Source organism: Flagellimonas olearia, from assembly GCF_009184425.1.
Classification (GTDB): Bacteria; Bacteroidota; Bacteroidia; order Flavobacteriales; family Flavobacteriaceae; genus Flagellimonas; species Flagellimonas olearia.
The window spans coordinates 991,870-1,049,540 of the sequence record NZ_WELG01000001.1; the positions used below are offsets into that span (position 1 = coordinate 991,870).

Genomic DNA, 57,671 nt, shown 5'->3' on the forward strand with positions numbered 1-57,671 from the left:
GGTCAAGACTCTTTTACGAGAACACTATATGAAAATGAAAAAATTACTTTCTGAATTAATTACATGGTAAATGTACCACCCGTGTTCCCGTAAATGAAATTATTGTTGTGAAGTGCACTTATACTGTGGTTTTCTCGACATTTTGAGGTTATTAAGCATTGAGACTGGATTCCAAAACCTTTATAAACCAAAAAGAGCCTTGCCACTTGGGTCAAGACTCTTTTACGAGAACACTATATGAAAATGAAAAAATTACTTTCTGAATTAATTACATGGTAAATGTACCACCCATGTTCCCGTAAATGAAATTATTGTTGTGAAGTGCCCTTATACTGTGGTTTGCCAAGCTTTTTAGTATACCACATCGATTTACGGTACCGCTTTTACGATGTTTGACAACACCCCGTTCACGTCAAATTCCGGTTCCTCGGCCAAACCGGTCCGTACAACGACCAAGTCCTTGGACGGTATCACAAATACATATTGGCCTTGGTAGCCATTACAGGAGAACAGGTCTTTGGGCACATCGGGGTATTTACCTTCGGCATTCAGCCAAAAGTGGGCTCCATAGGTGCCATCGGAATGTATGGTTGGGGTGGTAATATAATCTACCCACTCCGGAGAAAAGATTTGTTCCCCATTCCATTTACCCCTGTCCAGATACAACTGGCCAAAGCGGGCCCAGTCTCGCGTGCTGGCCCAGGCATAAGAAGATCCCACATAATTTCCGTCAATATCGGCCTCCAATATCATGGAATACATCCCAATCTTATCAATTAAACTGGAATAAGGAAAGTCCAAATATTCCTGATGACTCCTGAACTGTTGTCTGAGTATACCGGAAAGTAGGTTGGTGGTTCCCGAAGAATAGTTCCAAATCTCGGTAGGTGGGGCAATGGCCTTTTTCTCTCTTTGCTTTTGCGTCATATCGCTATCCAAAAACAACATTTGGGTAACGTCGGAAATTCCACTATAATCCTCATCCCATGCCAAACCGCTTTGCATACGAAGCAAATGGTCCAGGGTAATGTCCTTTCGTTCATCGGCTTTCCATTCTGCAATAGGAGCGGGCCAATCCATTTCCAACTTGCCTTGATGTTCCAAAACCCCAAAACAGGTGGCCAGTACACTTTTGGTCATGGACCACCCCAAGATGGGAGTATCCTTGGTGAAGCCCTCTATATATTTTTCGGTGAGTAAATGCCCTTTGTAAAGCACCAAAAGGGTTCGTGTCTTTTGAACTTCAGGATTACCAAAGGCCATGGCCACCGCTTTACTGAGTTGTCCCAAATCCACTTCCTCAAAAATGGAATCCAAAGGTTCTGCCTGTCCGTAAGGGTATGGAATGGTATCCACAATTTTGTTTCGATGGGGGCGAATGGTGAGTTTTTCAGCATCATAACTATCATTGATCAGTACAGTTCCCAATCCATCCCGATATACCGCTGTGCGTTCCATCAACCCATAAACCGTAGAGGACGCCGATTCTGCCACTTCATCCACATGGGTTTCGGCCAACTCGATCAAGGGTACATTATTATCGTATTGATTCATGGATGCGGCCGAACGCTCTGCCACAAAGACCCCAGAGGCCATATTTTTTGCCGCGTACCCTGAGATAATGTTCAATTTGGGATAATTCAAATAGATGACCACTCCCACAATAATGACCAGGAGCAGCAAAACACGTTTAAGTAGTTTCATGGTGTTGGATGTATTTGTAACTTTCTGTTTCTAAATATAAACATTTACCACATGTCCAACATAGGATTGATCATTGAAGAACGCAGCAGGGATATAGGCGATTTTTTGGTGGGAAGACTTATCCCGTTCCGAAAGAAGCGAATGATAGGCCCTTTTATTTTCATAGACCATATGGGACCTACGCAACTGGGGCCACAAAAATATATGGATGTGGACCAACATCCACATATTGGCCTATCCACACTGACGTTTATGTTAGAAGGGGAAATTATCCATAGGGATGGAATGGGAACCCATCAGCGTATTAGCCCAGGTTCGGTAAACTGGATGACGGCAGGGAAGGGGGTGAGCCACACGGAACGTACCCCCGAGGATATGCGCCAGGGAAATGTGTTCACGGCACATGGCTATCAAATATGGGTGGCCTTGCCCAAAGAATTGGAAAACATGGAACCCCAGTTTCATCATATTGAAGGGAAAGACCTCCCCAAATGGAAGGACGAAAGTGCAGAATTCACCTTGGTGGCAGGAGAGGGTTACGGAAAAGTGTCACCGGTTCCGGTGCATTCGCCATTATTTATGATAGAAATAAAAAATGCTGAACCCTATGCACTCCATGTGAATGGGAAACTAAAAGGGGAAATCGGTATCTGCATTGTGGAAGGTGGTATAGAAGCCTGTGGTGAAGTGGTTGAAAAAGGAAACATATTGGTGTCAAAGGTAGAGGACACCTGTAACATCAAGCTGAGCCCAAATACACACCTTTTATTGTTCGGGGGAGAACCCTTCCCGGAAGAGCGTCATATTTTTTGGAACTTTGTCTCGTCAAGCAAGGAAACCATAGAACAAGCCAAGGAAGCGTGGAGAAACAAAACCTTTCCCATGATGACGGATGATGATACTTATGTACCACTTCCTAGCTGATTCCAAGGAATATGTATCTTTAGAAATCGAACATTTGGCCTATTGCGAAAACTACTCTTCATATTTATTCTTGCCATGGCTTGCTCCAAAAAGCCCGAAGCGAAACCTCCCCAATTTGAATGGTTAGGGCACGAGGTAACCGCCTCTGCCTATAATTCGGTCTTCTGGCAAACGGACAGTATTTCCCCTTCCGTAGCGGCATGGGGCGATACGTTAAAACCCGGAATGAAATGCATCGCCGTCTCACGCGACCTCATTAAAATGGGGCTTACACACAATACGATGGTAAAAATAGACACCTTCCCAGATACCTTTTATGTAAAGGACAAAATGCACTGGAAGTGGAAAAACCGGATTGACATCTACATGGGAAAGGATGTAAAAAAAGCGCGGGAATGGGGAAAAAAGAGGCTGCAAATTTGTTATGCTCTCCCTTTGGACACTATTTTTACGCAAAATACCCTTCAATGAAAAAAATACTGCTCCTCTGTTTATTGGCAATCGCAACCTGGTCTTGTTCCGTAAAAAGACAAATTGTGGATATCCCTATCCTTTTCAATGAACAGCGTATAGAACTTACCAAGGAATACTTGGCCCAGCGTTATGAGCTGGAACAGGACACCCCCAATATTGTTCCAAAAATGGTCGTGTTGCACTGGACGGTCATTCCTACCTTGGAAGGATCATTCAGGGCCTTCAACAATCCGACCCTTCCCAACTGGCGTCCCGCATTGGAAAACGTGAGCGGGTTGAACGTTTCTTCCCACTTTTTGGTGGATAGGGACGGTACCATTTACCGGTTGATGCCCGAAACTACGATGGCAAGACACACCATCGGGTTGAACCACTGTGCCATTGGAGTTGAAAATGTGGGTGGGGGCAAAGATTTACCATTGACCAAAGCGCAGCTTAAGTCCAACATTTACTTGGTGGAATATTTGGCATCAAAATACGATATTGAGTACGTTATAGGGCATCAGGAATATACCCAGTTCGAGGGTCATCCTCTTTGGTTGGAGGTTGACGATGGTTACCGTACCACAAAAACAGATCCTGGAATGGACTTTATGGAAAAAGTTCGAAAAGCCACTAAAAAATATAACTTTAAGCCTGTACCCACAAAATAAGATGATGCTAAAAAAACTCTTGCCCCTTGTATTGGTGTTAACCACATTGTCTTTTTATGGACAGGATGCCCTCACCTCACAACTGTATGAAACCTATGAGAAGTACAAGGAGCCTTCTTTGGACAAAAGACGGGTAAAGCATGTGGACATACAGCCCTTGATCCAGCAATTTGATGCAAATCCTAAATTTAAGGTCCAAAAAGTGGGAGAATCCATTGAGGGTAGAAATTTGAATTTAATCAGCATCGGAACAGGAAAAATCAATGTTTTTCTATGGTCACAGATGCACGGCAATGAGCCAACGGCCACCCAGGCTATTTTTGACATCCTTCATTTTCTGGATTCCCAAGATTTCAAGACCGAGAAACAAGACATCCTATCGCAGTTGACCCTTCATTTTTTACCCATGCTCAATCCTGATGGAGCGGAAGTTTTCCAACGCAGGAACACCTTGGGAATAGATATCAACAGGGATGCACTTCGCTTACAATCCCCGGAAGGAAGAGCCTTAAAACGCATACGTGATAGCTTAAATGCCGATTTTGGTTTCAATCTACATGATCAAAGTACCTATTATAATGCAGAGTTGACGGACAAACCGGCTACCATTTCTTATTTGGCAACGGCCTATAATTATGAAAAGGATATCAATGAAATCCGAGCCAATGCCATGAAGGTGATTGTGTATATGAACAAAATTATCCAGAAGTATGCCCCGGGCCAGGTAGGGCGTTACAGTGACGATTTTGAGCCCCGTGCTTTTGGGGACAATATCGCCAAATGGGGGACAAGCCTTATTTTAATAGAATCCGGGGGTTATGCCAATGATGTGGAAAAGCAGGAAATAAGAAAGCTCAACTATGTGTCCATACTCTCTGCACTGCATACCATTGCCAAAGGCACCTTCAAAAGCATTCCCGCTGAGGATTACGAGAAAATACCCCATAACGATCGTAAGCTGTTTGACTTAAAAATTGCCAATGCCACCTACAACCTTTTGGGCAATGAGTATATTCTAGACTTGGGAATCTATCGTAACGAAGTGGACCTCACAGGCCACAATGATTTTTACTACCGCAGTTCAGTGGGGGACCAAGGAGACCTGTCCACTTTTTATGGATATGAAACATTTGACGCTACAGGCTACACCATTGTTCCACCAAGATTGTCAACTATGGAGAATATGACAAATCCATTGGAGCTTCTAAAAGATGGGGTAGCCTACATAAAAGCTCCACTTCCCGAGGAAAAGGCCTGGGTTGATGGCCCTTCCCATCTGGTCGGAGAGGATTTCAAATTGGGAGCGTTTCACCTACAGCCCGGCGTAAATCCCACTTTCTTTTTGAAAAAAGGAGACAAAATTACCCATGCCGTGATCAACGGATTTCTATTGGATTTATCCAAACCCATTGAGACGCAAAACTTTGGAAACTCCTTGATTTATCGCTAATAGCCGTATTGAAAATTGGCCGTGGCCCCATTGATCAGCAATAGGGTCAACATAAAAAACAAGGTACATACAATGGATACAAAAAGGGAAAGTACCAATCTTTTGTATCCCATAGGTAATGGCCCAATGGCACTGTTCTGAATGATTTCTTTTACTACATCCATTTTGTAATTTTTTGAGTTAGACGTTAGTTTTTAGGATGTAATTTAGTTGTGGTCTCTACATAATAAACAACCATTGTTAGAAAAACCCTACCATGGGCCTTGTTGAATCCATCAAAGTTTCAGTATCTTTTCGGAATCTTAAAATCTAGAAACCATCATTACATTATGAAACTAACTTTTTTTGGCCTTTTGTTGGCATGTATCTCGTTAGTGGGCTGTGCCCAACAAAACGCAATCGAATTGTTCAATGGAGAAAATCTGGACGGCTGGACTGTTCATGGAGATGAAAAATGGTATGTGGAAGACGGCCTGCTTATCTGTGAAAGTGGACCAAAAGCCGGGTATGGGTATTTGTCCACCGATGATTTTTATGATGATTTTGAGTTGACCTTGGAATTCAAACAAGAAGCCAATGGCAATAGTGGTGTTTTTATCCGTTCTACCGTTGATGGCACCAAAGTTAGTGGCTGGCAGGTAGAGGTGGCGCCTCCAGGTAAGGATACCGGAGGAATCTACGAATCCTATGGTCGTGGCTGGTTGATCAAACCCGACCCGGAAAAAGACAAGAACCTTAAAATGGGGGAGTGGAATACCATGAAGATCCGTGCAGAGGGATCAAAAATCACCTCATGGCTCAATGGAGTTGAAATGGTTACACTAACCGATGAAAAGATTGGTGAAGGAAAAGGTTCCATTGCACTTCAGATTCATGATGGGGGCGGCATTAAAGTAAACTGGCGCAACATTAAGATTGTACCCTTAAAATCATAAGCACAAAAAAGCCGGAATTAAATTCCGGCTTTTTTTATGTTCAATCAATACTCGTATTATTTCTTTAAAGGAGTGACCACAAAGCTTCTGTACTCAATGGGGCCATGGTCTCCCTGAATCATAAATGGTCCAGGTTCTCCTTCCTTGCTATCCAACGCTCCACCGGTAATCCCAGGAATCGTGGCATCGGTAATCACAGGTTTCCCATTAAGGACCACAGAAACCCTTCGCCCTATCAACGTAATATCATAGGTTTGCCATTCCCCAGCAGATTTGGCTGCATTTTCCGTAGGTTCCAAGAAACCATAGACACCACCAATATAGATGTCCAAAGGCTCCAATCCTTTATCGTCCTCAATTTGCAACTCGTACCTGCCCCGAAGGTAAATACCACTGTTACTTCCTTCGGGATAACGGAACTCCACGTGTAGTTTAAAATCCTGGAATTTTTCATCGGTAATTAAATTGGCTCCAGACTCAGGGCTGGTGAGAATACCATCTTTGACCACCCACTGGTTTGGGTCACGGTCCGTATGCCATCCTGCAAGGTCTTTTCCATTGAACACTTCAATGGGTTTGCCCCATTTTGGATTTTCGGTATAGGCCAGTTTGGGAGCCCTAACGCCTGTCCAATGGTTCACGGACCCATCGGTATAGATCATGGTACCCTTTAGTTTACCGTCCACCAAGGCGCCATGGAAAACCATATCGGTTCCTTCGGGTTCCCATTGACGGGGAATACTGAAAGAAAACTGGTTGTCTCCAAAGGTCTTTACTTCGGCAACTGGTCTAGCACTGCCAAAAGCAAAGACAAAACGACCTATAAGCGTTGCGTGCCCGGAATGTTTGATTTCCAACCAAGATGGAACAGTCTTTCCCTCAAACTCCATTTCCAAATCCCATCGACCTTCCAATGGAATCTTATTTTGGGCATTGGTTACAAAGACGGCCCCAAGGAGCAGGGCACAACATAAAGTGTACAAGGTTTTTTTCCTGAAAGTCATAGTTTGTTTATTAATTATGACGCCCAAGATAGGGATTATTCAAAAGTCCCACTATTCGCAACCTCCGGTAAATCCATTGGCACTGAATTTGGTCTGAACAGCCCCTTTGCTGTTGCCATCGGTCAACTGGATCACCAAGTTGCTTTCGCCACTACCATCACGTTTTGGGGTACAATACTCAAAAAGATAGAAACTGTTGGCCTGTTCTGCCACCCGTTGGGATATCTGATTAAAAGTGTTTTCCAATTCCTCCTTATTGGAAGCAAACACACTGGCCGTCTTCCCAATTTTGGTCAACACCTCTGTATCGATCTCTGCACCAAGTCCAATGGAGAAATAGGAAATGTTTCTATTGGCATCCTCTACGGCTTTTAGCGCATCGGCTTCATTATATCGGGAAGCCTGGTCGGTTCCATCGGTAAACAAAACTACGGATGCTGCCCCAATGATTTCACTATTGTTGTTTTCCTTGAGTAAGTCTTCCGCTATTTTGGTCGACTTGATCACCGCACCGTACAAATCGGTGGAAGGGTCACTACTGATATCGGCAGTGATCCCGTTTACAGCAGCGGTCAATTCTTCAGCAGATGAGGACAAAGGATTCAAGGCATGCAATTCATCTTCCCCATCAAACCAATAAATGGCCATTTTAAATGAGCCCGTTGCCTCTTCACCCGTAGGCATTACATTATTGATAAAACTGATGGAGGCGGATTTTAATTCCTCCAAACTGCCCTCCAATACACTATTGCTCAAATCCAACACCAGTAAAGTATTGTTGTTGAACACTTGGGAGTTTGGGGAAATGCGTGCCTGGGACTCCGAAGAGGATATGATATTGAAACAATCATCGTTCCTACCTTGCTCATAAATGGTAAACTGATCGGCGGTTAATCCAGAAATAGGATTTCCCATATCGTCTGAAACCTTAAATAAGATAGAGACTTTTCCCGGCAAGGTAGTAAACTGGTCCTGTATGGAAAGTAACAACTCATTGTCACTAAAGCCCAGACAGTCATCCGGTTCCTTGCCCTGGCCCAACTCACCGTCATTGATGTTGAAGTTCACATCATCATCAGCATTGCCACAGGCAAAAAAAACGAGGACCAAAGAGGTTAGGAAAAAATAACGAAGTACATTTTTCATTTTCATAAAAGTTAAGGTTCAACATGCAGAACGTTCAATTGGGCCAAAAATTATTCCCAAAATGCGCAATAGATTTAAAGAAAAGTTAAAATAAGTATGTGGCTGTTAAAAAAAGGAGGTTCGATTTAAATTTTGGTAACTTCAACAGCATACAAACTATATTCATTCAAATCAAAAAACTATGCCAACGTATCAAATCAATGTCAACGGCGCATCACAAACAGTGGATGTTGCCGAGGACACCCCTGTTTTATGGGTACTGCGTGACCACCTTGATCTAGTGGGCACTAAGTACGGATGTGGAATAGGCCAATGTGGCGCATGCACCATTCATGTAGATGGCACCGCCATGAGAAGCTGTTCCCTTACCCTTGCCCAGATTGATGGGAAATCCATTACCACCATCGAAGGGCTATCCGAAGATGGCACCCATCCGGTTCAACAAGCTTGGAAAGAAGTGGATGTGCCCCAGTGTGGGTACTGCCAAGCCGGACAGATCATGACTGCTTCGGCCTTTTTGGCCAAGAACCCCAATCCCTCCGAGGAGGACATTGAGAATGCCATGAACGGCAATATCTGCCGATGCGCCACCTACACCAGGATTCGCAAAGCGGTACAGATCGCTGCGGAAAATATGGATTGATACCAGCTTTACACCTAAAAACAGAATCATGTCAACGAACAATACATTCAACACTTTAAATAGAAGGGCCTTTTTGCGCAACTCTTCCTTGGCCGGAGGTGGTCTGCTCATTGGCTTCAACCTTTTCCAGGCGTGCAAACCTAAGGTCATTGCCGAACCCGCCATAGACTTGGCTACTTTGGACTACAATGACTTTAATGCCTTTATCAAAATTGCAGACAATGGTGCGGTCACCATATTTTCCCCCAATCCCGAAGTAGGGCAGGGGGTAAAGACCTCAATGCCCATGATCATTGCCGAAGAACTCGATGTGGCTTGGGACAATGTGTATGTGGAACAAGGTATTCTGGATACCAATAATTACACCCGTCAGGTGGCCGGTGGTAGCCAATCCATCCGATTTGGATGGGATGCCCTGCGCCAGACCGGGGCTGCAGCCAAGCAAATGTTGGTCAGTGCCGCAGCGGCACGCTGGGGTGTGGACCCATCGGAATGTACCGTGAGCGAAGGAATCATCACCAATGCTGCCGGTGAAACACTGGGCTACGGTGATGTGGTGCAAGATGCTGCCCAACTTGAGGTTCCCGAGAATGTTCCCTTGAAGAAAACTTCGGAATACAAGATTATGGGGAAAGACACCCCAAATGTGGATATAGATAAAATCGTCACCGGAAAATCCCTTTATGGGATGGATTACAAGGCGGAAGGCATGGTATATGCCTCAGTGCTTCGTCCACCTGCTTTTGGACAAAAATTGGTTTCCTATGATGATTCCGCAGCAAGGGCCATGCACGGCGTGGTGGATATCTTTACCATTGGGGAGAAGCTTCGCAGTATGGCCGAGGAAAACCCCGGCGTAACCGGAATTATCAGTGATAGCGACAAAGTGGTCGTCTTGGCCAATTCCACATGGGAGGCCATGAAAGCCAAAAATGCCATCAAGGCAGAGTGGGAGCAGGCCACCAAAGCGGAAAGTACCGAAGAACATGACAAGATATTGACCAATCTTTTGGATGGAAATAAATTTGAAACCTTACGATCGGACGGCAATGTGAAAAAAGCCTTGGCAGAGGCGGACCAAGTATTGGAACGCACCTACGAATCCCCTTTCTTGCCGCACAGCTGTATGGAACCCATGAACTTTTTCGCCGATATCACGGATGAAAAAGTCCATTTGGTAGGGCCCATCCAAACCCCGGAACGAACCGCAGGCATGGTATCCCAGCTTTTGGGGCGTGAAGTAGACGACATCCATTTGGAAATGACCCGTATCGGCGGTGGTTTTGGTCGAAGACTGTATGGCAACTTTGCCTTGGAGGCCGCAGAAATTTCGGATAAGGCCAAAAAACCGGTAAAGTTGGTCTTTTCCAGAGAAGAGGATATGGAAGATGGAATCTACCGAATGTCCATCAAGTACCGTATCAAAGCTGGAGTGAAAGATGGAAAGGTAACGGCCTACCATTTGAAAGAGGCCGCCGTAAATTCCAACATGTACGGATTGGTGCCCAATTTCTTCCCCGCAGGTGCCATTGAAAATTACCAAGTGGATACCGCCAAATATGACAGTAACATTACCACAGGAGCATGGCGTGCGCCCTATACCAACTTTTTGGCCTATGCCGAACAAAGTTTCTTTGATGAGCTGGCCGAGTTGATGGAAGTGGACAAGATACAATTGCGATTGGATTTATTGGATAATGTAAAACCTGATGAGGATGAACGTATCCAATACTCCCCAGAACGAATGAAAGAGGTCATCAAGGTGGCGGTCGAGAAATCAGGTTGGGGCAATAAACCAGAGCATGTGCACCAAGGTTTTGTGAACTATTATTGCCACAACACCCACGTGGCCGAAGTCGCCGATGTGGAAATTGAAAATGGCGAGCCAGTACTGAAAAAAATTACCTGTGTGGTGGACTGCGGTATCGTAGTGAATCCAATAGGGGCCAAAAATTTGGTGGAAGGTGGCGTATTGGACGGAATAGGACATTCCCTATTCGGGGAATTAGCGTTCAAGGACGGAAAACCCACCGCCAACAATTTTGACCGATATCGATTGTTACGCATAAAAGAGGCACCAATTGTGGAAACCCATTTTATAGACAACGGACTTTCACCAACCGGTCTGGGCGAACCTGCGCTGCCTCCGGCAGCGGGAGCAGTGGCCAATGCTTTTAAATCCGCCACGGGAAACAGACTTTATAAACAACCATTTACCAAAACACCAGAACTCTTAAAAGTACCAGAAAAGGAAATTATAGGTTGATCATATGACGATACTTTTGTTTGGAATCACGAAGGACATTGTGGGTAGTCCCACTTTGTCCGTTCCCACATCCAGTGTAACCGGTAAACAAATACCCAAAACCGTAAGGGAATTAAAACAGTTTTTGGGAAACAACTACCCAGAACTTAACAAATTGTCCTCCTTGGCTGTGGCCGTAAACCACAACTATGCCGATGATGACGATGCTATCAATTCCTACGATGAGATTGCGCTTATCCCCCCAGTGAGTGGGGGATAATCCGCATAAAATGGGTATCTTTCCCATACAAAGCAATTATTTGGATTTATGTTGATAGACAATCACGGAAGACAAATCAATTATCTACGATTGGCGGTAACCGATAGATGCAACCTGCGTTGTAACTATTGCATGCCTTCCGAAGGAATAGACTTTGTCCAAAATGATAGATTACTCTCCATTCCGGAACTCAAAAAAGTTAGCGAGATTCTGGTTTCCCAGGGCATCGATAAAATTCGCATCACGGGAGGAGAGCCGTTTGTACGTAAGGATTTAATGGTGTTGTTACGCCATTTGGCACAGCTGGAAGGGCTCAAGGACATTTCGGTCACGACCAATGCCACATTGATTGGCCCCCATATCGATGAACTCAAAGCATTGGGGATTACCAACATTAATGTAAGCTTGGATTCCATTAACCGGGAAACGTTTGAGCGCATTACCCGAAGGAAACAGTTTGATACCGTCCACGACAATTTAATCCGATTAATAACCGAAGGTTTTAATGTGCGAATCAATTTCATTGTTTTGGAAGGACAGAACGAACAGGATATCATCCCTATTCTGGATGTCATGAAACACCATGAGGTCTCTGTCCGGTTTTTGGAAGAGATGCCATTCAATGGGGGAAGCAAAAACTTCAATACCATCAAATGGAACTACAAGGCCATATTGGAGCACATCGCAGGTACTTTTCCCAATTACCAAAAATTGGAATCACCCAAAGAGTCTACTTCCATTAATTATAAGATTGATGGCCATAAAGGGACTTTTGGCATTATCCCATCGTTCAGTAGAACATTTTGTGGCAGTTGCAACCGTTTGCGGATTACCGCAACCGGGGATGTCATTACCTGCTTGTACGGAAAACCGAAAGCCAATCTTAGGGATATGATTCGAGAAGAATCTTCCGAAGAGAAGGTAAAAGAAACCATTTTAAAAACCATTGGTTCGAGGGCCAAAACAGGATTTGAAGCGCAAAACGAGCATTCCAATACTGTTTTTGACAATTCAATGACCTCAATTGGTGGTTAGATGATCTATTCTTGATCTAACTATGGAAAAAACAGCACCCAAATTATACGGATTGGTCCTAGCGGGAGGAAAAAGTACCCGGATGGGGTCGGATAAAGGCTTGATTACCTACCATGATGTTCCTCAGCAAGAATACCTCTACCAGTTATTGGAGCAACTATGCGATGTGGTTTTCTTGAGTGTTCGTGAAGAACAGGAATCCAGTGTGGACAAAGCCTATAAGACCATTGTGGACAAAAATGAATATCGCGGTCCTTTCAATGGTATTCTTAGTGCCCATGCGTCACATCCAAATGCAGCTTGGTTGGTATTGGCCTGCGATCTCCCCCTGTTGGATCTGGAAAGTATAAAACAATTGGTGGAACAAAGGGATTCCGATTCCTCGGCTACTTCCTTTGCCACCAACCAAACAAAGCTTCCCGAGCCTTTGATTACCATTTGGGAACCCGAAGGGCTTCAAAAAGCCATAACCCACTTGGAAACATCGGAAAGTTCCTGCCCCAGAAAATTTCTGCTCAATACAAACACTAAATTGGTGTTTCCCCAGCAAGACGAGGTGTTGTACAATGCCAATTCACTATCGGAATACGAGTTTGCGAAATCCAAAATCGCTTTGAACCATGGAGAATAGGTACATCAGACAGACCCAGCTGAAGGATTTTGGCGTGGAAGGACAGCAAAAGCTGGCCAATGCAAAAGTCTTGGTCGTGGGATTGGGTGGACTGGGCTTGCCCGCCTTACAGTACCTCAATGCCATGGGTGTGGGCACTTTGGGGTTGATGGATCAAGATACTGTTGAATTACATAATCTGCAAAGACAAACGCTCTACACCGAAAAAGATGTGGGAAAGTTAAAACTGGAGGTGGCCCATGAGAAATTGAGTGCCCAAAATTCGGGCACGCAATTTATTTTACACGACACCTTTTTGACCAAGGATAATGCCTTGGAGGTCATAAAGTCATATGATTTGGTGCTGGACGCCACTGATAATTTTCCAACACGGTATCTCATCAACGACGCTTGTGTTATTTTGGAAAAACCATTTGTCTATGGTGCCTTGCACAGTTTTGAAGGACATGTGAGCGTGTTCAATTACAACAATGGCCCCACCTATCGCTGTTTATATCCCAAAATGCCAAGTCCACAAGAAGTGCCCAATTGCAATGAAAATGGAGTTTTGGGGGTAATTCCCGGAATCATTGGCACCCTTCAAGCTCTGGAAGTTGTAAAGGTATTGACCGGAATAGGAGAAGTCTTGTCAGGAAAATTATTGCTTTTTGATGGTCTCAGCCAACAATTCACCAAGATTGGTTTTAAAGCCAAACCTAAAAACCATAACATCAAAAAATTACAAGACCAATACGAATCCTTGGATTGTGGTTTGGTTCCATCAATATCTGCTGAAGAATTCCAGATTCTGCTAGAATCCCAACAAAGTATCCTTGTATTGGATGTCCGTACTCCTGAGGAGTTTATCGGTCAACATCTGAATGAATCCATCAACACCCCTTTAGGTCAGTTGGAATCGGTATCAGAACACGTTGATGGCGTGGAAGAAGTGTATGTAATATGCCAATCAGGAAAACGCAGCGAACAAGCCATACAGGAACTGGAACCCATTTATCCCACCAAAAGATTCTACAACGTTTTAGGTGGTATGAACAAAATGAAGACCCTATGTCCTTAGCTTCCGGAGATTTTATTTTACTGACCCTCGCCTTCTTTGTGGTTGCTACTTTATATTCCGCTGTTGGCTTTGGAGGCGGCTCCAGCTACTTGGCCATTCTCACCTTGGTCTTGACCAGTTTCTTTGCCATCCGAACAACAGCTTTGCTGTGTAACCTTACCGTGGTTACGGGAAGCTGCTACCTCTATTACAAGAATGGGCATTTGCCCCTGAAAAAATTCATCCCATTTGTGGTCACCAGTATTCCCATGGCCTTTTTGGGGGCTTCATTCCGGTTGAAAGAGCAGGTTTTCTTCATTTTGTTGGCCTTGGCCTTGATCGTATCAGCCATTGCACTGATTTACCAAACTCTTTCCCTGCGTTCCAACTTCAATGTAAAGGAATATCCAAGCTATGTTTCCTATTTACTGGGAGCAGGTATAGGCCTTTTATCCGGTTTGGTAGGTATTGGCGGAGGGATATTCTTGGCGCCCGTACTGAACCATATGAAATGGGACAAACCGATTGTCATTGCCTCTTTGGCCAGTTTTTTCATCTTGGTCAATTCCGTTTCCGGTATTGGAGGATTGTTTGTCAGTGACTCCTTCGAAATCTTCTGGCCCGAAATATTGGGGCTGCTATTTGCCGTATTGATGGGTGGACAGCTAGGAGTACGACTCAGTATCGGAAAACTATCCGCAAAACGCATTCGAATGTTGACCGGTTTTCTGGTGCTGTTTGTAGGGATTCGGGTACTGCTTAAAAACGGATTGGAAATAAACCTCTTTTCATGATCGGATTCAACGATGCGCTAAATAAAGTTCTGGAGCATGCACAAGACTATGGAAATGAAATAGTTTCCCTTGACGAGTCCCACGGAAGGGTATTGGCCGAAACCATTTTGGCCGATAGGGATTTTCCTCCTTTTGACCGATCTACCAAAGATGGGATTGCCATCCGTTTTGACTCGCTAAAATCCACAGGGCAAACCTTTGAATCCGAAGGTGTGGCGCAGGCCGGAAGTCCACAAGTAATTTTGAATCACAACGAGCATTGTATTGAGGTGATGACCGGTGCCATAGTTCCCAAGAACACCGACACGGTGATCATGTACGAGCACACTTCAAAGTCGGGTGACATATTTACAGTTGAGAAGTCTATTAAAAAAGGTCAAAATATACATTATCAAGGTAGTGACATTAATCAAGGTAAAGTTTTACTTCAACCTGGGATTTTTATTACTTCTGCTGAAATCGGGGTGTTGGCCTCGGTGGGAAAAACGCAGGTCTTGGTAAAAAAACTTCCCAGAATCGCGGTCATTTCCACAGGAAATGAATTAGTGAATGTAGAGGAAATCCCGTTACCATTTCAAATTAGAAAGTCCAACTCCCATTCCCTTTATGCGCTTTTGGAAACGGAAGGTATCGCTGCGGACCTCCATCACCTTGTTGACGAACCTTCGGTAATCCAAAAAGCATTGGAACGTTTGATCAAAACCTATGATGTCCTGCTCCTCAGTGGAGGCGTTTCCATGGGGAAGTTCGATTTCTTGCCAGAAGCCTTTGCAGCGCTGGGTGTGGAAAAAGCCTTTCATAAAGTATTGCAGCGCCCGGGAAAACCATTTTGGTTTGGAAAGCATAGCGAATATAAGACGCTTTTATTTTCATTTCCAGGAAACCCTGTATCGACCTTTGTCAACTATCATTTGTATTTTAAGGCTTGGCTTAACAAAACTTTGGGTAGGGTAGCACCACAATTTACCGTAATTTTAAGTGACTCCTTTACCAATGAAACAGATTTGACCCTATTCATTGGGGCCAAAATTGATATGAAGGAAGGAAGATTGATGGCTAAAGTTCTGTCATCATCCGGTTCTGGAGATTTGGTTGGACTTTCCAAGGTAGATGGATTCGTATTGATTCCTCCAAAGGAAACCCTGCAGAAAGAAGCTAAAGCAATGTTTATACCCACTCGAAATCTTTGGCAATGACACACGAGTTAAAAACTATCATTCAAAACTATCAGGAAAGGGGAGAGGCCACTGTTCTGGCCACCGTGGTCGCTTTGGATGGCTCATCGTATCGTAGACCGGGTGTCCGAATGCTGATTTTTGAAAATGGGGACATGGTAGGCGCTGTGAGTGGGGGATGCGTGGAAAAAGAAGTGTTACGACAAGCCCAAACCGTCTTTACCACAGGAGTATCCCGAGTCATGGTTTATGACGGACGTTACCGCTTAGGTTGTGAGGGTATCCTATACATCTTATTGGAGACCTTTAAACCCAATGAATCCTTTTTGACCCGTTTCTGGAATGCCATTGAAAACAGAGACCCCTTCCAAATCAATTCCTACTACCAAAAAGAGCAGAGTGATAACGCCAACTATCATTCCGAGTTCCAGTTTGGGGACGATATGTTCCCTGTGACCGATGAAGTTGGGTCAAAAGAAGGGCTTTCCATTTTTGAACAGGAAACGCAGCCTTGCTTTCAGTTGCTTATCATAGGCGCTGAGCACGATGCCGTTCAATTGTGTAAATATGCGGCACTTACGGGCTGGGAGGTAAGCGTAGTGACCAACCCGAGGGAAGAAAAATCGGAAAAGGATTTCCCCGGCATCCATAAACTCATTCAGGTGGAGCCTGAAGCATTTCAATATAGTCTAGATCCACAAACGGCCGTGGTCATTATGACCCATAGTTTTGTCAAGGACCTACAATTCGTGATGGCCCTAAAGGATGAACTTGGCGCTTATATTGGACTATTGGGACCTTTTAAACGAAGGGAAAAACTATTTGATGAACTCTTGGAACGTTGCCCTGATGTTTCGGAAACGTTTCTGGACCAAATCCATGGGCCTGCCGGTATTGATATCGGTGCAGAAACCCCTCAGGAGATCGTCATCTCCATCTTATCCGAAATCCTATCCGTGATCAACAAAAAGGAGCCACAGCTCCTGAAGGACAAAATGGGAAAAATACATACCTAGCATGACCAATATTTCTATTTTGATATTGGCAGCTGGAGCCTCTTCTCGAATGAAGGGCAAGGCCAAACAATTGCTCCCATGGAAAGACACCACACTCTTGGGACATGCAATGGAACAAGCTAGGGAAGTCTCTGATTCTGTTACTGTGGTACTTGGGGCCCGTGCAGAGCTCATCCAAAACGCTATTCCCGGCACAGTTGAATCCATCCAAAATTCCGACTGGGAATTGGGAATGGGAAGTTCCATCTCCAAAGGTGTACAACATGTTTTGAAAGAGAACCCCTCCGCGGATGGCATATTGATCATGTTGGTGGACCAACCCTTATTGGGCGCGGCTTACCTGAACCAACTCAAAAGTGAGTTTGAAAAAGAACTGTCCAAGATTACGGCCACAGCTTACGGGGAGAAAATAGGTGTTCCGGCCATTTTTCCCAAACATCTATTCTTGGAGCTTACCCAGTTGAACGGAGATATTGGGGCAAGACAGCTCATTAAAGCCCATGAAACGCAAACCGCAGTCCTTCAACCAGAAGGGCAAGAAATTGATATTGACACCATAGAAACCTATAACCAATTAACCAAAACCACACCATGAAAATTAAAAGCATAGCTTTTTCCCTTACATTTTTCACTGCTCTTTTAACCGCTAATGCGCAAGAAATGGGATTTGAGGAATACAACCCAAAGTCCACTTTGGTGGTTCCCGAACATCCTGTGGAACGGGCCAAATTCACCTTTATCGATGTACATAGCCATCAGTTCCGTATGGGGTCCCAAGATTTGTCGACCTTGGTAAGGGACATGGATAAACTCAATGAGGGCATTATGGTGAATCTGAGCGGAGGCTCTGGAGAAGAGCTGAAAGCCAAATTGAAGAACGTAAACCAGCACTATCCCAATCGGTTTGCCGTTTTTGCCAATGTGGACTTTAGTGGAGTGGGAACACCCAACTGGGGAGAACGTGCCGCAGCACAGCTGGAAGAGGATGTGAAAAGCGGCGCCAAAGGTTTAAAGGTGTACAAAAGTTTAGGGCTGCGAAACAGTGATGTGAATGGGAAGCGGATAGCCGTTGATGACCCACGATTAGATCCCATTTGGGCAAAATGTGCCGAACTGGGCATCCCTGTATTGATTCACTCGGCTGACCCAAAATCATTCTGGGACCCCATGGACAGCGACAATGAACGATGGTTGGAGCTCAAGACCCATCCCGGACGTAAGCGCTCAGCGACTGACCCCGCCCCATGGCAACAGATTATTGATGAACAACATCGAATGTTCAAAAAACATCCGAAAACCAAGTTCATTAATGCACACATGGGATGGTACGCCAATAATTTGGATAAATTGGAGGCCTGCATGGAAGAAATGCCCAATATGTATGTGGGTATTGGAGCCATTATTGCCGAGTTGGGGAGGCAACCCAAACGAGCGCGGGCATTTTTTATAAAATACCAAGATCGGATACTATTCGGAAAGGATAGTTGGAAACCTGAAGAGTTTCCTACCTATTTCAGGGTTTTGGAAACCGCCGATGAGTATTTTCCCTATTACAAAAAATACCATGCGTTTTGGGCGATGTATGGGTTGGACTTGCCAGACGAAGTCCTTAAAAAAGTATATTACAAGAATGCATTGAATCTCATTCCTGGTTTGGACCGATCACTATTCAAAGAATAGCTTACTTTCTTGGGATACTTTTATTGATGCGAAGTCCCTCCGTATCCAAATCCTGAAAAATTCCACATGACACTTGTCTTTTGACCAATGTCCTGGATTTTTTTCGTTTGGTCAATGCTTCTATTTCCCTGTTTAAAAATTGCATCGAAGTTGTTTTTTGTGTTAAACGAAATCCAATCAAATTTATTTTCTGGCACTCAAGGGGTTTCCATTTTTTTGGTGATATATTCCAAGGCGCCCATCCTGCTCATTTTCAAAATAAGACAGGCCGTGGGCAGGTTATCTTCTTCAATGGCGCGCAGGATTGCCTCGTTTTGCTGCTTCATTCCTGCATAAAAAGAAAGGTCTTTTACCAATCCTTGCTCGTAAAAGCGTAACCTGAGTTTTAGGTTGTCCAAGGTTTGCAATAGAATGGTATTGGTACAATTCTGCACCAACAAATCATGAAAGGCAAACCGAAGGTTTAAACATTCCATGGGATTCTTTTCAATATCGAACAAATGCAACGTTTGCTGTAATGACTCCAAGGAGTTAACCGCAAAACTGGAATCTTCCAAGGCCATCACCTCCAGTTGTGCTATGGTCTCATATAGATTCTTGGCTTCCTCTTCACTCAATTGGGCGACCACAAAACCCCTATTTCTAACCGCCTTGATCACCCCGGCATAAGCCAATTGACTCAAAGCTTCCCGAATTGGGGTAACACTTATTCCAATTTCCCGGGACAGTTGGGCCAAATTAATAGTTCTACCCACTTCCAACGCTCCTTTTTGGATTTGGACAAGGAGATGGTTTTTCACTGTATCCCGAAGGGCACCAATCGGATTCATATCCCTAAAATACAAATCCTTAGCTTAACCTTTCTAAATTCGTCAATGAAGAATCAATTAGTTTGCATCCAAGTAAGTACCTAGATTGCCCAATGCACCATCCCAGAATTTTTCATAGAATTTCATCCACTCTGAAACTTGTTTGAGCGGTTGCACATCGGCCAAACAAAATCGCTCCCTTCCCTTTGTGGTAATATCCACCAAGCCAACCTCTTCCAAGGTCTTGATATGCTTGGTCACCCCTTGCCTGCTCATACTAAACTGACCACAAATCTGTGTAATGGATAGGGCAGAGGTTGCAATGACCAAGGCGTGAAATATTTCACGCCTTGTTGGGTCGGCAATGGCCTTGAGGATTTTTGTAATGTTATCTTGCATGTACTTCCTCCATTAAAAATGATTCGAGATCGTTTACACAGTGGTCCCAACCTGAATTGAAACTATTGAAAAAGGTAACCGCAAAACTCTCTGGGTAGTTTGAGATACCGGAATGTTCAAGACATAGCTTTGTCCCGCCATTGATTTCCTGTAGCTCCCAACGAACCACGGTGTCAACATTGGTATCCATCACAACCCATGTGTAAATCAAAATGTAGGGGTCCGCACTTTTCACTTCACCGGTAATTTGGGTACAGTCCGCTTCTCCGCTGGACTGAAAAGTGTACTTAAAGCCTTTTTCGGCTTTAAAATTTGTTTTCAAAAACCATTTGGAGATCTCTTCTGCTTTGGTAATGGCATCCCAAACTTTTTGGATGGGATGGGCAAATACATGCTCTTTTTTGATTACATCATTCATATCTATCGTTTTTTGATTATATTCATGCAACTTATTGGTTGCTAATTTACGAAAGTTTTTAAAACAAGCAACTTTTTGGTTGCATATTTTGATTATACCATGAATTCATCAGGATACTCAGGAACCCCGCTAGCCAAAAAACTAGGTATTAAAGAAGACTTTTCCGTTTTGGTACTCAAAGCTCCGGAACAATATTGGTCGCTCTTCACTGACCTTCCCGATAACTTGACCATTGAACAGGGCTTTGGAAAGTACAAAATGGATTTCATCCATCTTTTTCTCACTACCCAAGAGGAAATGCTTTTACAGTCCGAGCCTTGCAAAGAACATCTAAAACCCAACGGTAGTTTGTGGGTGAGTTGGCCCAAGGGAACCTCCAAAATCTAAACAGATCTCAATAGAGAGCGTATTCGCGAGCATTTACTTTCCATCGGTCTTGTGGACACTAAAGTTGCGGCCATTGATGAAGACTGGAGCGGATTGAAATTTGTCTACCGCCTTAAAGACCGTAAAGGAAGCTATCTCTACTATAATTCTTATTTTTTCACATTTCTTTTAGAACTGACCTACAGGCTTTTAGTTATATTACACTACTAAACCGACTAAACTGTTACACATGGGACATTACTACAAAGTCTACGCTCTATTATTTTTATTTTTCACCTTAACTTTTACTTCCAAAGCCCAAAAAACCGACCCGTCCCCGTATGCCGGACTGGAGTTTCGAAATCTGGGACCTGCACTCACATCGGGCCGTATAGCTGATATTGCCATACATCCCAACAATGAAAATACATGGTACGTTGCCGTGGGTTCCGGCAATGTGTGGAAGACGGTTAACGCCGGGATCACATGGACCCCAATTTTCGACAAGGAATCCAGTTATTCCATTGGATGCGTTACCATAGACCCCAATAACCCTAGCACGGTTTGGGTTGGTACTGGGGAAAATGTAGGTGGTAGACACGTAGGATTTGGCGATGGGGTTTATGTAAGCCATGACGAAGGCAAAACTTGGACCAATATGGGACTGAAAACTTCAGAACATATTTCCAAAATCATTGTACACCCTGAAAATTCAGATATTGTCTGGGTCGCTGCCCAAGGACCGCTATGGTCAAAAGGAGGGGAGAGGGGCCTCTACAAGACCACGGACGGTGGAAAAACGTGGAACAGAACCCTAGGCGATAGTGAATGGACTGGTGCCACGGACCTTGTCATTGATCCCACCAATCCAGATGTGCTCTATGCTGCCACTTGGGACCGTCACAGAACGGTAGCTGCCTATATGGGTGGTGGCCCTGGGTCAGGGATCCATAAAAGTACCGATGGTGGTGAGACATGGACCCAACTTAAAAGCGGTATTCCCACGTCCCATTTGGGGAAAATTGGTTTGGCCATTTCCCAGTTTGACAATGAAACCATCTATGCGGCCATTGAGTTGGACCGAAAAAAAGGAGGAGTATTCATGTCAGAAAACGGAGGGGCTTCGTGGACCAAACAGTCCGATGCGGTTTCCGGAGGAACGGGACCACATTACTATCAAGAACTCTACACTTCGCCACATTATGAAGGTAGACTATACCTTATGAGCTATATCGTTTTGATTTCGGATGACCACGGTAAGACATTCCGACCCATGAACGAGGACAAAAAGCATGTGGACAGTCATGCCATTGCCTTTAAACCTTCGGACCCGGATTATGTACTATTCGGAACCGATGGTGGTCTTTATGAATCTTACGATGGTACCCAGACTTGGCGTTTCTTTGCTAATCTGCCCGTGACCCAATACTATAAAATTGCCGTTGATGATGCCAAACCTTTCTACCATATCTTTGGAGGCACCCAGGACAATGGTTCCCACGGTGGGCCTTCGCGTACCAAGAGCAAGGCGGGTATCCTAAATTCGGACTGGTGGATTACTTTGGGCGCCGATGGGCACCAATCTGCCACCGAACCGGGAAATCCGGACATCACCTATGGTGAATTCCAACAAGGTTGGTTATGGAGAATTGACCAGACCACAGGAGAAATCGTATTTATACAGCCCCAACCCAGAGCTGGGGAGCCCTCCGAGCGTTTCAACTGGGATTCTCCCATATTGGTGAGCCCTCACAAGCCTTCGCGTTTGTATTTTGCTTCGTACCGTGTATGGAAATCAGAAAATAGAGGAGACGACTGGACGCCTATTTCGGAGGATTTGACCCGTAAGGAAGAACGGTTACCCTTACCCATCATGGGACGCCAACAGAGTTGGGACAATCCGTGGGATGTTGCTGCGATGTCCAACTACAATACCATTACCTCTTTGGCAGAATCCCCATTACAAGAAGGCCTAATTTATGCCGGAACCGATGATGGGATACTGCAAGTCACTGAAAATGGGGGTAATTCATGGAAAAAAATCATGTTGGGGAACATCAAGGGTGTTCCCAATAGAGCCTTTGTCAACGACGTCCGTGCCGATTTGCACGACGCCAATACCGTTTATTTGGTGCTCGACAATCATAAGGAAGGGGATTTTAAACCTTATCTACTGAAGAGTACCGACAAAGGAAACACTTGGACCTTCATCAATGGAAACCTGCCCAAACGATTGATTACGTGGAGAATCGTACAAGACTACAAAAAGAAAGGAATGTTGTTTGCCGCCACAGAGTTCGGTATCTATTTTACCACTAACAGCGGAAGCAGTTGGACCAAATTGGATGGGGGAGTACCCACCATTTCCTTTAGGGACGTCACCATTCAACGCCGGGAAGATGACCTTGTGGGCGGTTCCTTTGGGCGGGGAATCTTTATTTTGGATGATATTTCGCCTTTACGGGATTTTGACCCCTCAGTCAAAGCTCCCACATTGTTCAAAGTAAAACCTGCCTATTGGTATATTGAAAAAGATGAGGTGTATGGTCAAGGGCATTCCGAGTATGCGGCCAAAAATCCATCTTTCGGGGCAACGTTCACCTATTATTTGCCCGAAAAACTTAAGTCCTTGAAGGAAATCCGTACCGAAAAGGAAAAAGAACTCAACAAACAAAAGAGCAATGTCCCCTTCCCTGGTTGGGATGCATTGGCACAGGAAACCACTCAGGAAGAGCCTGTATTGGTTCTTTTGATCAAAGATAGTTCTGGCAAAGTGGTAAATACGGTGTCCGGAACCAACAAAAAAGGGTTTAATCGGGTAGCATGGGACCTTTCCTATGCGTCCAGAGGCGGTATCTCAATGGAACCCCCAAAAAGCGGTGGTGATGAGGATTATTTCGCCGTTCCATACTTAGCCACACCCGGCACTTATTCCGTGGAATTATACCAGCGCGTCGACGGAGAACTGAAAACACTTTCCGATTCACAAACTTTTGAAGTAAAGGCCTTGGAAAAAGGAGCCTTGCCTTCCAAGCCTATCGCAGATATAGATGCCTTTAGAAGCCAATTCCAACAGTTTCAACAAGATCTTATGGCCACCAATACCGTGTTAGATAAAAGTATCGGTCTAGTAAATGCCATGAAACGCGCCATGGATGAGGCCGTGAGTCCCAATGCTGCATTGGCTTCGAAAATCCATGCAGCCAAAATGCAGTTGCTGGAATTGAATGAACAAATGAATGGAAACCCTGCAAAGAACGAGATAGGAGAGAGCAATCCGCCTACGCCGGGAGATGGCAATTTTGTAGGCATGGTGGCATTGGCGAATACGTATGGCCCAACCGGGAACCACAAAGCCGCCCTGAAAAGAGCTGACGACCAATTACAGGGAATCAAGAAACAATTGTCCACCTTGGTCCAAAATACCTTGCCTTCCTTGGAAGCCGATTTAAAAGCAGCAGGCGCTCCATGGATCGAGGGACAAGGGCTTATAAAAAACTAGTCGAATATGATCATACGATCCACCTGTTCCTTCCTTTTGCTGCTTTTGTTCGCTTTACCCTCAACGTTATGGGGTCAATACACGGAAGCCGATTGGAAGGAGCGGGACAAATGGATGAAAACGGAATTCCTACTGGACCTGATGGGGGTGGAGCAAGGGAATAAAGTGGCCGATATAGGATGCCATGAAGGGTATTTGAGCATGCATTTATCCAAAAAAGTAGCTGAAAGCGGTCGAGTATATGCGGTTGATGTCCGTTCCGATCGATTGGAAAAATTGAGGGAGAATGCCCATAAACGAAGCTTGGAAAACATTGTCACCATTCTTGGGGACTATGACGACCCGAAACTGCCCGAAAGGGAATTGGATATGGTTTTTATTATGGATACCTACCACGAAATGGATGCCCATCAAAAAATACTCCAGCATGTGAAATCAGCCTTAAAACCCGGCGGAAAAGTGATGGTTCTTGAAAAACTCAAGGATTGGGTACGTGGAAAATCCAGGGAAACGCAAGTAGCATCCCATTCACTGTCTGCCGATTATGTCAGGGAAGAATTGAAACAAGCTGGTTTCACCATCATTTCAGAAATCGAAGATCATGGAAAATGGGAACGGGAGGGCGATAAACAAATGTGGGTCATTGTAGCGCAAAAACCTTGATGGACTTATATGCTACTGTGCTCTACGGACATAGACATAACTACGGATTCCCGGTAAATCATCTCCAATATCCTTGATCAATTGATCTCCATCAATGGTAAGGGTGCCCAAAAGGCTGCTTCCCTGCAAGATAACTTCGGTATCTGAGGAAGACCATGCCCCGGTTGCGGCCAAAGAGCCTGAACATTGGGCCACAAACTGCCCATTGGTAATGGCTGTGATGTTAATACCAGTTTGTTCAAAAGTCCATACCATATCCCCATCAATCAATAAGGTTCCCGAAATACAATCCAGTTCATTCATTAAGTTGGTTGAAGAAGTACCATCCATATCAATATCCTGTGCCGAACTAACATTAACCTGGGCCAAGTCCCATATTCCTATCACTTCTAGGTTAGCAGTACCAGTGCCACCACCATCATCGTTGCTACATGAGAACATGAGCATCAATGCTGCAATTCCCAAAAAGGCTTTGTGTATATTTTTCATGAGTTTTTTTAGATTGATTTATCAAAATAACAGATTTCCAGAAAAAATATTTGAATGCTCCCTTACATTTTATCGATCTACACCCAATAAATGTACTAAAGTAGCACCAAGACCGTTTTAGCACCGTAACACCCTAACTTACATGACATGAACAGAACCATACAAAACATTGGAAAAATTGCTTTCATAGGTTTGGCCTTGCTTATTGGACAATCTTGTAGTGATGATGCTAAACCGCCAAGTGACCAAGAACTGACCCAAGTAGAGGTGCAGACCATTTTAACGTCTGACGAATTAACCAGTGTGGCCGATAATGCTTTGGCAGAACTCTTCGCCGATAATGGAGAAACAGCAAAAACAGCAAAAACAAACGAATGTTATAGTGCCGAGTATACCGAAACCGGTTTTACGGCCACTTTCAACAATTGTGTCCTGAACGGAACCGAAAATGTGAACGGAACCGTTGTCGCCACATACGACACAAGTGGAGAAGCTACCTCATTCAGTGTAGCGTATAACGATTTTTATGTAGGTGACATTAAAATTAATGGAACCAGAAATTTCACGATGAGCGGTGATGCCGAAGGAAATTCCATCTCGTTCACGGTAACCAGCAATATCACCATTGAATTGGCCGATGGGAGCAGTATTGTGGAAACCGGAGACAAAACCTTCACATTCAGTTTTGGTGAGACCTTGGATAACTTCACTATTGGAATCTCAGGGTCTTGGGCCATAGAGGCCAACGGAAATATCTATTCCATTGAGACCGATGGTGTAGAGATTGATGCCCAATGTGGAAACTTCACTACCGGCACCATGATAGTTTCCAAGAATGGTCTTGTAGTGACTGTTGATTTTGGTGATGGCGAATGTGATGACAAAGCCACCGTAATCTACCCTAATGAAGTGACTGAAGAGATAACCTTATAAAGCTCTTCATCAAAAATAGCTATCGAGCACCGATTATATCGGTGCTTTTTTTTGTTCCCAATCCAAAAGAACCTTGAACTTCTAACTCCAGTTTGGTTATATTTAGGGGAATCATTCGGCATACAATATGGTGGAAGACTTGATACAGAAGCAGAACGATTTTTTTGCTTCGCAACAAACAAAGGACATAAACTATAGGAAACAATCCCTGAAACGGTTGATGCAAGAAATCAAAGATCGTGAAGATGCCATTTGCGATGCGCTCTATGCCGATTTCAAAAAACCTAAGTTTGAAGCTTTGGCCACCGAGACCCAATTGGTGCTGGCCGAGTTGAACTATGCCATTAAAAACATCTCCAAATGGAGTAGCCCAACCCCGGTGGAAACTTCTTGGACCAATTTTCCATCAAAAGATTGGATACAGCCCGAACCGTATGGCAAAGTATTGGTCATCTCGCCGTGGAACTATCCTTTTATGTTGGCTTTGGCCCCGGTTGTGGGCGCTCTAGCCGCTGGAAATACCGTAGTGTTAAAACCTTCGGAGCTGAGCCCAAACACTTCAAAGATCATTACCGAAATCATTACAAAAGTGTTTCCCCTGGAGTATGTGGCCGTTATTGAGGGTGGAGTGGAAGTTTCTCAGGAACTTTTGTCCAAAAAATGGGAATATATCTTCTTTACGGGGAGTACGCGTGTGGGGCAAATTGTGTATAAAAGCGCTGCCGAACATCTGACTCCCGTTACGTTGGAACTGGGTGGCAAAAACCCTTGCATTGTTGATGAATCGGCCCAAATTAAACTAGCGGCAAAACGTATTGCCTGGGGAAAATTCATCAATGCGGGGCAGACTTGCCTGGCGCCGGATTATATTCTGGTGCATCAAAGCGTAAAAGAGCTATTGGTGGAGCAGTTAAAACAGCAAATCCAACAATTTTATGGAGAAAATGTGGAAACTTCCCCAGATTTTGCCCGAATTGCCACGGCAAAGCACTATCAAGAACTCAAGAAAAGTCTGAACAGACAGAAGTTGCTCTTTGGTGGAGATTACAATGACAAGGATCAATATATTTCACCAACTTTGGTGAATGCCCCCGATAGGCAAAGCGCACTGATGACAGGAGAAATTTTTGGTCCTATATTGCCTATCATACCCTATACCACCGAAGCTGACTTGGACCGGTACATTCTGAGTCATGCCGAACCATTGGCGCTATATGTATTTTCCCGAAAGGGTGATTTTCAAAAGAAAATCATGTCCCGATACCGTTTTGGGGGCGGTGCCATAAACGATACCGTAATCCATATCAGTAACAAACAACTGCCCTTTGGTGGGGTAGGGCAATCGGGAATGGGTGGGTACCACGGCAAACACTCCTTCGACCTGTTTTCCCATCATAAATCCGTTGTTAAACGTTCCAATTGGTTGGATGTGCCTCTCCGATACGCTCCATACAAGATTCCTATTCGTTGGGTCAAGAAAATACGCCACTTGTTCTAGAAGTTTCAATTTCCTATAATTTTGAACCCACATCCCTGAACATCAAATAATTATTGTGCTAACCAAACGTTAAACTATGGAAAGATTTGGGTTTGTGCCGTATATTTAGGGAACACGTCAAATCTTTATTCGTATGAGCCCAAAAAGCATCACTGCAAAGTACAGGGTTACTGTTTTGTTGGAAGGATTAAAAAACTCAGAACATATAGTGGCCAATGCTGTTGAAATGGCCAGAACCATTAACGCAACCATTGATATTCTACAGGTTAAGCCTGCCATTGATGTGGTAAAGCGGGAAAGTCAGTTTTCCGCCTTGGATACCATATACAAGGACGACCGTAAAACCCGTTCCAAGATGCAGCGTTTGATTCAGGGTATTCAGAAAGGGGAGGAGCTGCCCATTAACTATACGTTGGTGTACGGAAATGCAAAGAGTACCATTAAGGAGCATCTTGTCCAAGAGCATCCGGACATCGTGGTTTTGGGCAAGCGCAGGTCAATGCTGGGACTTTGGGGCGATGGCCTTGCTGATTTTGTGGTATCGGAGGCCAATACCAATGTGTTGGTTATGGATGAGGACCATAAATTCCACACGTTCAAAGATTTAAATTTGGGCTTTTTGGGAGATGAGGTACAGAATAAAGGGTTGGAAATCATTAATGATTTAAAACGTGAGAGTGAAAAACCCATGCGCTTGTTTCGTATAAAAAGGCATGATACCGCCCATCAGCCGCAAAGTTCATGGCAAAAAACGGTTTCCTATGAATTTACCGAAGGTTCCAATGCTATGGATGGTCTGGTGAGTTACGTCTCACGAACCAATACCGAATTACTGTGCGTGCCCAACAAGGCACATGCCAAACAGTTGGTGCGAAAATCCAATGTGCCGATATTTGTGATGGCATAAGCTAATCACATGAACGATTTTAATATTCCCTTGTTGCTTTGGCAGATTTTTTTGATTTCACTTTCCGTGACATTAGGATATTTGGTGTATAGATTGCTTAAAAAATTCTTAGACCATAGTCCCGTAAAAAGTGCTGGAAGATAAAGAGGGGGATTGTTTTAGGTGTTTCGAATACTTTATTTTACATAATGTAAATTATAGTACAAATGTCGTCATGTTGTATTTTATGGGTTTGCCATTAGATAGCTATAATTTTCCATTATGTAAAATATCCCTCATGTGAGCGTTATTTATTGAAATTTGGAACAGGGTCATGAATAATTCCAATTTGGTGTGCTGCGCACGGTTTGTTTTCATTTACTCACGCCAATTTTATTTTACGGGTGTTCGTGAATGTGCAAGCACATTTGTACCATAATTTGTCGTTATATTTAATTGCCGCGCGCAAACGCTCGATTGTTTTACAAAAGCAAAATGCTACGCGCATTTTCTTTTCCACACAATTTGCCCACGCTTGCCCCGGCCAAAAGCAAAAATTTTCTGCCCCAATAGAACTATTTTCTTAGCTTGAAGATTTTAGAAGAAAACGACTAGGCGCAATTGTTAAACTCTTTTTGATTGCTAAAAGTACTGATCAATCTTCCCCCAATGTTCTACATTCTGAATACGATTTATCCCCTTGGTCGGCGATACCGTCATTACAATTTACAGAAGGTCGGGTGCCATTCTTACAGCCTGAAGAAAACCACCAACCATCTATAAGATGGTCTGCAAACCAAAATGAGATTTGGTTTCCTTGCCCATTGGTATCTTGATTGACATTGAGAATGTTCACCCTAAAATGTCCACCTGATTCTGGAGCCGCAATCCATAACTTGTCCCCTGGGGCCACTACCGCCCGTTCTATGTAAGTGCCGGTATTTAGGTCTAAAAATTGTTGACCCCGTATCGTAAACTCGAGGTATTTACCCCTTAAATCCTTACAATTACCATCGTTTGAATTGTAAAGTGTGCCTTTGGCCCATCCTAACGGCACTTGATTCTCTGGTATGGTCGTGTTTTCGGCGGTGGAAGCATTGGACCCATTAAATTGACTTTGGACTTCTTCGCGGACAAATTTGCCCTCGTCATAAACATAACGAAGTTTTAGTATTTTACCGGACTCTAAAATAATGGCGTTTTCCGCGATTCCTTTTAGACCATGATCTAAGTTTAAACCAATAGGTGTCCCTGAAGGTAAATCCAAAAGTATCTTATCAAACCTGGTTCCTTTGGCAATTTGCGTTCCATTCTTGTCTGTAAATTTATACGTAAAATTTAATGGTTGTCCTTCCTTTGTTACCAGCTCCAACTCAACCCTTCCATAGGGATTAATTGTAATTTCAGTGTTCTCTTGCCCGGATATCTTAATATTTTCAACAAAGGTTCTTGCCAAAAAAACATTATCTACCGTGCTACTCTCTTTTATATCAATGATATAAGTATCAGGAAATAGATTGAACTTTCCATCCTCTTGGGGAATTCCTCCCTGCATATTCAATTTGGCATTTTTCTCGCTAAATATGGTGAAGAGTGATTTAATTTCCTTGCCAATACCATCATTGATCCGAAAGGTATATGATGGAGGTTTGGCCAACTCACATGGCTTTATACCTTCCCAAGTGTTAGGTAGGGTTTTCGTTGTAGTTCTCAAAACTTCACTATAATATTTCAAAGCAGCTCCAAACGTATCCGCATCAATTGAGGTTTTTGTTCTAGGATTTCGTTTCAATGTGCCTCCACAATCTAAGTTTAGATGATGAACCCCCTCTTCGCGATTCTTTACAAGCGTTGAAACTTGGGATAAAAGGTCCAATAAACTGAGTTTTGCCTTGTACGTTTGATAATGTTGCGACTGCACTTTTTGATTAGGGCTGAGTACTTTATCCAATTCGTCTATATGTTGCTTCATTAGTTTATTGTCATAGCTGACATATAGGTTAACCAGTTGCACAATCGCCGCTGCAATGTTGGCCTTTCGGAGTCGCTTTAATTTTCCAATCTCATCGAGGGTGGTTCCAACCAACCCATCAACGTTCTTGTATAATGCAATACTTTCATTCACCAATTCCAAATTGGATTTCAATCCGGAATAAATGGCATTCCATTCGTCAGAGGATAATTCACCTATGGCAGATTTACTACCATCAACTGTAAGGGTCTTTACAATAATGTTCAGGGAGGCCAATACGCCATCCAACACGTTGGTCAACGCGGTCATTTGAGAAATGGTCTCCTTTGATTGTAATCCAGAAGCAGACTGAAATGCATTCATAAGAGAAGCCAAATCCAAAACGGAAGATGAAAAATTGGTCCATGCATCCCGAAACCTAAGATTGGTAATAAGTCCCCATTTCAAGGTTTCATTTTTATAGGTCTGGTCCAGATACAAAAGCCATTGGTTCCGTGAAACGGCAGCACTTGCATGTAGTGCGTCATAATAAAGGTGGATATCGGTTTGTAAATTGTAAAGAGCCGTGTGATAAGACTTGATTTTTTCACATTGAACGTTTATACAATCGCGATTTAGAACCGGTGCATTTTTTAAATGACCTAGCATAGTTTGCAATTCACTTTGTTGAAGATAAAGCCGTTGATCTAAGACTACTGTATCATTGAGTTTTCTAAGGTGATCGGTCTTTTGAGCTTTTAATGGCAAGAAAAAAAGTAAATTAAAGAGCAAATAAAAGGGCCTTTTTGACATGGCTATCATGGTTAAAAGATTATCTATTAATGACTATTGAATAGATTTAAGTTCAGGTCCTCTTAGAGGGGGCAACCCAGAAGATTTGAAATCGCCCTTTTAATGTAGTTACTTTTTTGAAATTTACACAATTAAACCGCTGAAATTCAAGTAAATCATATACTATATTACGTCCCTTCCCTCCTATTTTCAATCGAAAAAAACAGGAATTCTAGATTGAATGTGTTTACCGGATACATCATTGATCCAACCTGGCAAAAAACCGCCTTCGGATAGATCTTGGGGTTTCCCCAAAATAATCTTGCCACCAATTGCCCGTGCTCAAGGGTCTGGGCGGGTCATTAGGCTTGCGCCATGCCAACGATTCCCTAAAAGCATGGTGGGTATGTAAGCGCATAAATTCTCCCAAATACATATCGGCCACCCGGGTATTGCCCTTGACCACCACCATATTTTCATCGTTCTTGATGGTCGAGGCTTCACTAAAATTTGCAGAACCCGCAACTACAATGGGTGAATCCGACAAGGGGTCTATCAACATAAACTTGTTGTGCACGTAACGCACGTGGAAATTCAATGTGGTCAATCTCTCCTTGAGCCAACCATCAATTTTATGGGTTCGGACAAAATTGCCCACGGCAAACACATTTTCCTTTTTGTTTCTGAGGATCTGCATCTTCTGCTCTTCGGCGGCTTTGTCCGCAGGATCTCGGAAACCTCGGGTGAGTTTGTCCAACAGGGCGACCCTGAACGGTGCCTGCCCGTTTTCGTAAACATCCTTGAACACATCGTTCATGCCAAAAGCAAACGTCATAAAAAGCCCTTCTTGGGCATTTTTGGCCAATTGTGCGTACCAATCCAGAGCATCGATGGTTTTTCTAGGACTGAACACCACATGGGTGCCGTCGGTCAGGTTATTGACAGGAAGCGGTGAAAGGGCCTCCACCCGTTGTTTAAGGGTGCTGCTCTTTTCCGGTTTTTCCACCAGGGCATCCCAATACAGTTTGAATTTTTGTGCCACAGCCTCATCCTCTACCACATGGGCCACGTTGGAATGCCCATAAATGCCCCCTTCCGAAAAATTGGTGCCCCCGGTCCAGACCGATTTCGCCACGCCGTTGGTCACTTTTACAATAAACTTGTTATGGGAGATATAGGATTTTGGACTGGTCCTTTCAAACGCGAAGGGATGGGTGTCCAACCCAAAAGTGACCATGGCCTCTTGGTTTTTAATTTTTGGGCTGTCCTTGCGGGCATCATACACAAATTTTACCACTACCCCCCTATCAATGGCGTTTTTGATGAGCAACAATACCTTGTCATAATAAAATTCATAGGCGGCAATATACAGCTCGTCCGTTCCGGGCGTACAACTGTTGATGTAGCTCTCCAAGGCCTCGTACAACCCTCTCGACAGCCATTCAAAAGCCTTATCGTTGGGCACATCTTCCGGTCTTTGGTCCCCAAAACGGCGCACGTATTCCTGCGAAGCGGCAATTCCCCTGTTAAAATAGACATCTTGGTCGCCATTTTCGGAGCTCTCGGTGGTAATGTCCACCGAAACGGAACTAAAATCCTGCAGATTGGCCGGGGTACCTTTCAAGGCCGTGACCGTGTAGGTATAGGTGAGTCCCGGTTTGGCCGAATAATCGGACCATTGGAACCCCTGTATGGGCTGTTTGCTGGTCTCGTACATGGATCCCGGTGGAAATCCCGGGTCGGTCTCGGGAAAGACCTTAATGCCCTTTAAATAAAAGGCTTCGTTCTCCGAAGGGCTCTCGCGGTGTATGGAAAAACCCATAAGCCCCCCGCACTGGTTTTGGGGCAAGTGCCACCCCATCATGACCACATAGGTGCCAGATATCACGTTCAGTGTAAAGCCGTTGTTGGTGCCCGATTTTCTCATGACGGTTGTTTTTTGATGACCAAATAGATGTTCGGGGGAAAAATCAAGAAGGCTATCCTGACTCTTTAAAGATAAAAAATGTTTGCCGGAACGGATTGCAGAAAAACCGTAGAAATGTTGGGGGTTTATCAAGTGTATCTTTCAGATAAAGTCAAGAAGCATACCCCAAAAGTATCATGATACACTAGAATCGATATTGAAAACTATCAGCACAAGTAACAATACTCCCACTATAAATAAAAATAAGAACACATAGTTTATCAGATTGCCCCTGATTTTAAGCTCTATCTGTTCTTTGATAGGATACTTTTTTTTCAACTTATTACCATTATAACCTAACCAAATTCCAAATCCACTTACGATGATTAGAATAAATAGCGATAAAGGGTTGTCTAAAAACGCGTTTAAAATTTCCCGCATGGCAGCCAATTAAGCTTAAACCTATAAGTTAAAAACTTATCTTTTACAGTGAAAATTTTATTTTCTATACAAGCTTTTCATTTTTAGATATAAAAATTTTTATGCTTTTACCGTATACTTTTATAGAACAAAACAATGTTTCTATAAGTTTGAAATGCATCCCTAAAATTTTCGATTGCTTGTAAATCTGATATTGACTAGTTTTAAGCCATTCCAAATCGAAAAATCACCCAAAATGAGCTTAAACCCAGATGACCTACACCCCCTCCTCTCCTACTTTGAAGAATGCCATGAGGGCGATCTGCTTTCCTTTGCCCAATGGTTGGACAAGGCCGTTTACATGTTCCACTACCTTCCCATGGATGCCTTTTCAGAATTGGAACGGCAGAACACCTGCCATGTACTTATGGAACTTAAGGAGGCCGTTCTAAAAATCCATGGTGGGCAATGGTAAATTACTTGCGCCTAGGGGTTCCAGAATACCCAGTTATAGTCCAAAACCAGTTCGTTGATCTTCTCCAAAGTAGTGTTGTCCAAGCCATCCGATCCCGGATTGTTGGCATAACTGACATACCCGTTCATTACGGAGTTCAGAACGGTTTGGTCATAAACATGCGATATAAGCTGGTCCAATTCTGCGCCACCGAATTGATTGTTCTCAACTTCCAAATCAAATATTAGCGGGTTTGAACTTATATCAAGGGTACTCATGGTATTGTCCGCAATGATCAAACGTTCCAATTCTTCATTTGCAGATACGTTTATTTCTGTAAGCCCATTACCGTTAATGTACAAATCCTTTAACCTTAGGTTGTTTGATAGATCTATGGTGTTCAGTTGGTTCGTGTAAAGATCTATTCGGATCAGGTTGATATTACTTGAAAGGTCTATACTGCTAAGACCGTTACCGCCCACATTGATTTCAAATAGCTCTAGATTTGACGAAACATCAATGGTTCCTATTGTATTGTCCGCGACATCCAATCGTTCCAATTCCAAATTATTGGACAGATCTATACTGCCCAGATTATTTTCCCGGGCCAGAATCACTTTCAATGTAGAATTACCGGAAACGTCCAATGCTGAAATTTGATTGCCGTCGACCCATAGGAATTCAAGATTCGGGTTCTGTGACACATCCAACCCGGTCAACTGATTATAACGCAACCAAACAGTTTTCAGGTTTGGGTTGTTGGTGAAATCCAAACTGGTTACTTGATTGTATCCAATCCCTAGGAATTCCAGAGCCTGATTGGCCGAGGTATTGAGGCCCGTTAATTTACCTTGGTACAGTTGACATGATTTGAGCAACGTTAACTTCTCAAGGTCTATTGCGGTAAGATGACTTTCATAATCGTCATCCTGACTTCCGCCAAAATCTATGAGTTCAATGGCCTCAATAGCACCACTAATAGTGATGGTATATTCCCCATTCTGGGCATACTCATGTGAAATGCTGTTTTCAAGTCCGGAGTTTACCGTGGTGGATACATACTCATCCACGGTCCCATCTCCCCAATCGATTTGATAGGTGGACCCCGAAATTGACTTTAAGTTCAGTATTTTGGTGGTAGTATATTCAGAATCATCCACGATCAAATTAAAGAAATCATTGTTTAGAGGGAATATCAAACCTAACCCTGTATATCCAAAATTTATTGAGGAATACCCCGCGGCTTCTATATTCTCCGTTGTGGTTTCACTGGTTTTGTCCGGCGTGACGGCAAAATCAAACGGCAAGGGATTGTCTGCAAATTCGGCCATTACCGAGCTTTCTCTGGGAGCCAATGAAATCACCATATCATTTTCATCGGTTACAATAAATTCAATCAAGGAGTATATGCCTTCCGTCAAAGAGATGTCAGAAGTAATATAACTATCACCCTCTTTGACCAAGGCGATCTTTTCCCTGATCAGAATGGGAGTGCCTGAGCTATTGTTTATACTGACGATGGCAAAGGCCGGCTCAAGGTCCTTTTGCCCAATTTCCTGTGCGGTTTTAGCAGAAACTTCATTTAAATTGATGCGAAACACCTGCTTGCCTTTTGCTTCAGCAGGAGGGGTATCTTCACTTTCGGAAGAACAAGAAATAACACATAGCGAAACAAAAAGGAAAATGAATATTCTCTTCATAAGATATTTTAGTTTGTACTTACTGAAACCATAACGCAAAACCTGAACAATGCGTATTGATCGGAAAAGTGTTTCCAATATTTCCTTTAACTATGAATGTTTGGGCCACTTTTCTTAGGAACACAAACATACAAATGATTGATTTATTTTTATATATTGTAGGAATAATGCTTCAAAATAGAACTATGGAAAATGTATTGCTTACCATAGTCACCCTTGTATTGCTCTCCATGACAGTAACGGCCCAAACAAAAACGGATTACAGCAAGGAAGGTTATCACGTTGGGTGTGAACTTGCGGCAACCTACAATGTAACCTTGTACAATGCCACCATTGGCAATTCCAATTTTCCGCAGGAATACTTGGATGCGGTGCGGCTTGGATGGGCCAATTGTCCAAAACCAACCCAAAAAGGGGCCTTGTCCAAAGAGAGCTACCAAGAACTAATCCATAGATTGGGACTCTATGGTTCACGACTCTACTCCGTTATTTTTGTGGGTGGCGGAAAAGAAGAGTAAAGGTCATACGACTGATGTTTGCGAAAAAAAAACCTGCCAGAAGGCAGGTTTCTTATTTTCAATAAATGAGGTTGTTACAGTATCTCCACCACTTCAAGGTCAAACACCAAGTCTTGGCCGGCCAAGGGATGGTTCCCGTCCAAGATGATGTCATCGGCTTCCACTTTGGCCACTCGGAACTGCTGTTGCTGTCCATCGGCATTGGAGCCTACCAAGCCCATACCTACTTCAGGCTTAAGATCTTCGGGCAATTGGGATTTGGATATTTTTTGAAAAAGCGATTCATTGACCTCTCCATAGGCCTCTTCCTTGGCTATGGTTATGGTTTTCTTTTCATTCACGGCCATATCAATAAGTCCCTTTTCAAACCCGGGGATAAGCTGACCTTGTCCCAAGGCTACTTCCAAGGGCTCTCTTTGCAACGAGCTGTCAAAAATTTGCCCATTGGTCAGTTTTCCGGTATAATGGACTTTTACCGTGTCGTTCTCTTTTACTTTACTCATAATTTTGGTTTACAGTTTTATAATCAAAACGTTGCAAATATATGAGGTATAAAATGGTTGAACGAAGAAGTTGGACGCTGGTTTTCCATAAACCATTTTTAGCAGGCATTCATGGATTGAGCCGTACCCAATCGTAATCATTGCATTTGGTCCAATATCAACCTATTGGATAGGTACATGTAACGGGCATAGGGTTTGGATCGTTCCCCAGCAAACTCATGGGCCTTGCCAAAATGATGGGTCGCCTTTTCTTGGTTTTTTGCTTTGATGTAGTATTCTCCCATGGCCAGGTTGGCAATCCAATTGTTGGGGTCTTTCTGGAGCATTTCGGACAAAATTTCAAAGGTTTTTTCAGGATTGCCCTCCAATAGCATAAAACTCAGAGGGTAGTAGTAAAAATAGGGAAAGCCCTCTCCCACTTCCAATGCTTTCTGCTCGTAGGTCTTACTTTCCGGCACCTTTCCTTTTTGGTTCAAGAGTTCGGATTTCAATATCAAGTTACGGAACTCCTCTCCCAAGGCGATGGATTTTTCGGCATAGTGTAGGGCCGCATCCACATTTTTGGCATCTTCGGACAGGGTCAATTGTGCTAATTTGATGTAATCATCAGAAGTTTTTTCTTCCTTGGATGTTAAATCGATTAGCACGTTGGAAGTAACATCCGTGCCGATGGTGATTCCACATTTTATCGTGGACCATTGTAGCTCCAAGACAGCCTCTTCGGCCTCCCTTGTGGTAAATTCATAGGTGAGCCATTCCCGGTATTCACTTGGTTCAGGTGTTGCGGTAACCCGAAGGGCGTCCTCCTTGGGGTCATAACTGAAACTACCCCAGCTTTCATGGTTCTTCGAAAAAATATAGGTCCACTCCCCTTCCCGCACAAAAATGTGCAATCCATACGTGCCCTTGGCAAGGGGTTTTCCTTGTACCACAACATCATGGGTAAAGCTGATGGTAGTGTTCTCGTTGGCCCCGGCCCGCCAAGGGTATTCTACCCCATCGACCACAAAATCATAGGGCACAATACCTCCAAAAATCTTGCGCTGCTTTGCAGCCGGACTGTTGTAGGTCACCGTTACATCGGTCGTGCCAATACGTTGGGTGATACTGGCTCGCTGGCTCACCTTGGTGGCCACCAACATATCTTGGGCCAAGGCCATATGGCAGCTTATTACTACAAGGTTTAATGTGATTACTAGGGATCGTATCTTCATTTTTTATCGTTTTTTTTTTTTGATGTGTTATTGTATTTTCAATCCTTTGGTGTCCACAAATCTTCCAGTGACCAACCATCCGCCGAAATCCTCTGAAACTGCCAGTAAAAGTGTATTCTTTCCTTTTCTCAAGGGAAGATATACCGCATCGAAGAGACCGATTGTACCCAAATAGCGATAGTCCCGGGAACGGTATCTATTGTTACCCCTATAAATCGGTTTGCCGTTAAGGATAACCACTGTCCTATCACTGTAGCCGAACTCAAAGAGTTTGGTCATATCCGATGTTGCATCCAGCTCAATTTTGGCAAATACGGTGTTGCCGGGGACATCATCAAAGCGTTCCACTTTTCGGGAAATATTGGCGGCCGTACCTTCTTCTACCACAACGGATTCCTTCCAAGTCCTGTCGGTAATGATTTGTTGGGTTTTGGAATGATCATCCAACAGTTGTTCTTCAAACTTATCGGAGAGTTGCCACTTCGGAACAAGTCCTTCAATGGGTTTTCGGTTCAAGGGCTTAAAATTCTTGAGTTCGTGCTTGGCCCTATCAATCTTGATGTTGGCCAGATGCATTCCTTGGGCATTCCCGCCATTCAACGAGATGCCACCCTCCACAGGTTCATGGAACAATTGCCAAGAAAGGTTGGGCTCCTCCGAATAGTCCAGAAAAACTTGGGCCTTGTCGTCATGTACCACCAATCTCACATGGGTCCAATCATCGTATTTGTACTCGTAGGGAAAGGCATACTTTTCCCCATAGTACAGCTGCCATGGCGAAATCCCTTTGGTCAAGGGAATGGCTTGGTTGGCATCTGGATTGCCTGCTTGGTGCGGACGAATGTAAAAGTGTTCGGCATTGGTACCATTCATTCTAAAATAGACCCCCGGAAACGCCTGTACTTCCTTTAAATAGATGTCGTACTCAATGGTTCCGTTCAAAAAACCACCTTCTTTTAGGGTGATGGAGCCGCCTTGCAGGTAAATGGCCTTTTTACCCTTAAACTCTTCTAAAATATAGGACTCCGCTTCAAAGTTCCAATTGATGGTATCCAAAGGAATAATGTCTTGGGCCTTCCCCAAAAAACCGCCCAAAAGGGCTATGATGATAACGCTCGCTTTTTTCATGATAAATGATTTATGGCCGAAAGGTCCCGTATTCCTTTGTTTTTGCGGAAAAAATCCCGTGCAAGTTGATTCATTACGGTTCATGTATCGGATTTTTTCCAACATTTGCAATAGAAGAATGTTCGCATATGTATCCGGAGTACCCATTGGTAAAAAAATGTTTATCCCAAATTGAAGAAAGCCTTGGTTGGGGGCCTTCCGAATATTGGCACAACGATGTCTTTTCTGAACTGAGCGAGAAAATCCAGCATAAGACCCAAGTCCTATTGAGCCCCACTACCCTGAAGCGTGTTTGGGGCAAAGTGAACTACAAAAGCGCCCCAAGTATCACTACGTTGAACACCTTGGCCCAGTTTGCGGGTTTTGAAAATTGGAGGGATTTCAAGAACAAGAACAAGGACACCAAAAAGATCTCAGTGCTGAGTAAGGTGAATTCCAATCTGGGCATTATCATGTTGGCCGCTTCGGTAATGGCGGTGGTCTTTATCTCTTTCTATTCTTTAAAAGGCTCCCAGCCTGATAGGGAACTCAACACTTCCAGTGTATATTTCAACAGTAGGCCTCTCGCCAAAGGCCTTCCCAACTCGGTGGTCTTTGATTTGGATATCGATTCCATCCAATCGGATAGTATCTACATTCAACAGTTTTGGGACCCCACCAAAACCATTACTTTGGAAATGGGACAGAAACAAGCCACCGGGCAATATTATTATCCCGGCTATTTCAGGGCCAAGTTGGTGGTGGATGGCAAAGCCATTAAGCAGCACGACCTATTCATCAAATCCGAAGGATGGTTGGGCACTGTGGATTACGAACCCATTCCCAAGTATGTAGATGAAAAGGATATCCTACAAGGTAAATTGGCCTTTCCACCTTCCCTATTGGAAGAAATAAAGACCAGTGACCAACCCATTTCATCAACCTTCCATTTGGTGGATGATTTTGGTGCCGTTTCCGGGGACAATTTTAGGCTCACCACTAGTTTGAAAAACAGTTATCACGAAAAATGGGCCGTCTGCCAAAAAACCCAGATCATTATTTTGGGTACCAAGAGCAGTATGGTGATCAGCACCTCCATTCCTGGCTGTGTCTCAGAAATTGGGGCGATGATGAGCGATGTCTACCTCAGCGGCAAAAAGCACGACCTGTCCAGACTTGGTATGGATCTATCAGAATTCAAGAATCTTACCCTCGAGGTACAAGAAAAAGAGTTGACCGTTTTCCTCGAAAACCAACCCGTTTTTTCCGGAAGCTACAACGAATCCATGGGGGATATCGCTGGTATGCGATTTCTGTTTTTAGGCACTGGCGAAGTGGCCAAAGTACATCTGCAGGACCTGGTCACCAACGAAGTAATCATTGATGAGGAATTCAATTGAAACTTTTTTCAAAAAATCTACCGCTCATTATATCCCTTCCCGTCCAAAATTTTGGGAAAACTCTTTTCAATTCTTGAGATGCGGGTCTTGGCCTGTTTGGGTTGGGAAAAATAGAGCATATAACCCCGTTGTCGCCCTGGGGTGAGGGCTTCAAAAGCAGTTCTGAATTCGGTATCCGTGTCCAGTTTGGTTTGAAGCTCTTCAGGTGCATCAAATTCTGAGGTCTTTTTCAACTTTACCTGCAGTCCAGCCTTTTCCACTTCAATGGCCTCAAAGACATAATTCCGCAAAACATCCCACTTCTCGATGATCTGCTGAACTTGGGTAAATCGCACAAACCGTACAGATTGTGAATTCTCGCCAGGCATTTCCAAAATACCCTCCTTTTCACTTAACAAAACTCCCTTAAGAAAGCTCAGTGTGCAGTTGTTTTTAAAGGCGGCGATCATTACCACGTTCTTACCATTAAATGTATAACAAGGTGAACCCCACTTTCGTTCTTCGGTAAGACCGCATTCCAATAAAAGTCTTCTCAATGCCTTAATCTCCTCCTGCCAACTTTGAACCTTACAATCTGGAGTGCCCACCAAGTCGCAACGTCCGCAGCCTTCGGCCAAATATTCATCTACTTTCGGATTAGTGTTCATTTTGAATTGATTGGGGTGAGTTTTCTATTGTTTGGCCTAAAATACCAAGAAATTCCGGTCAATGCCAAAAGTAATGCAGGTCCAAAAAGGTTCGTCAACCCATCATTGATGGCCAGATGGGAAATAATGGCGCCTGTCATGGTAAAGAAGAATCCAGCATAGGCCCACTCTTTCAACAATGGGGATTTGGGGACTAAAACAACAACCACTCCCAGAAGCTTCCAGATACCGATGAGGGTTAGAAAATAAATGGGATACCCCAGTTGCTTCATCATTTGCACCTCCTCCTCCATGTGCGTCAATTGCACAATTCCTGTAGAGGCCATTCCCAAGGCAAGCCAGAGTGTGGCCACCCAATAGGTGATTTTGCCCGCCTTGCTTGCAGAAAGATCTTGTTTTGTCATGTGGTTTGATTTTATTGGTTATGTAGTTTTTGAACAGCTTCTTGCAGGCGATCGTGGGCCATACTGATACCCTGTGCAAAAGGCAGTTGTAGCATGCGGTCCCTATCCGCTACAGATTTGAACACCATTTGCATCCGGAGTTGGCTTTTTCCTTCGGAAATGGAAGCAAATTCCAAAAACTCGAGTTGCACCGGAAAACCGGAATTTTCCATTTCAAAGGTTCGGGTGATTTTCACTTCGGGCACAAATTCATGGATGGTACCGTTGAACCGATGTTTGTTGCCCTTCGGGTCCGTGGTCTCAAATTGATAGCTGCCGTGCGGATGGTTTTCCAGTTTCAACACCTTGGTCCCCATCCATTGTTCCACTATCTCGGGTTCCATATACGCCTTAAACAATACGTCCAACGGCAAATCAAATTCTCGGGTAATGAAAATTTCCTGTTTGCCATCTTCGGCATGTACTTGGGTCTTTCGCTCCATATGATCTAAAATTTCCTTTGATTCTTCATGATGGCTTCCAGTTTATTGAACCTATCATCCCATAATTCCCGGAATGGCTCAATAAAATCCGCTATCGTTTTGAGTTTGCTGGGATTAAAGTGATAATAGATTTCTCTCCCCTGTTGGTCTTGACGCAACAGTTCACATTCAGTCAAAATTTGAATGTGCTTTGAAATCGTCTGTCGAGACGAATCAAAATTTCCAGCTATGGCCCCGGGCGTCATGGCATTGGCGGCCACCAAGGCAATGATGGCCCTTCGAGTGGGGTCCGCTATTGCCTGAAATACATCTCTTCTTAATTCCATTACGCAGCTATTTGACTGCAAATATAAATGCAGTTATTTGACTGCGCAAATTTTTGGTAGAATTTTATTCACTGTGATTTATCATGTAAATCAGCTTATTCATACCCAATTTGTTTTTTAAGAACTTACAAATCAGTTACATTTAAAGACTAATTCAAGAAAATGAAAAAAACAGTATTATCACTATTGGCTTTGGCGAGTACCTTGTGTGTCTCGGCTCAAGAGACCATCCTTGGGTTCAGCAAGGCCGCTTCAGAACAGGAGCTGCAATTGGAAAATCAATTCGAAAAAGAGCTCTCCACAGCCAATCTGGACGAATGGATGCAGCGTTTGGCTGCCGAACCCCACTGGGTGGGCACCGAATATGGCGAAAAGAACGTAAAATGGATGGAAAAGCAGTTCAAATCCTGGGGCTTTGATACCCGGGTGGACACCTACCATGTGCTCTTTCCCTATCCCAAGGTCCGTGTATTGGAGCTCACCGCCCCCACCAAATATACCGCCAAGCTCAAGGCCGTTCCCGTTGAGGGCGACCCTTACACCCATCAAGAAAATCTGTTGCCCAGTTACAATGCCTATTCCACCGATGGCGATGTGGAGGCCGAACTGGTCTTTGTCAACTACGGTATTCCCAGCGATTATGAGGAACTGGAAAAACTAGGCATCGATGTCAAAGGAAAGATTGTCATTGCCAAATATTATGGTTCCTGGCGAGGCATCAAACCCAAATTGGCTGCCGAAAAAGGGGCCATTGGGTGCATCATCTATTCGGACCCGGAAGATGATGGATATGGCAGGGGTGACGTATATCCCAAAGGGGCCTTTAAGAACAAAACCGGGGTACAGCGCGGCTCCGTGATGGACATGCCTCTTTATCCTGGTGATGTGCTGACCCCTGGTTATGCCGCGACCAAGGATGCCAAAAGATTAAAGCGCGAAGATGCGCCCACCATTACCAAAATTCCGGTATTGCCCATTTCCTACGAGGATGCCCAACCGCTGCTGGAAGCCCTACAAGGTCCTGTGGCTCCCGCTTCTTGGAGAGGTGGCCTGCCCATCACCTATCATATTGGACCTGGTCCGGCCAAGGTGCATTTGAAATTGGAGTTCGATTGGCAACTGAAACCCGCCCATAATGTAATCGCCACCCTAAAGGGTGCGGAACTGCCCGACCAATGGGTCATCCGTGGAAACCATCACGATGCCTGGGTACATGGCGCCAGTGACCCTATCAGTGGATTGGTGGCCTTGATGGAGGAAGCCCGTGTTGTGGGCAAACTTGCCAAACAGGGCAAAAAACCCAAACGTACCTTGGTATACTGTGCCTGGGATGCCGAGGAAACCGGACTCATCGGCTCCACGGAATGGGTGGAGGACCATAAGGACGAATTGCAACAGAAAACCGTGGCCTACGTCAATACGGATGGCAATGGCCGTGGATTCTTGGGCGCTGGAGGTTCCCACTCCCTGCAGGCCATGGTCTCCCAAGTGGCCCATGCCGTGACCGACCCACAAAAAGGGGTCTCCATTGCGGAACGAAGTGCCGCCCGTAACGTGGTAAACGGTGGGGACGATGCCTTTAAGCTCTATGCATTGGGTTCTGGTTCGGATTATACCCCCTTTATCCAACATGCGGGGATTCCTTCGTTGAACCTTGGGTTTGGCGGCGAAAACTCCGGTGGAGAATACCACACCATTTACGATACCTATAGCCACTACACCCGCTTTAAGGACCCTGGCTTCCATTATGGTGCCGCTTTGGCCAATACGGCCGGACGGATTGTGCTTCGCTTGGCCAATGCCGAAGTACTGCCATTTGAGCTACAACAATGGCACAGCACCATTGACGGTTATTTGGGCGAAGTGATGAAGACCTTGGAAACCATGCGCTCCGATGTGGAAAAGCACAACGCCAAGGTGGCCAAAAATCAATACGGACTGGCCAACGATCCTAAAAAACCCGTAAAAGCTGCCGAGAAGGAGGGCGAGGTCCCCTATTTGGACTTCTCTCCGTTGCAAAATGTTTTGGCGGATTTAAAAAATGATATCGACACCTTTTCCAAAGTGGACAAGACCCAACTCTCCAATGCCAAAAAGGCGGAGCTCAACCAAGCGTTGATGAAAATGGAGCAGGCTTTGACCTCAGAAAAGGGACTGCCCCGAAGGGATTGGTTCAAACACCAGATCTACGCACCCGGATTTTATACCGGATACGGGGTGAAAACGCTTCCAGGTGTGCGCGAGGCCATCGAGCAAAAAGAATGGAAAGAGGCCCAGGAGCAGATTGCGTCCTTGGCCAACACGCTCAAGAACTTCGATGCCCATGTACAAAAACTAAATGCCATTGTGCAATAGTTTTTCAGACACCAGAAAATGAAAAGGGAGGCCATGGCCTCCCTTTTTTATGCTTTAAAACGACGACCTATCACAAGGCCATGGCCCTGGCAAAACCTACAGTATCCCTGTAGACCTTGGGGGAAATCTCCGCATTGTTCTTAAAAAATCGACTGAAGTAGTGTTCGTCATCGTACCCTAAATCAAAGGCAATTTCCTTGACCGATTTATCGGTGAGGTACAGCTCCCGCTTGGCCTCGATGATGATGCGTTCCGAAATGAGGTTGGTCATGGTCTTGTTAAAGTGATTCTTGGTCATCTTGGCCAGCGCCTTGGGGCTGATGTTCAGCATATCCGCGTATTCCCCCGCCGAGTGTATGCTCTTGAAGTGGGTCTCGATAAGATCTTTGAGTTTTTGAAGGATAAAGGGTTCCTTTTCATCCGGGGTGTCCTGCAACGATTCCGGTTGTTGTTTGGCCTTGGACCGCGAGGCCGTGATCAAGAATATTTTCAAGTAGGAGACCAATAACTCGTACTGGGCCAGGTCCGCTTTCTGCACCTCGTATTTCATCTGGGAAAGGATCATTTCAAATTCCCCGCGGGTATCATCGGTGACACAAAAATAGGGCGGACTGTAAATGTTATTGAACAGCACCCCGTTGCAGGCTATCTGTTCATTGTGCTTGTGGATGCAGAAAAAATCCGGATGGAAATTCAACACCACACCCTCCAATTTATCCTTTTCCTTGAGGGTAAAGGGTTGATAGGGCGTTAGGGCAAACATCGTATCGGGCGTAAAATCGAACTCCGCAAAATCTATCTGGGCGGTGCCACTCCCCTTTTTTATCCAGATCAAGGAATAATAATTGAATCGGTTGAGGGAACAGAACTGGCAATCGTCCTCAAAACTGGAAAGTTTAAAAGCAAGGTTCCCGGTCTGTTCGTTGATGAGCGTGTTGGTGTTGTAGATGTCCATTATTTGGTTTTACAAATTGAATGTTGGCAATTAATCAAAACTTGTCAGGTCGAGCGCAGTCGAGACCTCAATACAATGTGTTGGGTTTAACAACTTCTCGACAGCTCCTTCGACTGCGCTCAGGATGACAGCTCGAAGTTGACCCTGCACTATACTTAATTAAAGTCGCCGTTCGGTTTCGGTGATCTGCAGGTCGTTGATGCTTGCGTATCGCTTCTGCATCAATCCATGTTCATTGAACTCCCAGTTCTCGTTCCCGTACGCGCGAAACCACGCTCCTTCGGCATTTTGGTATTCGTATTCAAAACGAACTGCTATTTTATTGTCGGTAAAGGCCCACAATTCTTTCTTCAATTTGTAATTTTTTTCCTTTTTCCATTTCTCGGTCAAAAAGGCGACCACCTCTTCCCTACCATTTACAAACTGGGAGCGGTTGCGCCATTCGGTGTCCACGGTGTATGCCTTGGATACTTTTTCGGGGTCTTGGCTGTTCCAGGCATCTTCTGCCAACTGTACTTTTTCCTTGGCCGTTTCCTCGGTAAAGGGAGGCAACGGAAATTTTTTCTCTTGGGTCATTGTGTGTGTTTTTGCGTGTTGAAAAAAGGGCAGCTCGAAAAACATCGACCTGCCCCTAAAAATTATTTACTGTTCTTGACCTTGGGCCAATTGGCATGTGCCGCTTTTTCCAATTGGGTGGTGCGGTTGCTCCAATCTGGGAAGGTGTTGAAAGGTTTCCCGTTGAAATCCCCATTGAAAAACAGATACAGTTTTCCATCAATGATGTCGAACGTTTCCGGGTTGATAGGGAATTTGGCTTGTTTTTCGCCAACCCCCCAGGCACAGTACCCATCAAACTCGGGCAAATAACTGCTGGGCGATTTGGTAAAGGCGTCCTTATTGGCCTTGCTGGCAAAATAATAGGTTACCCCGTTGTGCTTGGCCGCATGGGCCTTGGTCCCTTTTTGGGGCGTTCCAGAGAAATAGGCCACCACATCGTATCCGCCAATGGCCAAACCATCTGCGTTTACGGGATCGATCTGTGCTTGGGCAAGGGCTCCCCATACAAGGGCCAATCCCAATAGAATTGCATTTTTAATTGTTTTCATGATTCTTGTTTTTATTTGTATTGCGTGATTAAACAGTCTGTGCCTCCACTACCGGAAAATCGATATCCGTGTTGGCGGTGTTGTTGAAATAGTTGGTAAGGACATTCAGGGCCACATGTGCCACGATCTCGCCCACGGCACCATCCGAATGGCCGGCAGCTTTAACGGCAGCCACATCGTCGGCACTTACCCTTCCGCGTTTTTCCACCAAGGTTTGGGCAAAAAAGAGTGCTGCGGCGATCTTGGGATCCTTATTCTTTCCTTCGCGGGCCATTTCCAAGGTGGTGGTGTCAATGCCCACCAATTTTTCCCCGATAAAGGAGTGTGCGGACAAACAATAGTTGCAGGTGTTGGATTCCGCTACCGCCAAGGCGATAAGCTCACCCAATTTTCCGCCTAGGCTTCCTTTGCCCAAGGCATCGCTCAGGTTCAGGTAACCTTCCAGAACGGCTGGGGAATTCCCCATGGTTCGCATCATGTTGGGCACCATGCCCAATTTGCTCTGGATACCGTCAAAAAGTTCTTTGGACCGTCCGGTGGTCTCCTTGGGTTCCAATGCTTGTAAACGTGTCATAGTCTTGTTTTTTATTATGGATTAATGATGGTACAAAGTTGCGGCGCGGGATCGTGGGATAAAATGGACAAACTTCACATCCTCTTGGACATTTTTCCCGAAAGGGTCTTTATCAACAAAAACAAAGAGGGTATGGTCTAAAAAGCGTTTTGAGCGAAGTCGAAACCTAATGGATCATCACCATGCCTTACGTTCTCGACAGCTCCTTCGACTGCGCTCAGGATGACAGCTCGAACTGACACATTCAAACTTCACTTCTTGTGCTTGGACATTTTTCCCCAAAGCCCTATCGACCCAAAAAAACAAAGGGCCAGACTTATGTCTGGCCCCTTTCCAACCGCACCATCACACTAAACACAGAATTTATTTTTTGTGCATTTTCAGCTCGCCCACCAATTCTTGGGTGGTATATACCTTGCTAGAGATCATTTTGTAGTTGGTCTGGGCAGCTTGGTCGCCATCCAGTCCGGGGAGTTTTGCCGAAGCAGTGGCATCGCCCACCACGGCAACCTCAAAACCGTTCTCCACAAGTTCCCTCATGTGCGATTCGGCACAAAGGTTACCGGACATCCCGGCCAAGATCACCTTGTCTATCTTTTGTTTGCGCAGTTGCAGGGCCAAGTCGTTGGATTCGGAACCAAAAACCTTGTGCGGGCTGGTCACCACTACCCTATCCTTGTTGATGTACTTTTTGTAGCGGGGCAACCAGTCGGCGCCGGAACCTTCAAAACCTTCCACGTTCAATTGGTCCCCACGATCGAACATGGTAATGTTGTGCATGAGTTTCTCCAAGACCCCTTCGAACTTCCACACGTGATCGTGCTCGTAGTAGTAGTGGGGAGAAACAAATACGGGAATGTTGTGCTCTTCGCCCAACTTAAAGATCGTTTCCAGGTTCTCAATGGTGTTGTTCTCCTGTACGCTCTGTCCCACGGCACCCCAGGCCACGCCATCGGGGCTGAGGAAATCGTTCTGTGGGTCGGTGATCACTATGGCGGTATGCTCGTCTATAATGAAACCGGGTTCTGGCAATTGGGCAAAAAGCCCTGTAATGGTTGTAGTAAAAACTACTAGTGTTGTGAATACATTTTTCATGGTGTTTGTACTTAAAATTGTTATACTAAATTTTGATGGTACAAAGTTGATGTAACTCAACACCGTAAAAAATGGACTATCCACGCCACTGAATGGACAATTTTCCATTAGGATGAGACAGGTAGCCTCTTGCATTCGCAAAAGACCTGTGACAGAGAAGAAACTATGTGAAACCGTGTAACGTTAGGGGACCATTACCTTTTCAACAAAGAAATCGGACTTGTTATGGACGTTTTCGTATAGGTTGTCTTTTTTGAATCCACTTGAAATACTGATGATCTCCCCATTGTAATTTTCAAAGACAATATGGGGGTAGCCTATGGTTTCAACCTTGAGCATGGAGGAGGTGTTCCTATCATAGACCACAACTTCTTTTTTATGAAGGCTCCCAGGCTCTATGAGCCAATCGGGATCATTGTTGGTCCCAAAAACCTTTGTGCCATCCGTACTTATTCCTGAAGGAAAGTTGGGCTGCCCAAAGGAATTCAGGTATTGAAAGGTGATACTGGAATAGAACCTGTTCTGGGCCGTATCCAACAAAATATCCGCCGTAGAATTGTAAAGTAAGTACTCGCTGACGGACCTCCATCTGAATTGAATGTTTACCGATTGACTTTCCTGTATGTTGCCCGTATCATCAAGAGTATATAAGAAGCTAGTGGTTGCCTGTGAATGCCCCATCAAAACCTGTCCATTTTTCAATTCAATAATTTGATAGCCTGACGATCCCGGTCTTGAATCATAATGCGGTGTCTGATCAATTAGAAATAGAGTAGCATTGTCCCGCTGCATGGTATATACTTGATTACTGTCCACAAGAACCCAGACATCCCGAAAGCTATTATAGCCAAAACCACCATAGTGGGCAATTCCTTCTGGGACTACCGCATATTTATATTCCATGGTCAAGGCATCATAAAAATGTAGTTTACCTCCCTGTGACAAGACCACCTCCTTACCATTGGGCCCCAAAACCACCTGTATTGGAATATTACCGGATATACTTGGGACAAAATCGGCAACCGATTCTGTTTCTTGTGTATCATAATTGTATCGCAGAAGACGTATTTGGGCAACTCCATTCTCTATTATACTTCCATAGAAATATAGGGTCGGTTCCGCAGTATCCAATGCATAAGAATAAATTTCAAAAAAGGGAAGGATCTCATCCCTTTTAAAAGGGACTTCCCAAAAGGAAGTGGCTTCACTGGTGTGCAATCGACTATAACCCCCAAAGATATTGTATGCACGGACAGCATAAAACGGATTCTCCATATAAGGTGGCTCATCATCCGTATAGGTAGTTAAATCCTTGTCATCTATAACAGCAACGACCTGTAGCTCATCATAAAAGTTACTTTGGTTTGAAAGTAGAACTTCGTAATGTGAAAAATAGGGGGACGTAGACGCCTCCCAGCTCAATCCTATACTATTTCCAGAAACCGTAGGCTCGTGTACCGCCACCGGGTCAATTCCTATAAACTGTGTGGACAACGTCCGGAGACCACTTTCACCCAATAATCCTTGATCGGTGTAAATCTTTATGTAATAGCAAAGTCCACTTACTGAAGGCGGGGCAACATCCGTAAACTCTGTTACAGCCCCATCTGTAATGGTAGCAATCAGTTCGGCGTTGGACTTGGAGCAATTTTGCCCGCTGCTGCGGTAAATTTCATATTTATCAAACGTGTTGAACCCATCATAGGCCTCCCACGTAAAACCAATTAGGTTGTTCTCCCTAGCCTCATAGTCCTGCTGAAAGGATTGGGTAAAAAAGTCCTCCTCGGTGGGGGTGTAGCGTTTGGCAATGAGGACCACCACATCCAATTCCCCGTCCTCGTCAATGTCCACCCGGGCCTTGAAATACAGTTCGGTGGCCGTTAACTTAATGATCACCACATCATCGGAACTGCCTGAAAGGGTGCTCAGGGTGATCACCCCCTTGTCCAGCTCCCATTGCAATTGGTTTCTTACGGTCTCGCAGCCCGAACTGGTGTACAGGTACTCCTGATAGGCCCCATTGTCCCGGTACACAAAAAAATCGCGGCCACAGTTGGCGTAGTTAACGGGCACAGGGACCCTTGTACCCTCGTACTCGGCCTCAAAAATGGCCCAATAGCCCAAAAGATCGTCACCAGTGGCACCGGTAACGGCACCTTTGTAAAAATTATCGGGATTGGAGGGGTCGCCGGGGCCGTCCTCGTCCTTGGAGCAGCCAATGGTTGAACATAAAAGGGCGCACAGCAGGTATCTGAAGATCTTGGTACGGGTCATGGTATGAGGTTACAATACTGTTCTAAAGAAACCATTTTTGCACGAAAAAAGCCAACAAAAAGACCGAATTTAGACCAGACACCCTAAAAGGCGATTACCGGCCATTTGCTTTTTTCACGGGGTTGCGCTAAATTTCCACAACCCAAACCTATCTCTAACTTACTTAGCATGAACGTACGGCTTACCAAGGAACAAAAGATCAAAGTGCTCAACGCCAGGGACATTTACAGCATTATGCAGCAGGTATTGCTGCGCGAGAACAAGATCCGCCGCAACCAGGAACATTTTTGGGTGGTGGGACTCAACAACATCAACAAGATCATGTTCGTGGAGCTGATCAGCTTGGGTGCGGTGAACCGCATTACCGCCGAACCGCCCGATGTCTTTAGAATGGCGATCTACAAACTGGCCAACAAGCTGGTGATGGTGCACAACCACCCCAGCGGGGCGCTGGAGGTGACCGACCCGGACCTGATCTTTACCGACCATATGCTGAAAGCGGGCCAACTGCTACAGATCGAGGTGCTGGACCACCTGATCATTACCGAAGAGGGCTATGTGAGCTTTAAAGATCTGGGGCTTATGGACAAACTGAGCGAAAGCGGCCTGTTTGAGATCACCAGCCCCGAACGCCAAGAACTGGAAGAGTTTAAACTGGAAACGGAACGCAAGCGGGCGAAAAAAGAAGGGATTAAAGAAGTTGCCAGATCTTTAAAGGCAAGCGGCATGTCCGACGAGGACATTAAAAAGCATACAGGGTTGAGCAAGAAGGTTATTGGGGGGTTGTGATGATCATACAATCGTGTGTTATCAAATCAACCTAATCATATCTCCCTCAGTTGATAAAATTTTCACCCTACACTCCTTTTTAAAGTCCTCATCCTTTGGGTTGTCAAGAATGTATTCAACAGCCTTATAAATTTCTATTGTAGTAAGCAACCCTAAACTTTTTTTTCCTGCAACTATATGAACCTTATTAGTAAATGGCTCTTTTCTGCTTTCTGGCTCAGTCAACCTATAATGATTTCCTATAAGAACTCCTTGCGGGTACTTACCATTCAAATGAAAATCTTCGTCAACCGCTCTATTGAGTTGATCAAGTTTTGAAATACTTACAGCACTTCTATCTTTTCCTTCAACCTCAGCCAACCCTCTTCCCTCTTTGGAATCAAAAACAATATCATGCTCAATATCCCCTTTTTTTCTACCATCAGCATTAAATCCCATTAATTTAAACGACTCAATTACTACATCCTCTAATTCACCTCCTTGCTCAAAGAGTAATTTTTTGTATTGGGATAGTTTTGTCATTTTTTCATCAACTATAGACTTTTCTATTTCTAATTTTTGAATTTTCTTTTCAAGGGATTCTTTTTCATAAATAAAATCATCTTCTCCCCTCAATTTAAATTTATCAATCCATTTGGGCCGAGGTGTAATTACTTCGGTATTTAGCAGCTTCATCGAACAAGAATGTATAACACCTAATAATTTTAAATTTTGATATTCGTAGGGTATTCTAGGAAGGAAAACAATGTGCCCGTTCAATACTTTAAGTAATAATGCCACCCCCCTTTTCGATTTATTCTGAATGAAGTAGTTAGGCTTTTTTGATGCATCACAGTCAAAGTACGCATGATACCTCATGTCCATTTTAAAGGCATGAAAAAATTGCGCAAAAGGATTATTAGCTCCTATTAATCTTAAATTAGAATTATTGCCACCTTCTCCTTTCGTAATTAAATCAACATATGTATAATCTTCTAGAGGCAAAAAATCATAATTAGTAATACTTTCATAATCCCCTCGATATCTTTTTTGTGCCAAAATTTCTGTCAAAGGATTTAAGAAGCATATAATTAATTTTCCATTTTCCAATAAAGTCGACAGTTCAGCTCTTCTTTCTGCAACAGACTTAATCCAACCAATTGAATAATTGGCGCTTAAATAATTTTCATTTGCTTCGGACATAAGATGTCCTTCCCATTTTCTAATCAAATTCGGTGGGTCACATATAACAATGTCCGAGTCCAAAACAGTCACATCACCAATCAATTCTGTATTCAATACAGATTTATCATCGATAAAGTAATCTAGCGTAGCAATTTCCATCAATTCCTTGTATAAACTTTAATACAAAACCATAAAACTAAAAGGCAAAATAAATGTATCTATCAACTAAAATAAATCTCATAATACTATGGCACATACAGTTCCGGCAGCCCTGCGCCCTGTAAAAGCGTATTGTACTGGGCCACGTCTTGGGCCTTTATATGTTGCAGCTCGCCCTTTAGGGCGGTCCATTGGGCCAGATAGTCACGGGTAACATCGCGCATGCCCTGGCTCACGGGCAAATTGCCCTGTCCGATCTCGTTCAAGAAATCCTTGAACTTGATCAAGAGCCGCGCCTCGAACATATAGTTGCTCTGGTAGGTACGCATTTCCTTTTGCAGGATCTTCGCAATCCACACATCCACGGCTTGGTCCAGGGCCTTGCCCTTTTCCTGCAATTGGGCATCCTGGGTCTCGCCCAGCACAAAATGCAGTTGCTGCTTGATCTTCCGCAGGTCGCGCACGCCCTTGGCCATTTGGGTGGCGGCTTCGTAAATGGATCGGGAGAGGCCATCGCGTTCGGCATAGGCGGCCTCCACGTTCTGCACACTGGTCTTGATCCGTGGGTCCACGGTTATGGCAAAATCACGGGTCTGCACCTGGTCCCCCACGGTAAGGCGTACTTGGTAGTTGCCGGGGGCGGCATCGTAGGCGCTCAGGTCGCGGTTGGTGGTATAGAGTTCGGTAAGGCAGTCAAAACGGCCCACTTTCATGTTCCAGCTATAGCGGTGGGCGCCAAGGCCCTTTTTCAGTTGGGGCTTTACCAAGGTATCGCAGCCGGTGCGGGGGCGATCGGTATACTCGGCATGGATCACGGTGCCGTTGCCGTCCAAGATCTCCAACGCCATGGGGGTGCCCTCCCCTACGGCCTTGTTGTTCAGGTAATGCAACTGTACGCCCTTGGGCGGGTTCTGGCCATATCCGCCATCTATGCTGTAGGCCACGGAGAGCTCGGCATGGGTATCGCGGGGTTGGTACAGGTAATGGTCCGCCGCGGCCACCGCATCGGTGATCTGGTGCAGGGGCGTAAGGTCGTCCAAGATCCAAATGGCACGGCCCTGGGTGGTCACCACAAGGTCCTTGCGCTGCACGCGAAGGTCCGTAATGGGCACTTCGGGCAGGTTGTTCTGCAGGGGCAGCCACTGTTGGCCATCGGTAAAGGAGACGTACATTCCGGTCTCGGTACCGGCATAGAGCAGTCCCTTGCGGTCCGGGTCCTCGCGCACGCTACGCGCAAAGGTTTCGCCGGGCAGCCCGTTTGTGATCTTCTGCCAAGAGGCGCCGTAGTCGGTGGTCTTGTAGATCATGGGGGTAAAATTGTTCAGTTTGTAGCCCGCCACCGCAATGTAGGCCGTGGCCGCATCATGGGGCGAAGGTTCCACCACATTGATGATGGCCTCGGGCAATCCTTTGGGGGTGACGTTGGCCCAGGTCTTTCCGCCATCTTGGGTCACGTGCACCAGCCCGCAGTCGGAGCCTACCCACACCACGCCTTCGCGCAGGGGCGATTCCTCGATGTTGAAGAGGTTGTTGTAGCTCTCGGCCGTGATCTGCTCATTGGTGATGGGGCCTCCCCCCTCGCCTTGGTGGTCCTTGTTGTTCCGGGTAAGATCCTCGCTGATGGTCTCCCAAGTGACCCCACGGTCGGTGGATTTCATCACGTACTGCGAGCCGTAGTAGATCACATTGGGGTCATGGGGCGATACGATCACGGGGCCGTTCCAATTGGCCCGTAGCTTTAAATTTTTAGGCTGCTCCCCACTGATGCGCTCAGGATAGGGCCGCACCATGCGGGTATTATCGATATCGCGGTCCCACTCCACAAAATTGCTGGCAAAATAGGTGGAGTACACAAAACGGGGATTGTTGGGGTCCAGGGCCACGGTGGAGGATTCCCCGGCACGCATCACGTCCCAGTGCATCTCGCCAATACCGTCGTCCATGACCCGGCTGTCTATGGCGATGGTGCTGTTGTCCTGCTGGCCGGAGTATACCCGGTACGGATGGCCGTTGTCCGTCAGCGCACGGTAAAACTGCCCCGTGGGCTGGTTGTAGATGCTGGACCATGATTTGCCCCCGTTGTAGGTGACGGCCGCGCCGCCATCGTTGGCATTGATCATAATGTTGCTGTCGTTGGGGTTGATCCACATATCGTGATGGTCCACATGGGTAAACGGTTCCCCGCTAAAGGTCTTGCCGCCATCAATGGATTTCATGGCGAAGCTGTTCATGACCCAGATTTCGTCCTCGTCGTTGGGGTCGGCAATCACATGGATATAGTACCACGGCCGTGCGAAGGTCGTGGCATTGTTACTGGTATGTTTAAAGGTTTCCCCGGCGTCATCGGAACGGTAGACCCCGCCCTCGCGCTCCTTGGCCTCCACCACCATATATACAATGTTGGGGTTGGCTGGCGATATGTCGATGCCCAGTTTGCCCTTGAGTTTGGGCAGGCCCTTGCCGGTCTCTTTCCAGGTCTTGCCGCCATCGGTGGTCTTGAAGACCTTGCTGTTGGGTCCTCCACTGGTGAGCGCCCAAGGCTTGCGCTGGAACTGCCACGAAGTGACCATCATAAAATTGGGGTCCTCGTCGCTCACGGTCATATCCACAATGCCGGAATCATCACTTACATATAAAATTTTTTCCCAACTCTCGCCACCATTTTTGGAGAGGTAGAGGCCGCGGTGCTCGTCCTTGCCCCAAGGGTTGCCCTGTGCGGCCACGTAGACCCAATCAGGGTTCTTGGGATGTACGTACACCTCGCCGATATGGCGGGTCTCGGCCAAGCCGATGTGTTTCCAGGTCTTGCCCGCATCGGTGGATTTGTACATGCCATCGCCATGGGAGGTTTTTACCCCTCGGATGCAGGATTCGCCCGTACCCACATACACAATGTTATGGTCCGATGGGGCCACGGTGATATCGCCAATACCCGTGGTGTTGAAAAAGTCATCGGAAATGTTGTTCCAAGTAGCACCGCCATCGGTGGTTTTCCAGACGCCACCCCCCGTGGCACCCATATAATAGGTGAAGATGTCGTTGGGAATCCCCTCAACAGTGGTTACCCTGCCGCCCCGGAAAGGGCCAATGTTGCGGTAGGCCATGGAGCCATAAAGGGATTCGGTGATGTTGGGTGTGGTGCTTTTCCGCTGTCCGAAGGAAAAGGGGGCCATGCATAGGCATGCCAAGCAAAGGAAAGTGAGTTTTTTCATGCTGAGGTCGGTCTATTTTGAATTAGTCGTTGTGCAAGGTGTTGGTTTTCTTACACCTAGGTTATGAAAATAACAAATTGGCGGGACAAAAAGCTACCCCAAGATGAAGAATTTTTTGGGGTTTTGAAACGCAGAATAACGCGTCCGTCAATTCAAATGGGTCATTCATCAATTAAAATGGGCCATTCATCAATTGGGAGTGCGCAATACCCCATGACTTTGTTAGCTTTCCAAAAAATTTAGGAAAATGACTACTCTAGAAACTATAAATACCCTACAAATTTTTTGTCTTATTTGTGTTGGACTCATCATCTACATCTTTGGATTCATCCATGGAACAAGTTGGAAAAGGAAAAATATCCTTTAGTGACAATACCCACTGACGGATTCCGTTCCTCTTAAACCAAATCAACCTAAAATAACCGCCATCGCCATTTCTTTTACTGACCCGACCCCGAGACGGACACTCATCTTGTGCCGAAACCTACAATTTACCATCGCCATAACCCAACAGCCCCACGGCGACATCCAATACAGTTGCTGGCGGAGACCCAAAACCGCTGCGGAACTACCCTGCTTTGTCCTGAAAAACGGATACATGAAAAAAAGCAAGGGAAAGGACAAGGCCGAGTTCATCTTTGAACACGGCAAATGGACCTATACCATTGAGCGCATTGTATCCAAAAGCAGGTACGGCAAAGCCTCCTATGTGTTTTTGGAAATCTCCAGTGAAGGAAATCCGCCAAGTACATGGAAAATGGAGGATTTTACCCCCACAAACCCCTAAAACTTTTGTCTAGGTTACTGCTGATAGGTGACCCGGTAGATGGCATTGCCCACATCATCGGAAATCAGTAGGGAACCGTCCTTCATGAACAAAAGGTCCACCGGACGGCCAAAGGCCTCCTGTTTCTCTTCGTCCAACCAGCCATCGATAAAGGGCTCGTAGCTCACGGCCTCACTATTTTCCAATTTCACCAAAGTGATCCTATACCCCACCTTGGAAGAACGGTTCCACGAACCGTGTTCGGCCACAAAGGCATGTCCCTTGTATTCGGATGGGAACATGGAGCCGGTATCAAACTTTACGCCCAATGGGGCCACGTGGGCGCCCATGGCCTGTGCAGGTGCCACAAAATCGGAGCAAGGGCGCTGGTCTCCAAATTCGGGGTCTTTTACGGTGCCACCATGGCAGTACGGATAACCAAAATGTTGTCCCGCCTCGGTCACCCGGTTAAGTTCCCCTGGAGGAAGGTCATCCCCCATCATGTCACGGTTGTTATCGGTGAACCACAACTCCCCGGTTTCTGGATGCCAAGTAAACCCAACGGTATTCCGAACGCCTTTGGCGTAGATCTCACGATTGGTCCCATCGG

Annotated in this window: 56 protein-coding genes (1 of these 56 running past the window's edge); 28 read left to right on the forward strand and 28 right to left on the reverse strand. The window is 45.0% G+C overall.

Translation table 11 applies throughout. From position 1 onward, the window contains the following. Window positions 1-369 precede the first annotated feature (369 nt). Entirely contained in the window at window positions 370-1,704 is a 1,335-nt protein-coding gene (locus F8C76_RS04190) for a serine hydrolase domain-containing protein (RefSeq protein WP_152130587.1), read from the reverse strand. 51 nt (window positions 1,705-1,755) lie between these two features. On the opposite strand from F8C76_RS04190, the gene F8C76_RS04195 reads away from it, so the two are divergent. The 4 genes from F8C76_RS04195 to F8C76_RS04210 are packed head-to-tail and all read left to right on the forward strand — an operon-like array spanning window position 1,756 to window position 5,205. Continuing rightward, window positions 1,756-2,628 carry a pirin family protein gene (locus tag F8C76_RS04195; protein ID WP_152130588.1) on the forward strand — a complete coding sequence of 291 codons (873 nt, stop codon included), beginning with the start codon at window positions 1,756-1,758 and terminating at the stop codon, window positions 2,626-2,628. Between the two features lie 42 nt (window positions 2,629-2,670). Beyond that, window positions 2,671-3,099: a 3D domain-containing protein gene (locus F8C76_RS04200; protein WP_249042358.1), complete on the forward strand. Its 429-nt coding sequence runs from the start codon at window positions 2,671-2,673 to the stop codon at window positions 3,097-3,099. After that, window positions 3,096-3,755, forward strand: coding sequence for a peptidoglycan recognition protein family protein (locus F8C76_RS04205; RefSeq protein WP_129652337.1), 660 nt, complete (start codon window positions 3,096-3,098; stop codon window positions 3,753-3,755). The genes F8C76_RS04200 and F8C76_RS04205 overlap by 4 nt, the downstream gene beginning before the upstream one ends. Window positions 3,756-3,759: 4 nt before the next feature. Continuing rightward, window positions 3,760-5,205 carry a M14 family zinc carboxypeptidase gene (locus F8C76_RS04210; protein WP_152131468.1) on the forward strand — a complete coding sequence of 482 codons (1,446 nt, stop codon included), beginning with the start codon at window positions 3,760-3,762 and terminating at the stop codon, window positions 5,203-5,205. On the opposite strand, the gene F8C76_RS18680 is transcribed toward F8C76_RS04210, so the two are convergent. Further along, the gene (locus F8C76_RS18680; protein WP_170283973.1) at window positions 5,202-5,369 is read right to left on the reverse strand and encodes a hypothetical protein; all 168 of its coding nucleotides are present in this window, start codon (window positions 5,367-5,369) and stop codon (window positions 5,202-5,204) included. The two genes, F8C76_RS04210 and F8C76_RS18680, sit on opposite strands and share 4 nt — an antisense overlap. 165 nt (window positions 5,370-5,534) lie before the next feature. Here F8C76_RS18680 and F8C76_RS04215 point away from each other — a divergent pair, with 165 nt between their 5' ends. Beyond that, window positions 5,535-6,140, forward strand: a complete 606-nt coding sequence (locus F8C76_RS04215) for a 3-keto-disaccharide hydrolase (RefSeq protein WP_129652339.1) — start codon at window positions 5,535-5,537, stop codon at window positions 6,138-6,140. Between the two features lie 56 nt (window positions 6,141-6,196). Here the strand turns inward: F8C76_RS04215 and F8C76_RS04220 are convergent, their stop codons facing one another. Both F8C76_RS04220 and F8C76_RS04225 read right to left on the reverse strand, forming a co-directional pair. Then, complete coding sequence (locus F8C76_RS04220; RefSeq protein ID WP_152130589.1) at window positions 6,197-7,144, reverse strand: 3-keto-disaccharide hydrolase; 948 nt, start codon at window positions 7,142-7,144, stop codon at window positions 6,197-6,199. A 51-nt stretch (window positions 7,145-7,195) separates the two neighbouring features. Next, window positions 7,196-8,296: a vWA domain-containing protein gene (locus F8C76_RS04225; protein WP_439108293.1), complete on the reverse strand. Its 1,101-nt coding sequence runs from the start codon at window positions 8,294-8,296 to the stop codon at window positions 7,196-7,198. A gap of 175 nt (window positions 8,297-8,471) precedes the next feature. Here F8C76_RS04225 and F8C76_RS04230 point away from each other — a divergent pair, with 175 nt between their 5' ends. Genes F8C76_RS04230 through F8C76_RS04280 form a run of 11 tightly spaced genes read left to right on the forward strand, consistent with a single transcriptional unit; the run spans window position 8,472 to window position 18,825 of the window. Beyond that, entirely contained in the window at window positions 8,472-8,933 is a 462-nt protein-coding gene (locus F8C76_RS04230; RefSeq protein ID WP_152130591.1) for a (2Fe-2S)-binding protein, read from the forward strand. Between the two features lie 28 nt (window positions 8,934-8,961). After that, the gene (locus F8C76_RS04235; RefSeq protein ID WP_152130592.1) at window positions 8,962-11,199 is read left to right on the forward strand and encodes a xanthine dehydrogenase family protein molybdopterin-binding subunit; all 2,238 of its coding nucleotides are present in this window, start codon (window positions 8,962-8,964) and stop codon (window positions 11,197-11,199) included. A gap of 4 nt (window positions 11,200-11,203) precedes the next feature. After that, entirely contained in the window at window positions 11,204-11,458 is a 255-nt protein-coding gene (locus F8C76_RS04240; protein ID WP_152130593.1) for a MoaD/ThiS family protein, read from the forward strand. A 48-nt stretch (window positions 11,459-11,506) separates the two neighbouring features. Next, complete coding sequence (gene moaA, locus F8C76_RS04245) at window positions 11,507-12,493, forward strand: GTP 3',8-cyclase MoaA (RefSeq protein ID WP_152130594.1); 987 nt, start codon at window positions 11,507-11,509, stop codon at window positions 12,491-12,493. Window positions 12,494-12,515: 22 nt separating this feature from the next. Next, on the forward strand, window positions 12,516-13,124 hold the full coding sequence (locus F8C76_RS04250; RefSeq protein ID WP_152130595.1) for an NTP transferase domain-containing protein: 609 nt from the start codon (window positions 12,516-12,518) through the stop codon (window positions 13,122-13,124). Continuing rightward, entirely contained in the window at window positions 13,114-14,181 is a 1,068-nt protein-coding gene (gene moeB / locus F8C76_RS04255; protein WP_152130596.1) for a HesA/MoeB/ThiF family protein, read from the forward strand. The genes F8C76_RS04250 and moeB overlap by 11 nt, the downstream gene beginning before the upstream one ends. Continuing rightward, window positions 14,172-14,954: a sulfite exporter TauE/SafE family protein gene (locus tag F8C76_RS04260; RefSeq protein WP_152130597.1), complete on the forward strand. Its 783-nt coding sequence runs from the start codon at window positions 14,172-14,174 to the stop codon at window positions 14,952-14,954. Before moeB ends, F8C76_RS04260 begins: the two co-directional genes overlap by 10 nt. Continuing rightward, a complete protein-coding gene (locus F8C76_RS04265; RefSeq protein ID WP_152130598.1) occupies window positions 14,951-16,150 on the forward strand; it encodes a molybdopterin molybdotransferase MoeA in 1,200 nt (399 codons plus the stop codon). Before F8C76_RS04260 ends, F8C76_RS04265 begins: the two co-directional genes overlap by 4 nt. Then, window positions 16,147-17,145, forward strand: coding sequence for an XdhC family protein (locus F8C76_RS04270; RefSeq protein ID WP_152130599.1), 999 nt, complete (start codon window positions 16,147-16,149; stop codon window positions 17,143-17,145). The genes F8C76_RS04265 and F8C76_RS04270 overlap by 4 nt, the downstream gene beginning before the upstream one ends. 1 nt (window position 17,146) lies before the next feature. Next, complete coding sequence (locus F8C76_RS04275; RefSeq protein WP_152130600.1) at window positions 17,147-17,740, forward strand: nucleotidyltransferase family protein; 594 nt, start codon at window positions 17,147-17,149, stop codon at window positions 17,738-17,740. After that, a complete protein-coding gene (locus F8C76_RS04280; protein WP_152130601.1) occupies window positions 17,737-18,825 on the forward strand; it encodes an amidohydrolase family protein in 1,089 nt (362 codons plus the stop codon). The genes F8C76_RS04275 and F8C76_RS04280 overlap by 4 nt, the downstream gene beginning before the upstream one ends. Before the next feature lies 1 nt (window position 18,826). On the opposite strand, the gene F8C76_RS18685 is transcribed toward F8C76_RS04280, so the two are convergent. Genes F8C76_RS18685 through F8C76_RS04295 form a run of 4 tightly spaced genes read right to left on the reverse strand, consistent with a single transcriptional unit; the run spans window position 18,827 to window position 20,451 of the window. Continuing rightward, on the reverse strand, window positions 18,827-18,970 hold the full coding sequence (locus tag F8C76_RS18685; protein ID WP_170283974.1) for a hypothetical protein: 144 nt from the start codon (window positions 18,968-18,970) through the stop codon (window positions 18,827-18,829). A 52-nt stretch (window positions 18,971-19,022) separates the two neighbouring features. Continuing rightward, the gene (locus F8C76_RS04285) at window positions 19,023-19,655 is read right to left on the reverse strand and encodes a GntR family transcriptional regulator (protein ID WP_152130602.1); all 633 of its coding nucleotides are present in this window, start codon (window positions 19,653-19,655) and stop codon (window positions 19,023-19,025) included. A 57-nt stretch (window positions 19,656-19,712) separates the two neighbouring features. Next, a complete protein-coding gene (locus F8C76_RS04290) occupies window positions 19,713-20,033 on the reverse strand; it encodes an ArsR/SmtB family transcription factor (protein WP_152130603.1) in 321 nt (106 codons plus the stop codon). Next, complete coding sequence (locus F8C76_RS04295; RefSeq protein WP_152130604.1) at window positions 20,023-20,451, reverse strand: SRPBCC family protein; 429 nt, start codon at window positions 20,449-20,451, stop codon at window positions 20,023-20,025. Before F8C76_RS04295 ends, F8C76_RS04290 begins: the two co-directional genes overlap by 11 nt. A 99-nt stretch (window positions 20,452-20,550) precedes the next feature. On the opposite strand from F8C76_RS04295, the gene F8C76_RS04300 reads away from it, so the two are divergent. The 3 genes from F8C76_RS04300 (at window position 20,551) to F8C76_RS04310 (ending at window position 24,982) form a co-directional block, all read left to right on the forward strand. Beyond that, window positions 20,551-20,838, forward strand: coding sequence for a hypothetical protein (locus F8C76_RS04300; protein ID WP_211372114.1), 288 nt, complete (start codon window positions 20,551-20,553; stop codon window positions 20,836-20,838). 229 nt (window positions 20,839-21,067) lie between these two features. Further along, window positions 21,068-24,319, forward strand: coding sequence for a VPS10 domain-containing protein (locus F8C76_RS04305; protein WP_152130605.1), 3,252 nt, complete (start codon window positions 21,068-21,070; stop codon window positions 24,317-24,319). Between the two features lie 6 nt (window positions 24,320-24,325). Then, window positions 24,326-24,982 (forward strand): class I SAM-dependent methyltransferase, encoded by a 657-nt coding sequence (locus F8C76_RS04310; RefSeq protein WP_152130606.1) that lies wholly within the window; start codon window positions 24,326-24,328, stop codon window positions 24,980-24,982. A 12-nt stretch (window positions 24,983-24,994) separates the two neighbouring features. Here the strand turns inward: F8C76_RS04310 and F8C76_RS04315 are convergent, their stop codons facing one another. Beyond that, window positions 24,995-25,471, reverse strand: a complete 477-nt coding sequence (locus F8C76_RS04315; RefSeq protein ID WP_152130607.1) for a hypothetical protein — start codon at window positions 25,469-25,471, stop codon at window positions 24,995-24,997. 147 nt (window positions 25,472-25,618) lie between these two features. Between F8C76_RS04315 and F8C76_RS04320 the strand changes: the two genes are divergently transcribed. The 3 genes from F8C76_RS04320 to F8C76_RS04330 all read left to right on the forward strand — a co-directional run bounded on the left by F8C76_RS04320 (window position 25,619) and on the right by F8C76_RS04330 (window position 28,809). Then, window positions 25,619-26,404 carry a hypothetical protein gene (locus F8C76_RS04320; RefSeq protein ID WP_152130608.1) on the forward strand — a complete coding sequence of 262 codons (786 nt, stop codon included), beginning with the start codon at window positions 25,619-25,621 and terminating at the stop codon, window positions 26,402-26,404. Window positions 26,405-26,531: 127 nt separating this feature from the next. Then, window positions 26,532-27,902, forward strand: coding sequence for an aldehyde dehydrogenase (locus F8C76_RS04325; protein WP_152130609.1), 1,371 nt, complete (start codon window positions 26,532-26,534; stop codon window positions 27,900-27,902). A 133-nt stretch (window positions 27,903-28,035) separates the two neighbouring features. Next, window positions 28,036-28,809 carry a universal stress protein gene (locus F8C76_RS04330; RefSeq protein WP_152130610.1) on the forward strand — a complete coding sequence of 258 codons (774 nt, stop codon included), beginning with the start codon at window positions 28,036-28,038 and terminating at the stop codon, window positions 28,807-28,809. A gap of 634 nt (window positions 28,810-29,443) precedes the next feature. Here the strand turns inward: F8C76_RS04330 and F8C76_RS04335 are convergent. Further along, window positions 29,444-31,240: a hypothetical protein gene (locus F8C76_RS04335; RefSeq protein WP_170283975.1), complete on the reverse strand. Its 1,797-nt coding sequence runs from the start codon at window positions 31,238-31,240 to the stop codon at window positions 29,444-29,446. 550 nt (window positions 31,241-31,790) lie between these two features. Then, a complete protein-coding gene (locus tag F8C76_RS04340) occupies window positions 31,791-33,458 on the reverse strand; it encodes a phospholipase D-like domain-containing protein (RefSeq protein WP_152130612.1) in 1,668 nt (555 codons plus the stop codon). Window positions 33,459-34,113: 655 nt separating this feature from the next. Between F8C76_RS04340 and F8C76_RS04345 the strand changes: the two genes are divergently transcribed. Beyond that, the gene (locus F8C76_RS04345) at window positions 34,114-34,332 is read left to right on the forward strand and encodes a hypothetical protein (RefSeq protein WP_152130613.1); all 219 of its coding nucleotides are present in this window, start codon (window positions 34,114-34,116) and stop codon (window positions 34,330-34,332) included. 11 nt (window positions 34,333-34,343) lie between these two features. Here F8C76_RS04345 and F8C76_RS04350 read toward each other — a convergent pair whose 3' ends face one another. Next, complete coding sequence (locus F8C76_RS04350; protein ID WP_152130614.1) at window positions 34,344-36,011, reverse strand: leucine-rich repeat domain-containing protein; 1,668 nt, start codon at window positions 36,009-36,011, stop codon at window positions 34,344-34,346. A 185-nt stretch (window positions 36,012-36,196) separates the two neighbouring features. On the opposite strand from F8C76_RS04350, the gene F8C76_RS04355 reads away from it, so the two are divergent. Then, a complete protein-coding gene (locus F8C76_RS04355; protein ID WP_152130615.1) occupies window positions 36,197-36,529 on the forward strand; it encodes a hypothetical protein in 333 nt (110 codons plus the stop codon). Window positions 36,530-36,603: 74 nt separating this feature from the next. Here the strand turns inward: F8C76_RS04355 and F8C76_RS04360 are convergent, their stop codons facing one another. The 3 genes from F8C76_RS04360 to F8C76_RS04370 all read right to left on the reverse strand — a co-directional run bounded on the left by F8C76_RS04360 (window position 36,604) and on the right by F8C76_RS04370 (window position 39,374). Further along, on the reverse strand, window positions 36,604-37,032 hold the full coding sequence (locus tag F8C76_RS04360) for an FKBP-type peptidyl-prolyl cis-trans isomerase (protein ID WP_152130616.1): 429 nt from the start codon (window positions 37,030-37,032) through the stop codon (window positions 36,604-36,606). Between the two features lie 137 nt (window positions 37,033-37,169). Then, window positions 37,170-38,246, reverse strand: a complete 1,077-nt coding sequence (locus F8C76_RS04365; protein WP_152130617.1) for a DUF2911 domain-containing protein — start codon at window positions 38,244-38,246, stop codon at window positions 37,170-37,172. A gap of 27 nt (window positions 38,247-38,273) precedes the next feature. After that, complete coding sequence (locus F8C76_RS04370; RefSeq protein ID WP_152130618.1) at window positions 38,274-39,374, reverse strand: hypothetical protein; 1,101 nt, start codon at window positions 39,372-39,374, stop codon at window positions 38,274-38,276. A 128-nt stretch (window positions 39,375-39,502) separates the two neighbouring features. On the opposite strand from F8C76_RS04370, the gene F8C76_RS04375 reads away from it, so the two are divergent. Beyond that, entirely contained in the window at window positions 39,503-40,753 is a 1,251-nt protein-coding gene (locus tag F8C76_RS04375) for a hypothetical protein (protein WP_152130619.1), read from the forward strand. Window positions 40,754-40,770: 17 nt separating this feature from the next. Here the strand turns inward: F8C76_RS04375 and F8C76_RS04380 are convergent, their stop codons facing one another. From F8C76_RS04380 to F8C76_RS04395, 4 genes are read right to left on the reverse strand one after another with little or no spacing between them, the layout of a single operon-like run. Then, on the reverse strand, window positions 40,771-41,400 hold the full coding sequence (locus F8C76_RS04380; protein WP_152130620.1) for a YdeI/OmpD-associated family protein: 630 nt from the start codon (window positions 41,398-41,400) through the stop codon (window positions 40,771-40,773). Then, window positions 41,397-41,804 carry a DoxX family protein gene (locus tag F8C76_RS04385; protein WP_152130621.1) on the reverse strand — a complete coding sequence of 136 codons (408 nt, stop codon included), beginning with the start codon at window positions 41,802-41,804 and terminating at the stop codon, window positions 41,397-41,399. The genes F8C76_RS04380 and F8C76_RS04385 overlap by 4 nt, the downstream gene beginning before the upstream one ends. Before the next feature lie 11 nt (window positions 41,805-41,815). Then, window positions 41,816-42,286 (reverse strand): SRPBCC domain-containing protein, encoded by a 471-nt coding sequence (locus tag F8C76_RS04390; RefSeq protein ID WP_152130622.1) that lies wholly within the window; start codon window positions 42,284-42,286, stop codon window positions 41,816-41,818. Between the two features lie 5 nt (window positions 42,287-42,291). Next, complete coding sequence (locus tag F8C76_RS04395) at window positions 42,292-42,612, reverse strand: ArsR/SmtB family transcription factor (RefSeq protein WP_129652418.1); 321 nt, start codon at window positions 42,610-42,612, stop codon at window positions 42,292-42,294. Window positions 42,613-42,774: 162 nt separating this feature from the next. Between F8C76_RS04395 and F8C76_RS04400 the strand changes: the two genes are divergently transcribed. Continuing rightward, entirely contained in the window at window positions 42,775-44,967 is a 2,193-nt protein-coding gene (locus F8C76_RS04400) for a M28 family metallopeptidase (RefSeq protein ID WP_152130623.1), read from the forward strand. A gap of 70 nt (window positions 44,968-45,037) precedes the next feature. Here F8C76_RS04400 and F8C76_RS04405 read toward each other — a convergent pair whose 3' ends face one another. The 6 genes from F8C76_RS04405 to F8C76_RS04430 form a co-directional block, all read right to left on the reverse strand. Continuing rightward, a complete protein-coding gene (locus F8C76_RS04405; RefSeq protein WP_152130624.1) occupies window positions 45,038-45,922 on the reverse strand; it encodes a helix-turn-helix domain-containing protein in 885 nt (294 codons plus the stop codon). 159 nt (window positions 45,923-46,081) lie between these two features. Beyond that, window positions 46,082-46,498: a nuclear transport factor 2 family protein gene (locus F8C76_RS04410; protein WP_152130625.1), complete on the reverse strand. Its 417-nt coding sequence runs from the start codon at window positions 46,496-46,498 to the stop codon at window positions 46,082-46,084. 62 nt (window positions 46,499-46,560) lie between these two features. Then, entirely contained in the window at window positions 46,561-47,028 is a 468-nt protein-coding gene (locus F8C76_RS04415; protein ID WP_152130626.1) for a YHS domain-containing (seleno)protein, read from the reverse strand. Between the two features lie 28 nt (window positions 47,029-47,056). Continuing rightward, entirely contained in the window at window positions 47,057-47,602 is a 546-nt protein-coding gene (locus tag F8C76_RS04420; protein ID WP_152130627.1) for a carboxymuconolactone decarboxylase family protein, read from the reverse strand. Between the two features lie 363 nt (window positions 47,603-47,965). After that, window positions 47,966-48,697 (reverse strand): cysteine hydrolase family protein, encoded by a 732-nt coding sequence (locus F8C76_RS04425; protein WP_152130628.1) that lies wholly within the window; start codon window positions 48,695-48,697, stop codon window positions 47,966-47,968. 183 nt (window positions 48,698-48,880) lie between these two features. Beyond that, window positions 48,881-50,971: a lipocalin family protein gene (locus F8C76_RS04430; protein WP_152130629.1), complete on the reverse strand. Its 2,091-nt coding sequence runs from the start codon at window positions 50,969-50,971 to the stop codon at window positions 48,881-48,883. A gap of 168 nt (window positions 50,972-51,139) precedes the next feature. Here F8C76_RS04430 and F8C76_RS04435 point away from each other — a divergent pair, with 168 nt between their 5' ends. After that, on the forward strand, window positions 51,140-51,760 hold the full coding sequence (locus F8C76_RS04435) for a JAB domain-containing protein (protein WP_152130630.1): 621 nt from the start codon (window positions 51,140-51,142) through the stop codon (window positions 51,758-51,760). A gap of 21 nt (window positions 51,761-51,781) precedes the next feature. Here F8C76_RS04435 and F8C76_RS04440 read toward each other — a convergent pair whose 3' ends face one another. Together F8C76_RS04440 and F8C76_RS04445 are read right to left on the reverse strand one after the other, a co-directional pair. Beyond that, the gene (locus tag F8C76_RS04440; protein ID WP_152130631.1) at window positions 51,782-53,083 is read right to left on the reverse strand and encodes a hypothetical protein; all 1,302 of its coding nucleotides are present in this window, start codon (window positions 53,081-53,083) and stop codon (window positions 51,782-51,784) included. 86 nt (window positions 53,084-53,169) lie between these two features. Next, window positions 53,170-56,295, reverse strand: a complete 3,126-nt coding sequence (locus F8C76_RS04445; protein ID WP_152130632.1) for a WD40/YVTN/BNR-like repeat-containing protein — start codon at window positions 56,293-56,295, stop codon at window positions 53,170-53,172. Window positions 56,296-56,893: 598 nt separating this feature from the next. Between F8C76_RS04445 and F8C76_RS04450 the strand changes: the two genes are divergently transcribed. Beyond that, window positions 56,894-57,082, forward strand: coding sequence for a hypothetical protein (locus tag F8C76_RS04450; protein ID WP_152130633.1), 189 nt, complete (start codon window positions 56,894-56,896; stop codon window positions 57,080-57,082). A 14-nt stretch (window positions 57,083-57,096) separates the two neighbouring features. Here F8C76_RS04450 and F8C76_RS04455 read toward each other — a convergent pair whose 3' ends face one another. Next, window positions 57,097-57,671 carry the final stretch of a PQQ-dependent sugar dehydrogenase gene (locus F8C76_RS04455; protein WP_152130634.1) on the reverse strand. The gene runs 625 nt beyond the window's last position, so 575 of the gene's 1,200 nt are visible here — the last part of the coding sequence; its start codon lies off the right edge, out of view — the gene reads right to left on this strand; it ends in the stop codon at window positions 57,097-57,099.

Bases quoted from the DNA above. Each gene is read 5' to 3' on its own strand.
- F8C76_RS18680 (WP_170283973.1), bottom strand. From the start codon at position 5,369: ATGGATGTAGTAAAAGAAATCATTCAGAACAGTGCCATTGGGCCATTA.
- F8C76_RS04365 (WP_152130617.1), bottom strand. From the start codon at position 38,246: ATGAAGATACGATCCCTAGTAATCACATTAAACCTTGTAGTAATAAGC.
- F8C76_RS04305 (WP_152130605.1), top strand. From the start codon at position 21,068: ATGGGACATTACTACAAAGTCTACGCTCTATTATTTTTATTTTTCACC.
- F8C76_RS04205 (WP_129652337.1), top strand. From the start codon at position 3,096: ATGAAAAAAATACTGCTCCTCTGTTTATTGGCAATCGCAACCTGGTCT.
- F8C76_RS04220 (WP_152130589.1), bottom strand. From the start codon at position 7,144: ATGACTTTCAGGAAAAAAACCTTGTACACTTTATGTTGTGCCCTGCTC.
- F8C76_RS04375 (WP_152130619.1), top strand. From the start codon at position 39,503: ATGTATCCGGAGTACCCATTGGTAAAAAAATGTTTATCCCAAATTGAA.
- F8C76_RS04395 (WP_129652418.1), bottom strand. From the start codon at position 42,612: ATGGAATTAAGAAGAGATGTATTTCAGGCAATAGCGGACCCCACTCGA.
- F8C76_RS04290 (WP_152130603.1), bottom strand. From the start codon at position 20,033: ATGCAAGATAACATTACAAAAATCCTCAAGGCCATTGCCGACCCAACA.
- F8C76_RS04195 (WP_152130588.1), top strand. From the start codon at position 1,756: ATGTCCAACATAGGATTGATCATTGAAGAACGCAGCAGGGATATAGGC.
- F8C76_RS04320 (WP_152130608.1), top strand. From the start codon at position 25,619: ATGAACAGAACCATACAAAACATTGGAAAAATTGCTTTCATAGGTTTG.
- F8C76_RS04425 (WP_152130628.1), bottom strand. From the start codon at position 48,697: ATGAAAAATGTATTCACAACACTAGTAGTTTTTACTACAACCATTACA.
- F8C76_RS04370 (WP_152130618.1), bottom strand. From the start codon at position 39,374: ATGAAAAAAGCGAGCGTTATCATCATAGCCCTTTTGGGCGGTTTTTTG.
- F8C76_RS04270 (WP_152130599.1), top strand. From the start codon at position 16,147: ATGACACACGAGTTAAAAACTATCATTCAAAACTATCAGGAAAGGGGA.
- F8C76_RS04415 (WP_152130626.1), bottom strand. From the start codon at position 47,028: ATGAAAACAATTAAAAATGCAATTCTATTGGGATTGGCCCTTGTATGG.
- F8C76_RS04440 (WP_152130631.1), bottom strand. From the start codon at position 53,083: ATGGAAATTGCTACGCTAGATTACTTTATCGATGATAAATCTGTATTG.
- F8C76_RS04300 (WP_211372114.1), top strand. From the start codon at position 20,551: ATGAATTCATCAGGATACTCAGGAACCCCGCTAGCCAAAAAACTAGGT.
- F8C76_RS04405 (WP_152130624.1), bottom strand. From the start codon at position 45,922: ATGGACATCTACAACACCAACACGCTCATCAACGAACAGACCGGGAAC.
- F8C76_RS04385 (WP_152130621.1), bottom strand. From the start codon at position 41,804: ATGACAAAACAAGATCTTTCTGCAAGCAAGGCGGGCAAAATCACCTAT.
- F8C76_RS04280 (WP_152130601.1), top strand. From the start codon at position 17,737: ATGAAAATTAAAAGCATAGCTTTTTCCCTTACATTTTTCACTGCTCTT.
- F8C76_RS04235 (WP_152130592.1), top strand. From the start codon at position 8,962: ATGTCAACGAACAATACATTCAACACTTTAAATAGAAGGGCCTTTTTG.
- F8C76_RS04215 (WP_129652339.1), top strand. From the start codon at position 5,535: ATGAAACTAACTTTTTTTGGCCTTTTGTTGGCATGTATCTCGTTAGTG.
- F8C76_RS04310 (WP_152130606.1), top strand. From the start codon at position 24,326: ATGATCATACGATCCACCTGTTCCTTCCTTTTGCTGCTTTTGTTCGCT.
- F8C76_RS04190 (WP_152130587.1), bottom strand. From the start codon at position 1,704: ATGAAACTACTTAAACGTGTTTTGCTGCTCCTGGTCATTATTGTGGGA.
- F8C76_RS04380 (WP_152130620.1), bottom strand. From the start codon at position 41,400: ATGAACACTAATCCGAAAGTAGATGAATATTTGGCCGAAGGCTGCGGA.
- F8C76_RS04315 (WP_152130607.1), bottom strand. From the start codon at position 25,471: ATGAAAAATATACACAAAGCCTTTTTGGGAATTGCAGCATTGATGCTC.
- F8C76_RS04350 (WP_152130614.1), bottom strand. From the start codon at position 36,011: ATGAAGAGAATATTCATTTTCCTTTTTGTTTCGCTATGTGTTATTTCT.
- F8C76_RS04390 (WP_152130622.1), bottom strand. From the start codon at position 42,286: ATGGAGCGAAAGACCCAAGTACATGCCGAAGATGGCAAACAGGAAATT.
- F8C76_RS04330 (WP_152130610.1), top strand. From the start codon at position 28,036: ATGAGCCCAAAAAGCATCACTGCAAAGTACAGGGTTACTGTTTTGTTG.
- F8C76_RS04435 (WP_152130630.1), top strand. From the start codon at position 51,140: ATGAACGTACGGCTTACCAAGGAACAAAAGATCAAAGTGCTCAACGCC.
- F8C76_RS04420 (WP_152130627.1), bottom strand. From the start codon at position 47,602: ATGACACGTTTACAAGCATTGGAACCCAAGGAGACCACCGGACGGTCC.
- F8C76_RS04410 (WP_152130625.1), bottom strand. From the start codon at position 46,498: ATGACCCAAGAGAAAAAATTTCCGTTGCCTCCCTTTACCGAGGAAACG.
- F8C76_RS04450 (WP_152130633.1), top strand. From the start codon at position 56,894: ATGAAAAAAAGCAAGGGAAAGGACAAGGCCGAGTTCATCTTTGAACAC.
- F8C76_RS18685 (WP_170283974.1), bottom strand. From the start codon at position 18,970: ATGCAATTTTTAAACAGGGAAATAGAAGCATTGACCAAACGAAAAAAA.
- F8C76_RS04445 (WP_152130632.1), bottom strand. From the start codon at position 56,295: ATGAAAAAACTCACTTTCCTTTGCTTGGCATGCCTATGCATGGCCCCC.
- F8C76_RS04230 (WP_152130591.1), top strand. From the start codon at position 8,472: ATGCCAACGTATCAAATCAATGTCAACGGCGCATCACAAACAGTGGAT.
- F8C76_RS04360 (WP_152130616.1), bottom strand. From the start codon at position 37,032: ATGAGTAAAGTAAAAGAGAACGACACGGTAAAAGTCCATTATACCGGA.
- F8C76_RS04355 (WP_152130615.1), top strand. From the start codon at position 36,197: ATGGAAAATGTATTGCTTACCATAGTCACCCTTGTATTGCTCTCCATG.
- F8C76_RS04345 (WP_152130613.1), top strand. From the start codon at position 34,114: ATGAGCTTAAACCCAGATGACCTACACCCCCTCCTCTCCTACTTTGAA.
- F8C76_RS04240 (WP_152130593.1), top strand. From the start codon at position 11,204: ATGACGATACTTTTGTTTGGAATCACGAAGGACATTGTGGGTAGTCCC.
- F8C76_RS04295 (WP_152130604.1), bottom strand. From the start codon at position 20,451: ATGAATGATGTAATCAAAAAAGAGCATGTATTTGCCCATCCCATCCAA.
- F8C76_RS04400 (WP_152130623.1), top strand. From the start codon at position 42,775: ATGAAAAAAACAGTATTATCACTATTGGCTTTGGCGAGTACCTTGTGT.
- F8C76_RS04265 (WP_152130598.1), top strand. From the start codon at position 14,951: ATGATCGGATTCAACGATGCGCTAAATAAAGTTCTGGAGCATGCACAA.
- F8C76_RS04250 (WP_152130595.1), top strand. From the start codon at position 12,516: ATGGAAAAAACAGCACCCAAATTATACGGATTGGTCCTAGCGGGAGGA.
- F8C76_RS04210 (WP_152131468.1), top strand. From the start codon at position 3,760: ATGCTAAAAAAACTCTTGCCCCTTGTATTGGTGTTAACCACATTGTCT.
- moaA (WP_152130594.1), top strand. From the start codon at position 11,507: ATGTTGATAGACAATCACGGAAGACAAATCAATTATCTACGATTGGCG.
- moeB (WP_152130596.1), top strand. From the start codon at position 13,114: ATGGAGAATAGGTACATCAGACAGACCCAGCTGAAGGATTTTGGCGTG.
- F8C76_RS04260 (WP_152130597.1), top strand. From the start codon at position 14,172: ATGTCCTTAGCTTCCGGAGATTTTATTTTACTGACCCTCGCCTTCTTT.
- F8C76_RS04225 (WP_439108293.1), bottom strand. From the start codon at position 8,296: ATGAAAATGAAAAATGTACTTCGTTATTTTTTCCTAACCTCTTTGGTC.
- F8C76_RS04340 (WP_152130612.1), bottom strand. From the start codon at position 33,458: ATGAGAAAATCGGGCACCAACAACGGCTTTACACTGAACGTGATATCT.
- F8C76_RS04275 (WP_152130600.1), top strand. From the start codon at position 17,147: ATGACCAATATTTCTATTTTGATATTGGCAGCTGGAGCCTCTTCTCGA.
- F8C76_RS04285 (WP_152130602.1), bottom strand. From the start codon at position 19,655: ATGAATCCGATTGGTGCCCTTCGGGATACAGTGAAAAACCATCTCCTT.
- F8C76_RS04325 (WP_152130609.1), top strand. From the start codon at position 26,532: ATGGTGGAAGACTTGATACAGAAGCAGAACGATTTTTTTGCTTCGCAA.
- F8C76_RS04430 (WP_152130629.1), bottom strand. From the start codon at position 50,971: ATGACCCGTACCAAGATCTTCAGATACCTGCTGTGCGCCCTTTTATGT.